We start from the raw sequence: 56,095 nt of genomic DNA, 5'->3' as shown, positions 1-56,095 counted from the left end.
CAGGCCCAACCCCGCGCCTGCGCGCCGCGCGATCAGGTGGTCCAGCGGTTGGGCAGCACCTATGGCGAAACTCGACGTTCCGTCGGGCTGGGCGCCAACAACTCCATGGTGGAGGTCTTTGCCTCCGACCAAAGCGGCAGTTGGACGATTGTCATGACCTCTCCCTACGGGCTGTCCTGCCTTATCGCCTCCGGCCAGGCGTTCGAAGCCCTGACAGACACCCTGCCGAGTGAGGAAAAAGGCGCCTGATCCGCGACTTGCGCCTGCCACACTGCGCGGTCCAACGGGCTACCGCATGGCGTGAACCGGCCAGGTACGGGCTGCCATGGCTCTTGCGTCCGCGCTGCAAAAGACCTACGCCATGCGCGATCTTTGCAACCGGACCGGAGAAAACCAATGGCCAGACCCAAGATTGCCCTGATCGGCGCAGGCCAGATCGGCGGCACGCTCGCCCATCTCGCCGCACTCAAGGAACTGGGCGACGTCGTCCTGTTTGACATCGCCGAAGGCACCCCCGAGGGCAAGGCGCTCGACATAGCGGAATCCGGCCCGTCCGAGGGCTTCGACGCCAAGTTGAAGGGCACGCAATCCTACGAGGATATCGCCGGTGCCGACGTCTGCATCGTCACCGCAGGGGTCCCCCGCAAACCGGGGATGAGCCGCGACGACCTGCTGGGCATCAACCTCAAGGTCATGAAATCCGTCGGCGAAGGCATCCGCGACAACGCGCCCGACGCCTTTGTGATCTGCATCACCAACCCGCTGGATGCGATGGTCTGGGCGCTGCGCGAATTTTCCGGCCTGCCGCATAACAAGGTTTGCGGCATGGCGGGCGTTCTGGACAGCGCACGGTTCCGCCACTTCCTGAGCCTGGAATTCGATGTCTCGATGAAGGACGTCACCGCATTCGTTCTGGGCGGTCACGGCGACACCATGGTGCCGCTGACCCGGTATTCCACCGTCGCCGGCATCCCCCTGCCCGACCTGGTGGACATGGGCTGGACCACGCAGGAAAAACTGGATGCCATCGTGCAGCGCACCCGTGACGGCGGCGCCGAGATCGTCGGCCTGCTGAAAACCGGCTCGGCCTTCTACGCGCCCGCGACCTCTGCCATCGAGATGGCCGAAGCCTACCTGAAAGACCAGAAGCGCGTGCTGCCCAGTGCCGCCTATTGCGATGGTCAATACGGCCTGAAAAAGACCTATGTCGGCGTACCGACCGTGATCGGGGCAGGCGGCATCGAACGCATCGTCGAGATCAAGATGAACAAGGACGAGAAGGCCATGTTCGACAAATCCATCGACGCGGTCAAAGGCCTGGTGGAGGCCTGCAAGGGCATCGACAGTTCCCTGGCCTGATCTCTCACGATCACTTACATGCAAGGGGAAAGGGGCGCGCCGGTTGGCTGCGCCCCTTTCTCATGCCTTTGCACCGATCCGATGCGCGTTCCGGGGGGGCTGACTCGTCCTGCGGCGCCGCCGTGTCCTAGCGCTGCCGGTCTGCCAGTTCGTCCAGCAGTCGCGCGGTCAGCATCGCCGCCCCTGCCAGCATCAGCGACCGCCCCAGCTGCGCCGACATGTTCTGCGGTGCCACGCGATGCGCCCCGTCGCGCAGCCCCACGATGGCGCGTCCGGCCCGGCCACGGGGTTCACCGCCCAGCGGCGCGCTGTCCGGCAGATCCAGAACGGCGGGCCGGACTCGCGACAGCACGGCCCCGACCAGCACCACGCAACCGCCAAAGGCCACCGGCGCCAGCCGGGCCATGCGATCACGCCGCGCGGGCAGGTTGCGCGACACGGCGGCGGGCAGGTGGCGTTGCAGATATCCGTTCATCACTCAGGCTCCTCTTGGGGTTCGACAGCTCAACCCACAGCCGCGCGACCCTGTTCCCACGGGCTGTGGGGGGCGTTCGGCGACTCACGCAAGGCGCTGTGGACAGATTTGTGATCACACGATTTTCTCATGTGATCACAAATGTCGGAAAATGGGCGAAGTTTGACCGATCCCCCCAGAAAACCGTTCATGTGCCCCGCAGACTGTGCCATCACGCCTGCAATCGCATCAAACGAGGGACGAGTTCATGAACATCCATGAATACCAGGCCAAGGCGATCCTGCGCCAGTACGGCGCCCCGGTCTCCGAAGGCCGCGTGGTTCTGAAAGCGGAGGAGGCAAAGACCGCCGCCGGCGAAATGGACGGCCCGCTTTGGGTGGTCAAGGCGCAGATCCACGCAGGTGGTCGCGGCAAGGGCAGCTTCAAGGAAGCCGACGCAGGTGAAAAGGGCGGTGTCCGCCTGGCCAAATCGGTGGAAGAAGCCGCCGAAGAAGCCAAGCGCATGCTGGGCCGCACGCTGGTCACCCACCAGACCGGCCCGGCCGGCAAGCAGGTGAACCGCATCTACATCGAGGACGGCTCCGACATTGATCGGGAGCTGTACCTGGCACTTCTGGTGGACCGCGTGACCTCGCGCATCTCCTTTGTCTGCTCCACCGAAGGTGGCATGGACATCGAGGAGGTCGCCGCCTCCACTCCCGAGAAGATCCTGTCCTTCTCCGTCGATCCGGCAACCGGCTACCAAGCCTACCACGGCCGCCGCGTGGCCTTCATGCTGGGTCTCGAAGGCAAGCAGGTCAAAGCCTGTGTCGATCTGCTGGGCAAGCTCTACAAGGCCTTCGTGGAGAAGGACATGGAGATGCTGGAGATCAACCCGCTGATCGTCATGCCTGGCGGTGACCTGAAATGCCTGGACGCCAAGGTCGGGTTCGACGGCAACGCGATCTATCGCCATGCCGACATCGCCGCCCTGCGCGACGAGACCGAGGAAGACCCCAAGGAACTCGCAGCCTCCAAGTACGATCTGAACTACATCGCCCTGGACGGCGAGATCGGGTGCATGGTGAACGGCGCCGGCCTGGCGATGGCCACGATGGACATCATCAAGCTGTACGGCGCGGAACCGGCCAACTTCCTGGACGTCGGCGGCGGCGCCACCAAGGAAAAGGTGACGGAGGCGTTCAAGATCATCACCTCCGACCCGCAGGTGAAGGGCATCCTGGTCAACATCTTCGGCGGCATCATGCGCTGTGACGTCATCGCCGAAGGCGTTGTCGCCGCGGTCAAGGAAGTCGGCCTCCAGGTTCCCCTTGTCGTGCGCCTCGAAGGCACCAATGTCGAACAGGGCAAGGAGATCATCAACACCTCCGGCCTGAACGTCATTGCCGCGGACAACCTGTCCGACGGTGCCGAGAAGATCGTGAAAGCAGTGAAAGGCTAAGAACATGGCAGTTCTCGTAAACGAAAACACCAAGGTTATCTGCCAGGGCCTCACCGGCTCCCAGGGCACCTTTCACACCGAACAGGCGATTGCCTACGGCACCAAGATGGTCGGCGGCGTGACCCCGGGCAAGGGTGGCACCAGCCACCTGGACCTGCCCGTCTTCAACTCCGTGCACGAGGCCCGGCACGAGACGGGCGCCAACGCGTCGGTCATCTACGTGCCGCCCCCCTTCGCGGCGGATTCCATCATGGAGGCGATCGACGCCGAGATGGAACTGATCGTCTGCATCACCGAAGGCATCCCGGTGCTGGACATGATGAAGGTAAAGCGCGCGCTGGAAGGATCTTCCTCCCGGCTGATCGGGCCGAACTGCCCCGGCGTAATCACGCCCGGCGCCTGCAAGATCGGCATCATGCCCGGCCACATCCACAAGCGTGGTTCGGTCGGCGTGGTGTCCCGCTCCGGCACCCTGACCTACGAGGCGGTCAAGCAGACCACCGATGCGGGCCTGGGCCAATCCTCCGCCGTGGGCATCGGCGGCGACCCGATCAAGGGCACCGAACACCTTGAAGTGTTGGAAATGTTCCTTGCCGACGAGGAAACGCAATCCATCATCATGATCGGTGAAATCGGCGGCTCCGCCGAGGAGGAAGCGGCGCAATTCCTGAAGGACGAGGCCAAGCGTGGCCGCTCCAAACCGACCGCGGGCTTCATCGCCGGGCGCACGGCCCCTCCGGGTCGCCGCATGGGCCATGCGGGCGCGATCGTCGCCGGCGGCAAGGGCGGGGCGGACGACAAGATCGAGGCGATGAAATCCGCCGGGATCGTTGTTGCCGACAGCCCCGCCGGCCTTGGCGAAGCCGTTCTGAAAGCGATCGGCAAATAAGAAACCCCTGCCCCGGCCCCCAGCGGGCCGGGGCGGACAGCAACCGAAAGGCGGACCCGATGGGGTTCACTGACGCGATACGGACTTGTTTCCGGAACTACGTGACATTCTCGGGCCGCGCCTCGCGCCCGGAATATTGGTGGTTCGTCCTGTTCGTGATCCTGGGCGGCATCGTCGCGGGCATCCTGGACGGGATCGTCTTCGGCGCCGCCAGCGTGGACACCGGCCCGGGCGCCATTTCCGCCCAGAGCAACGGACCGCTGGCCGCTCTCTTTTCCTTGGCGACCCTTTTGCCCGGCCTGTCCGCCGCATGGCGGCGGATGCATGACAGCGGCCGCTCCGGGCTTTTTGTCCTTTACCCTTTGATCGCCTTTTTCGGCGTCATGTCCTTTGGCGCCATGTTCGGCGGGATCGACATGATGTCAGGCGATATCGGCGCGGCATTCTCCGGCCTGTTCGGGATCGTCTTCGCCGTGGCAGTCTTTATCGCCGTCATTTCGCCGCTTCTGGTGATCTGGTGGCTCACCCGTCCGTCCCAACCCGGCCCCAACACCTGGGGGCCCAACCCGCATGAGGTCTCACGATGACCGATCAAAGCCCCAACGATCTTTTCCACGCCTCCAGCTTCATGCAGGGGCATAATGCGGAATACCTCGAACAGATGTATGCCCGCTGGGCGGCCGACCCGCGTGCGGTGGACGAAGCTTGGCAGGAATTCTTCCGCCAGCTAGGCGACGACCAGGGCGATGTCCGGGCCGAGGCCGCAGGCCCCTCCTGGGCGCGCGCCGACTGGCCGCCGCAACCGAATGACGAGCTGACCTCGGCGCTGGATGGCCAATGGCCCGCCATGCCCAAGGAAGCGAAGGGTGCGGGCGACAAGATCAAGGCCAAGGCCGAGGAAAAGGGCATCAAGGTCTCGGACGAGGCGGTCAAACAGGCGGTGCTGGATTCGATCCGCGCGCTGATGATCATCCGCGCCTTCCGCATCCGCGGCCACCTGGCCGCCGATCTGGATCCGCTGGGCATGCGCGATCAGGTTCCGCATCCCGAGCTGGACCCGAAAAGCTACGGCTTTACCGATGCCGACATGGATCGCCCGATCTTCATCGACAACGTGCTGGGGCTGGAAATCGCCTCCATGCGGCAGATCATGGATATCGTGCGGCGGACCTATTGCGGCACCTTCGCGCTGCAATACATGCATATTTCCGATCCCGAACAGGCCGGCTGGCTGAAGGAACGGATCGAGGGGTTCGGCAAGGAAATCCGGTTCACGCGGGAAGGGCGCAAGGCCATCCTGAACAAGCTGGTCGAGGCCGAGGGCTTTGAAAAGTTCCTGCATGTCAAATACATGGGCACCAAGCGGTTTGGTCTGGACGGGGGCGAAGCGCTGATCCCGGCGATGGAACAGATCATCAAGCGGGGCGGCAGCCTGGGCGTGAAGGAAGTCGTCATCGGCATGCCGCACCGGGGACGTCTGTCGGTTCTGGCCAACGTGCTGAGCAAACCCTACCGTGCGATCTTCAACGAATTCCAGGGCGGCAGCTTCAAGCCCGAGGACGTGGATGGATCGGGCGATGTGAAATATCACCTTGGTGCCTCCTCCGACCGCGAATTCGACGGCAACAAGGTGCACCTGTCGCTGACCGCGAACCCCTCGCACCTGGAGGCGGTGAACCCCGTCGTTCTGGGCAAGGCGCGGGCCAAGCAGTTCCAGCTGAACGATCATGACCGCACCGGCGTGATCCCCGTGCTGCTGCACGGCGACGCGGCCTTTGCCGGGCAGGGCGTCGTGGCGGAATGCTTTGGCCTGTCGGGGCTGGTGGGCCACCGCACCGGCGGCACGATCCATATCGTGGTGAACAACCAGATCGGCTTTACCACCGCGCCGCATTTCTCCCGCTCCTCCCCCTACCCGACCGATATCGCCATGATGGTGGAGGCGCCGATCTTCCACGTGAACGGCGACGATCCCGAGGCGGTCGTGCATGCGGCCAAGGTGGCGACGGAGTTCCGGCAGAAATTCCACAAGGACGTCGTGATCGACATCTTCTGTTATCGCCGCTTTGGTCATAACGAGGGCGACGAACCGATGTTCACCAACCCGATCATGTACAAGAACATCAAGGGCCACAAAACGACCCTGAGCCTGTACACCGACCGGCTGGTCAAGGATGGCCTGATCCCCGAAGGCGAGATCGAGGACATGAAGGCCGCGTTCCAGTCCCACCTGAACGAGGAATTCGAGGCCGGCAAGGATTACAAGCCCAACAAGGCCGATTGGCTGGACGGGCGCTGGTCGCACCTGGACCGGGAAAAGGAAGATTACCAGCGCGGCGAAACCGCCATCGCGCCGGAAACCATGTCCCAGATCGGCCAATCCCTGACCCGCGCGCCCGAAGGGTTCCCCACCCACCGCACCGTGACCCGGCTGCTGGAAACCAAGGCCAAGATGTTCGAGACCGGCGAAGGCTTCGACTGGGCCACCGCCGAGGCGCTGGCCTTCGGCTCCCTGCTGACCGAGGGCTACCCGGTCCGTCTGTCGGGTCAGGACAGCACGCGCGGCACCTTCTCCCAGCGTCATTCCGCGCTGATCAACCAGGAGACGGAAGAACGCTACTATCCGCTGAACCACATCCGTGACGGGCAGGCCCGCTACGAGGTGATCGATTCCATGCTGTCGGAATATGCGGTTCTGGGCTTTGAATACGGCTATTCGCTGGCAGAGCCCAACGCCCTGACCCTGTGGGAGGCGCAGTTCGGCGACTTCGCCAATGGCGCGCAGATCATGTTCGATCAGTTCATCAGCTCGGGCGAATCGAAATGGCTCCGGATGTCCGGGCTGGTCTGCCTGATGCCGCATGGCTACGAAGGCCAGGGGCCGGAACATTCCTCGGCCCGGCTGGAACGCTTCCTGCAGATGTGCGGTCAGGACAACTGGATCGTGGCCAATTGCTCGACCCCGGCGAACTACTTCCACATCCTGCGCCGGCAATTGCACCGGTCCTTCCGCAAGCCCCTGATGCTGATGACGCCGAAATCGCTGCTGCGGCACAAGCTGGCGGTCTCCCGGGCGGAGGAATTCACCACCGGATCTTCCTTCCACCGGGTGCTGTGGGACGATGCCGAACAGGGCAATTCGGAGACCAAGCTGGCCGCCGACGACAAGATCCGGCGCGTGGTCATGTGCTCTGGCAAGGTCTATTATGACCTGCTGGAAGAACGCGACGCCCGCGGCATCGACGATGTCTACCTGATGCGGATCGAGCAGTTCTATCCCTTCCCCGCCATCTCCCTTGTGAAGGAGCTGGAGCGTTTCCCGCAGGCCGAAATGGTCTGGTGCCAGGAAGAGCCGAAGAACCAGGGGGCCTGGACCTTCATCGAACCCAATATCGAATGGGTGCTGGGCCGGATCGGCGCGAAACATGTGCGTCCCGCCTATGTGGGCCGCGCCGCCTCTGCCTCCCCCGCCACGGGTCTGGCCGCGCAGCACAAGGCGCAGCAGACCGCGCTTGTGGACGAGGCGCTGACCGTCTCCAAATGACCCCGCCGCCGCCGCGCCCCGGTGCGGCGGCCCTCCGTCGGAACAGAATTCTACTGAAGGAAAGCCAACGATGACCACTGAAGTGCGTGTCCCCACGCTGGGTGAAAGCGTCACCGAGGCCACGGTTGCCACCTGGTTCAAGAAGCCCGGCGATAGCGTTGCCGTGGATGAAATGCTCTGCGAGCTGGAGACCGACAAGGTGACGGTCGAAGTTCCTTCGCCCGCTGCCGGCGTGCTGGCCGATATCGTCGCCAAGGAAGGCGAGACGGTCGGCGTGGACGCCCTGCTGGGCAACATCTCCGAAGCCGGGAATGCCGGACCCGAGGAGACGAAGCCGCGTGACGAGGCCTCGGCCCGCAAGGTCGAGCAGGACACCGACGCGGAGGAAACCGCCCGCGACGCCGGTGGTGCCCCCGTCGACGTGATGGTTCCCGCCCTGGGCGAAAGCGTGAGCGAAGCCACCATCGCCACCTGGTTCAAGAAGGAAGGCGACAGCGTCGAGGCCGACGAGATGCTGTGCGAGCTGGAAACCGACAAGGTGTCGGTGGAAGTTCCCGCCCCTGCCGCCGGTGTGTTGACCAGGATCCTCAAAGGCGAAGGCGGCACCGTCGAAGCAGGCGGAAAGCTGGCCGAGATGACCTCCGGTGCCGGAGGGTCTGCCGCCGCCGCGCCTGCCGCCACTGACGCCGCGCCGCAATCCGCAGCGCAGGGGTCCGGCCGGTCGGATGTCGAAGACGCGCCCTCCGCCAAGAAAGCCATGGCCGAGGCCGGCGTCAGCCGCGATCAGGTCCAGGGCTCCGGCCGGGACGGTCGCGTGATGAAGGACGATGTGGCCCGCGCCGTGTCGGCCGCCAAATCCGCCCCCTCTGCCGCCGCGTCCGCCCCCGCCGCGCCGCGCGCACCCGTCGCCGCCGAAGACGAGAGCCGCGAGGAACGGGTGAAGATGACCCGCCTGCGCCAGACCATCGCCCGCCGCCTGAAGGACGCGCAGAACACCGCCGCCATGCTGACCACCTACAACGAGGTCGACATGACGGAGGTCATGGCCCTGCGGAAGGAATACAAGGAACTGTTCGAGAAGAAGCACGGCGTGCGTCTCGGCTTCATGTCCTTCTTCACCAAGGCCTGCGCCCACGCCCTGAAAGAGGTGCCCGAAGTCAACGCCGAGATCGACGGCACCGATATCGTCTACAAGAACTTCGTGCACATGGGCATCGCCACCGGCACGCCCACCGGCCTGGTCGTCCCCGTCATCCGCGACGTCGACAACATGTCCTTTGCCGAGATCGAGAAGGCCATCGGAGAAAAAGGCGCCCGCGCCCGTGACGGCAAATTGTCCATGGCGGAAATGCAGGGCGGCACCTTCACCATCTCCAACGGTGGTGTCTACGGTTCGCTGATGTCTTCGCCCATTCTGAACCCGCCGCAATCGGGGATCCTGGGGATGCACAAGATCCAGGAGCGTCCGATGGTCATCGGCGGCCAGATCGTCATCCGCCCGATGATGTACCTGGCCCTGTCCTATGACCACCGCGTCGTCGATGGCAAGGGCGCCGTGACCTTCCTCGTCCGGGTGAAGGAAGCGCTGGAAGACCCCCGCCGCCTGCTGATGGACCTGTAACGTCATGACCGGCGGTTCCGTCCCCCCCTCCGCCGCATCGGGCCGCCCTGCCGGTCTCTGGGCGGTGATCGCCGTCTGCGCCCTGCTGGCGGTGACCCTGGCCATGAACGTGGTCGGCGTCCTGTACGGGATGGCAGCGGGGGCGGGGCTGCCGTTTCGGGCGGGGTTCATCCTCGTTGCCTCGCTGGGATTGTCGGGGCCGCTCGCGGTCACGGCCTGGCTGGGCTTTTGCCTGGACCGGCGCGCGGTCTGGTCCATGGCGCTGGTGCCACTGGTTCTGGTGCTGATCGCCGGCATGCCGGGCCTGCTGACCTTGGCCGGCTTGGCACCGGAGGGGGAGAACGGCATCGTCTTCCTGCCGGACGCGACCCGGCTGATCGGCTGGCTGCTGCTGTTTCTCGCCGGGGCCGGGTACCTGTTCGGCCTCGCCCACCGGGGGGTGTTGCGCTGACCTGCCCCGGCCGTTCCGTACTCCGCGCCGGGGGGCGGCCGTTCCGCCATCCTGTCCCGGTTCAGCGCGGCAGGACCGGCCCGGCAGCTTTCCCCGTGGCCACTGCGCCCTACCTCGTGGCACTCTGACCCCGCTGACGGAGATGACCGAAAGGCCCGTGCCATGACCCTGCAACTGCTCTGTCGTTTCGACACCACCACCCCGGAAGTCTGGGAACAGGCCCTTGCCGCCGATGCGGAGGACCAGCGCAACGCCGGTCTGACCCTTCTGCAACGCTGGTGGGATGCCGACGCGCCCGGCAGTGCCTATGTGCTGTTCGAGGTCAACGACCGCCCCCGCGCCGAGGAGTGGATCACCCGCGCCCGTGCCGACACGATGGGCCGGCCCACGGGTGTGACCGACAGTACCGCGCATTTTCTGAGGACCGCCTGACATGACCAGTCCCGAAATCACCGTCCTGACCCTCGCCGGGCTGCTGCAAGTCGGCCAGATCGCCCTGATGTCTGTCACCGCCAATCGGGAATTGCCGCGCGGCAAGACGCTGGGCCCGCGCGATCCCGAACGGCTGGGTGGTGCGCTGGCGGATCAGGTCAGCCCGCGCACCGGGCGCATCCACCGCGCCATGACCAATCATTTCGAGGGGCTGATCCTGTTCACCCTCGCCACTGTCGCCGTGACCCTGGCCGATGCGGCCACGACTTTCACCGCTGTCTGTGCCTGGGTCTACCTGGGGGCGCGGGTGCTCTACCTGCCGGCCTACGCCTTTGGCTGGGTGCCCTGGCGTTCCGTGATCTGGATGATCGGCCTGAGTGCCACGACGCTGATGCTGATCGCCGCCCTGTTCTGATCCTGACGGGCCGCGCCCTGCGCCCCGCCGACACCGAAACCGCCCAAACGAAATTCAAGGAGAACCCCATGGCCCAATACGATGTCATCGTCATAGGCTCCGGCCCCGGCGGCTATGTCGCCGCCATCCGCGCAGCCCAGCTGGGGCTGAAAACCGCCTGTGTCGAGGGGCGTGAAACCCTGGGCGGTACCTGCCTGAACGTCGGCTGCATCCCCTCCAAGGCGCTGCTGCACGCCACCCACATGCTGCATGAGGCAGAGGCGAACTTCGCCACCATGGGCCTGAAGGGCAAGGCGCCGTCGGTCGATTGGAAGGCGATGCAGGAGTACAAGCAATCCACCGTGGACAGCAACACGTCCGGCATCGAATTCCTGTTCAAGAAGAACAAGATCGACTGGCTGAAAGGCTGGGGCTCCATCCCCGAGGCCGGCAAGGTCAAGGTGGGCGACGACGTTCACGAGGCCAAGAACATCATCGTCGCCACCGGCTCTTCGCCCGCGTCTCTGCCGGGGATCGAGATCGACGAAAAGACCGTCGTCTCCTCCACCGGGGCGCTGTCCCTGCCCAAGGTGCCCAAGAAGATGGTTGTCGTCGGCGCCGGTGTGATCGGGCTGGAAATGGGATCGGTCTATGCCCGGCTGGGGACCGAGGTGACGGTGATCGAATACCTCGACCACATCACTCCCGGCATGGACAAGGAGGTGCAGCGCACCCTGCAACGCCTGCTGAAGAAACAGGGCCTGGACTTCATCATGGGCGCCGCCGTGCAATCCGTGGACACCGCCCGTGGCAAGGCCAAGCTGAGCTACACCCTGCGCAAGGATGACAGCAGCCACGAGATGGACGCCGACGTCGTGCTGATCGCGACCGGACGCAAGGCGCATACCGACGGGCTGGGCCTGGCCGATCTGGGCGTGAAGATGTCCGATCGCGGTGTGATCCAGACCGATGACCAATGGCGCACCAACGTGCCGGGGATCTACGCCATCGGCGACTGCATCCCCGGTCCGATGCTGGCCCACAAGGCCGAGGACGAGGGCATGGCCTGCGCCGAGGTCATCGCCGGGAAGCACGGTCACGTGAATTACGGCGTCATCCCCGGCGTGATCTACACCCATCCCGAGGTCGCCACCGTCGGCGTCACCGAAGAGCAGCTGAAGGACGAGGGCCGCGCCTACAAGGTCGGCAAGTTCTCCTTCATGGGGAATGCGCGGGCCAAGGCCGTCTTTGCCGCCGATGGCTTCGTCAAGCTGCTGGCCGACAAGGAGACGGACCGCGTGCTGGGCGCGCATATCATCGGCCCCGGCGCCGGCGACCTGATCCACGAGATCTGCGTGGCCATGGAATTCGGCGCCTCCGCCGAGGACATTGCCCTGACCTGCCACGCCCACCCGACCTGGTCCGAAGCCGTGCGGGAGGCCGCGCTGGCCTGTGGTGACGGCCCGATCCACTCCTGACGGGCGCCCGTCACGCCGGACCTGCCCCTGCATTTTCGGGAAGGACCAAGCGGAACAGACCAAGGGGACCGGGCGCGCCGGTCCCCTTTTTCGTGTGTCCTGTTTGCCGCGTGTCCCGCTTGCCAGCGCAGGCGGGCTCAGCGTTGGTTCAGTTGGGCGCGCACGGTCAGGATGCCCTGCCGGGAGATCCGGTAGGGCTGCCCCCCGCGCGAGCGGATCAGCCGGCGTTTGCGCAGGCGGTCGAAGACCGGGAAGGTGCAATCGGTCAGGATGTGGCCCTCGCGGGTCAGGCACCAGACCTCCCGGATCTTGCCGTTCGGCGCACGGGTGAAGTGGATCGCCCCGCCCAGGGCGAGGTCATGCAGCACGCGCTGCTCTTGTCGGGAAATGTTCAACGGATGTCTCGATAGCAGAAAGCACGATGGGCCACCCCATCGGCATATCGCGCGATGGGGGCCTGTCAGGGGCACCGCGTCTCGTCACAGGGACGATCAGGCGCGGCAGGCTGTCCGGGGCTCTTGCATCAAATCTCCGTCTTCCGGGCCGTGGCCCGGGGGCTGGACCCTATCGCTAGCCCCTGACCCGCCTTGAGGCAAGGGGCCGCAAGGTGCGGAACCCGCGCCGTGGCCGCGACGGCACAGGCGGAGGCTGGCGGATCGCACCGGCGGGGTTGCACCGGATCCTACCACATGCTGGCGGCGGCGCGGTCGGGCCAGGCGGCATCGTAGCTGGCACCGTCGATGGCGCCGCTGGTCATCTCTTCGAGGATGGCACCGACGCCGGGCAGATCGCCGCTTGCATCCTCCCCCGACCAGAGACCTGCGCGCATCACGGCACGGGCACATTGGGCGTAGACCTCCGCGAGGCGGATCACGATCACGCTGCGCGGCAACCGTCCGTCACGATCGAACCGCGCCAGCATCTCCGCATCCGCCGTGATCCGCGCCTGGCCGTTCACCCGCACCACGTTGTCCGATCCCGGCACCATGAACATCAGCGACACCCGCCCGTCAGCCACGATGTTGCGCAGGCTGTCCATGCGGTTGTTGCCCCGCCAATCCGGCAGCAGCAGCGTCTGCGCATCCCATTCCTGCACCACGGGCCGGTCGTCGCCGCGCGGGCTGCCATCCGTGCCTTCAGGCCCGACGGTGGACAAGACGCAGAACCGCGATTGCAGAATCCACTTCCGGTATAGCGGGGTCAGCCGGGGCGCCACCTTGTCCAGCGCGGCGCGACCCGGGGTGCCATAAAGCGCCTCAAGCGCCGGGATCGTGTCCAGGTATTGCATGTGCGGGGAACCCTCCTTCGGTCATCAAGCGGTTCGAGGCCGTCTCCACCCGCAGGCGCAATTCGGCGGTGAACCGATCCAGCGGCAGACCCGGCGGGATCGGCTCCAGAAATTCCACCACCGCCAGCCCCGGCTTGCGCAGGATGCCCTGGCGCGGCCAGTACAGGCCCACGTTGGTCGCCGCCGGCACACAGGCCTGGCCGGTTTCGCGGTAGATCACCGCCGTGCCGACCTTGTAGGGCATATCCACACCGGGCGCGACGCGGGTGCCCTGCGGGTAGATCACCAGTTGCCCGGCGGGCGCGTCACCGCGCGTGACACCGGCCATCATCTGGCGCATCGCCTCCGCCCGGCGCCCCCGTTCGACCGGAACACAGCCGATGCGCATGGCGAATTGTCCGACGATGGGAACGTATTTCAGGCTGGCTTTCATGATGAATTTCGGCTTGGGCACCACGCTGACGATCAGGATGACGTCGAAAAAGCTTTGATGTTTCGACCCGATGACGACCTCGTCTTCGGGGATCGGGCCGCGCACTTCCGAGCGCAGGCCCACCATCCAGCGGGCCGACCAGCGGACATAGCGGCAATAGGTGCGTACCGCGGCATAGGCGCCGTTGCGATGGGCCAGCGCCCAGGGGGCGAAGAAACAGGCCATCACGGCCATCACCAGATACATCTGCACCACGAAGAACAGCGACCGCAGCCATTGAAGCGCCACCATCATGTCAATCCCCTGAGAATACGGCGCGCCGCGCCACTGGTGGCCAGGTAGGCCACGCCCCCGGCCACCGGCGGCAGCACCAGCGGCCACAGCCAATGCGCCCCCCTGAAGCCCAGGCCGGTGAGAAATCCGCCTTCGGCCTGGGCGGCGGGCAACAGCAGAATCGCCCCCATCCCCGCCAAGGTCCCGATCAGCGCGCCGGTCAGCGCACGCAGGGTGAACCGGCGGACAAAGGCGGCGGCGATGAAATGATCCGTCGCGCCCACCAGCCGCAAGACCGAGATCACCTGAGCATTCGCCGCCAGCGCCGCATTGGCCGCCAGCGTGATCATCGCCGCCATCGCCGCCCCGATCAGCAGCAGCGACAACAGGCCAAGCGCCCGAATCCGCGTCGCGGCCCGCACCAATGGACGGCGCCACCGGGTGTGGTCGTCCAGGATGGCACCGGGCACCTCGGCCTGAAGACGCAGGCGCAGGCCCTGGGGATCAAAGCCGGAACGGGCCTCGACCACCTCGATCAACTGCGGGACCGGCAGGCTGTCCACCGGCACGTCGGGGCCAAAGAACGGCTCCAGCAGGGCCTGCTGCTCCTGGGAACTGAGCGCGCGGGCGCTGGCCACTCCTTCGGTGGTCTGCAATACGCGCAGCGCGGCGGCGGTCTGGGCCTCCACCTGGTCGGAGGGGGCAGATATCCGCACGGTGGAGCTGCGCGCCAGCTCTGACCCCCATTGCTGCGCCAGCCGCCCCGTGGCCAGCGACAGGGCCAGCGCGAAGACGGCGAGAAAGGTCATCACCGTAGCCGCGAATACCGTCAGCCGCGCGGTGAACCCGGTTGGCGGAACCACCCGGTCGGCATGGGCATCCCCCTGGAAGAACGCGCGGATCGCGGCAAGCAGGCGGGTCACAAATCGGCCCCGGCCAGTTGCAACCGGCGGTTGGCGATGCGCAGCACCCGCGCCTGGACGCGGGTCTTGGCGGCCCGGATCAGGGATAGGTCATGCGTGGCGATCATCACTGTCTTGCCCATTCGGTTCAGCTCGATCAGCAGGGTCAGCAGACGCTCCGACATTTCCCAGTCGATATTGCCCGTGGGCTCATCAGCCAGGATCACGTCGGGGGACATGATGACCGCGCGGGCCAGCGCGGCGCGCTGCCGCTCACCGCCCGACAATTCCGGCGGCAATGCATGCATCCGCCGGGTCAGCCCGCACCAATCCATCAGGTCCTTCAGGTTCTGCGCCTCCGACGCGGGCGCCCGGCCCGCCACCATCAACGGCAGGGCCACGTTCTCGGCCAGCGGCAGGTGATCCAGGAACTTGCAATCCTGGTGCACGACGCCGATCCGGCGGCGCATCATCGCCACCTCGTCGCGGTCCATCTCCCGCAGGTCACGATCGAACAGCAGCGCCCGGCCGGCTGTGGGTATCAGCGCGCCATAGCACAGTTTCAGGAACGTGGTCTTGCCCGCGCCCGACGGGCCGGTCAGGAAATGGAACGACCCTGGCGTCAGCTTCAGGGAAATGTCGCTGAGAAGCTCCCCCCCGCCGTAGCTGTAGGCCAGATTGTCCAGTTCGATCACATCGCGCCCCTTGCTTGCGCGTTCCTTTTGCATCACCCGCAGGCGGCGATCAATCGCCGGAGCGTGCCGCGATTGCACTTTTCCGCCGATTACTTACAACATATGGTAGCCAAAGGTGGCCGTTCAGGGGGCCGCCTGGAACGGGGAAACGCATGCGACTGACCTGCCCGAATTGCGGCGCACAATACGAGGTTCCCGATGGGGTCATTCCCGAGGATGGCCGCGATGTGCAATGCTCCAATTGCGGGGATACCTGGTTCCAGGCTCACCCCGATGCAGAGCAGGCCCGCGCCGCCGCCCCCGATCCCATCCGCCCGACCCGCCCGCGCCAGGACCTGCACGACAGTGCCCGGGACAGCGCGACCGCCCGTCCAGACGCACCTGACAACCGCCCCCGCGCGGAGGCGGAGCGCCCCGTCCCGACCCAGGGAGAGGCCATTCTGACCGACGACCCGGCACCGGGGTTCGACGCTGCGGCGGATTACGATCAGGCAACCGACCACCCGGCCGAGGCAAGCGCCCGCCCCGCCACCACACCGCCACGCGCCTCCCCCGATTTCAGCTTTGAACCTTCGCGCCGTTCGGACGCGCCCGCACCGCCGTCGCAGCATTACGACGATGAAGACGGCGACGAGGCGCTGACCGCCGCCACCCTGACCGCGGCCACCGCCGCACGCCGGCGCAAGATCGACCCGGCCGTCGCCGATGTCCTGCGCGAGGAGGCGGAGCACGAGCAGAAGGTTCGCAACGCCCACGCCGGATTGGAAAGCCAGCCGGAGCTGGGCCTGACCACCGGTGACAGCGGCCAATCCCGACGGGAGCGCGAGGCCCGCGAACGCACGGCCCGCCTGCGTGGCCAACCCGATCCCGATACCGCGCTGGAGGATGACGCCACGCGCCGCGAAATGCGCAAGGCCGGGGAGGCCAATGCCTCCCGCCGGGACTTGCTGCCCGATATCGACGAGATCAATTCCACGCTCCGTTCCGCCTCGGAGGCCGAAGAGGATATCGAGGCCCCCTATCGCGACGAGCGTGCCACCCGACGCGGCTACCGGTTCGGGTTCTTCCTGGTGCTGTTTCTGGCCGCGGCCGGGCTGGGCGTCTATGTCTTCGCAGAGGAGATCGCGGCCCGCTTCCCGGCGACCACGCTGATCCTCGACAGCTACATCATCGCCATCGACGAGGGGCGCATCTGGCTGGACCGCATGGCCCGACGCGCGGCGCAATGGCTGGAAACCAAGTCGCAAAGCATCAGCAGTTGACCTTGGCCCTGGCCTGGGCCTGCCCCTGGCTTGCCCCCATTGGCTGGCACTGACCCCGTGCGGGCCGGCGCGGTGCCAGGACACGCACGCAGCGATTCACGACATTCCTGAGGGGCGAAATCGCCTTCGAACAGCTGACCCGATGCGAATGCGGAGAGAGAAACCGGTCCGCGCGGCGGGTCAGAACCTGTCCAGCAGCCGTTTCAGGTAGTCACGTTCGACATCGGGGCGCGTGCCCTCGCCCGACCTGCGGCGGATCTCGTCCAGCAGATCCTGCGCGCGCCGGTAGACGTCCTCCCCTTGCAGCATCTCCGCCTCGTTGCCGGTGCTGCCGGTCGAACCGGAATTGCGTCCCAGGGGGTCGTTGCGCTGGCCGCCTGCCTCGTTCTGCGCCTGGCCCTGTTGGCCGCGCATCTGGCGCTCCTGCTCTGCCACCGCCTCCCCGATATCGCGCATCCCTTGCCGCAGGGCCTCCATCGCGCGGGATTGCTGGTCGATCGCCTCCGCCAGATCGCCGTCACGCAGGGCCTGTTCGGCGCCCCGCATGGCGCGGTCCGCGTCCTCCAGCGACTGGCGCGCCCGGGCCCCCGGTTCCGTCCCGGCGCCGGGCAGGCTGCCGCGCTGCCGCTCCAGCTCCTGACGCAATTCCTGCTGACGCCGGGCCAGATCGTCGCCCTGTCCGCCTTCGCGGTCGCCGGACCGGGCGCGGCCATCCCCCCTGCCCTGCTGTTCGGAATTGCGTCCCTGGCCCTGCCCTTCGCCCTGCTGGTTGCCCTGCTGGCCGGAATGCTGCTGGCCCTGACCCGCACCACCGCTGCGCCCCTGGTTCTGCGAGGATTGGCCGCGTTGTTCGCCATCGGGGTTGAACTGTTCCTGAAGATCGCGGAAGGCCTCGTCCGACAGGCCCTGTTGTTCGCGCAGCGTCTCGTTCAGCTCCTCCATCGCCTGTTCACCCGGCGATTGCGGACCGCCAGGCCCGCCCTGGGTGACCTGCATGTTCTCCATCAGCTGCTGCAATTCCTCCAAAGCCTGCTGGGCTTCAGCCATCCGGCCCTCCTCCATCAGTTCCTGGATGCGATCCATCATCCGTTGCAGATCGTCCTGGTTCATCCGCATGGCATTCTCCATGTCCATGGGCTGCTGATCGGGGTCGCCTTCCGCATCTTCTGCCTGCTGACGGGAAAGCTGGCGCATGTAATCCTGCGTGGCATCGCGCAGATCCTGCATCAGCCGGGCGATCTCGGCGTCGCTGGCGCCGCGTTTCATCGCCTCCGACAGGCGGTCCTGCGCGCGTTCCATCCGCTCCCGCGCGTCGTCGACATCGCCGTCTTCCAGCAGCAGAGCCAGATCCCACAGAGCCTCGGCAATCTCGCCCAGCTGGTCGTCGTCCAGCGTGGTAAAGGTCGCCAGCGCATCAATCCGGCGCATCAGGACACGCAGCCGAAGGTAAGCCGTCTCGTCCCGGAACAGCCCCTCGGGCCGCCAGGTCATCGCCTTGAGAACCTGGGCGACACGCCGCGCATTGTCGCGATTCCACAGCAGATCGCGGCGCATTTCCACCAGCGCGGCGGCCACGGGATCAAAGAACCGACGTGCGGCCAGATCGGTGGTCAGAGCCTCGGCCTGGCCGGTCTGATCGGCGGCATCACGTACCGACAATTCGATCGTCACCGGCAGGTTGGCCCAGGGGTGCTTGGAAAAATCCTCGACCAACGTTTCGCGAAAGGCGGTCCTGTCGCCGGCGATGGGCATCGGCAGCGGGATGCGCAGCGCCTCGCGTGGCTCGGGCGCGAGGGCAAGGCCATGGCGCCGGTCAACCCGGTCGAGTGCCAGGGTGATGACCGCTTCGCCCGCCGTGACGCCGTAATCGTCCTCCGCCTCGAAGGGCAATGTCATCTCCCCACGGGCGGAGGCGCGCGGCGGTTCCACCGCCGAGACATCCGGTACGGCGTCCGGGGTCAGCCGTACGTCCCAGGCGCGCCCGCCAGGGCCGTCGATGGCCAGCCGTCCGTCCTGTGCCAAGGTGAAATCCTGCGCCTGATCAGTTGGCGACAGGTCGCCGATGCGGCCGGAAACGCTCTCCTCCACCGACAGGTCATCGCCGCCATAAAGGCGCAGCGTCACGTCGCTGCCCTGCGGCGCGGTCAGGATATCACCCGTGATATCCGCAAGATACAGCACCGGCAGGCCGGTGTGCGGCGGCGGGGCGATCCACCCCTCCCACGTCGGGCCGGAGGCCAGGGCCGCGCCACCGCCCGGCGCCATGTCGCGCACTGACCCGACGCGCAGGAAAGAGCCGAACAGAAGCGCCACCATGAACAGCAGCAGCGCCACGTAGCGCAGGCCGAACGGATCCCGCGTGGCAAGTTTAAGATCCGGTTCAACCGGACGGGCCTGACGTGCGCGTTCTGCCATCCGGGCCTGGTGCGCGCGCCACAATTCCGCCGATCCCGCATCCGCGCCGCCAATGGCAGGCGCATCGGCAAGTGCCTGTAAAGGCGAACCTTTCAGAGAGGCATCAAGCCGTTTCAAGGCCTCGACCCGGCGCGGCCAGCGAAAGCGTCGGGCGCCGCGAACGACAAAGACGATCGCCGCTGCCAGGATCAGCGCACCCAACCCCCAGACCAGTTCGACAGACGACGCGTCCTGCACCCCCAGCATCAACAGCGCCAGCACGACAAGCGACAGGGACCACAACGGCCAGAAACACCGCGCCAGCCGTTCGGCCAACATGCCTGTCCGGGTCAGGAAAAGCGGAAGCCGCAGGCGGCGGAGAATCTCGGCAAATTGCGTCTGTTCAGGCATATCCCGGTCCAACGGCCGGACGCGGGCACCGCGTCACAGCCATGGGGGAATGGTATCGCGTTCGATGATCTCTTCAAAGGAGGGTCTCGCCCGGATGACAGCGAATTGATCTTTCTGAACGAGAACTTCCGGGATCAGCGGCCGGGTGTTGTATTCCGAGGCCATCACCGCGCCGTAGGCCCCGGCGGACCGGAACGCCACCAGATCCCCGGCCCCCATCGGCGGCATCATCCGCCCCCGCGCGAAGGTATCGCCGGATTCGCAGACCGGTCCGACGATATCGAAGGGGCGCTGCGCGACGCCTGCCACCGGCTCCATCACCGGGACGATATCGTGATGCGCGTCATACATGGCCGGGCGGATCAGATCGTTCATGGCGCCGTCGAGGATCAGGAAATCGCGGCCCTCCCCCTCTTTGAGGTAGATCACCCTGGACACCAGGATGCCTGCATTGCCCGCGACAAGGCGCCCCGGCTCGATCTCGATCTCGCAGCCCTTGTCGCCCAGGATCTCCTTGATCAAGGCGCCGTATTGCAACGGCAGTGGCGGGGCCTGGTTGTCGCGCAGGTAGGGGATGCCTAACCCGCCGCCCAGGTCCAGGCGCAGGATCTCGTGCCCGTCGGCGCGCAAAGCGTCGGTCAGGTCCGCAACCTTTTCAAAGGCTTGGCGGTAGGGTTCAAGAGACGTCAGCTGCGATCCGATATGGACGTCGATCCCCACCGCGCGCAAGCCCGGCAGAGCGGCGACGCGGGCATAGACCTCGCGCGCACGGGTGATCGGGATGCCGAACTTGTTCTCGCTTTTGCCGGTGGCGATCTTGGCATGGGTCTGCGCATCCACGTCGGGGTTCACCCGCACGGTCACCGGTGCGACCACGCCCAGCGACAGGGCAACTTCGTTCAGCGCCTCCATCTCCGGTTCCGATTCCAGGTTGAACTGCCGGACGCCGCCTTGCAGGGCCTGACGCATTTCCGTCCGGGTCTTGCCCACGCCGGAGAACACGATCCGCTCTCCCGGGACGCCGGCCGCGATGGCCCGGGCATATTCCCCGCCCGACACCACGTCCATCCCCGCGCCCAGCTGGGCCATCAGGGTCAGGATCGCCTGGTTGCTGGCCGCTTTCATGGCATAGCAGATGAGATGCGGCATGCCGTGCAGCGCTTCTTCGAACAGCTGGAAATGGCGGGTCAGCGTTGCCGTGGAATAGCAGTAGAACGGCGTGCCCACGCCATCGGCAATGTCGCGAACCGGCACATCCTCGGCATAGAGTTCGCCATCGCGGTAAAGGAAATGGTCCATCGCCTGCCCTCTGATCTGGTTGGCCCTTTACGGGCGTGCGGTTCCTACACCGATGGGCGAAAAAGGGGAAGGGTGCGCGATCAGACCGGGCGGCTGCGCAGGAAGAGATAGAGCGGCAATCCGCAGCCGACCCCGATGAACATGGTTGCAGGGATGGCCAGAAGCGCGATCCAGTTGCGGCGCAGTGCCACTTCGGCCAGGATCCAGAGGGTCAGCGCAATCGCCGCGATCATCAAGTCCCAGACCAGCCCCGTGGTGGCCGCATTGACCTGCCAGGCGGTCAGCAGCCCGGCGAGGGACCAGCCCTGGTCCGCGAACCAGGTGACGAGCCAGGCCATCGGGTGAATCGCCCCCCAGATCGCCAGCGCCAGATAGGCCATCCGCAACACGGGCATCCTAGAAGGCAACGCCAAAGCTGGCCTCACCCGAGAGGCGGATGCCCGATCCCGTCTCCCCGGTCACGTCGATGCCCAATCCGCGCGGCGGCAACCGATGCGACGGCGGGGTGCTGGGCGCCCCGCTCGCGCCACATCCGGCAAGGGCCAGAAGGCTGATCAAGGTCAGAGCGTTGACAATCGTTCGGTCCATGCTGCCACCTGTTCACGCACCCGTTGAGGTGCCGTTCCACCGTAAGACATACGCGAGGCAACGGAATTTTGCACACCCAAAACGCCGAAAACGGCCTCGGTGATCTGCGGATGAACCGCTTGCATTTCCTCCAGCGTCAGGTCCGGCAGGTCGCAGTCGCGCTGCTCGGCCCGGGCGACCAGCGCTCCGGTCACGTGATGCGCCTCCCGGAAGGGCAAGCCCAGCACCCGCACCAGCCAATCCGCCAGATCCGTCGCGGTAGAGAAGCCGGAGCCCGCCGCGGCGGCCAACGCATCGCGATTGGCCTCCATGTCGCGGACCATGCCGTCCATCGCGGCCAACGCCAGCATCAGGTTGTCGGCCGCATCGAAAACCTGTTCCTTGTCCTCCTGCATGTCCTTGGAATAGGCCAAGGGCAGCCCTTTCATCACCGTCATCAGCGCAACATTGGCCCCGAAAATGCGCCCGATCTTTGCGCGGATCAGCTCCGCCGCGTCGGGGTTCTTCTTCTGCGGCATGATAGACGAGCCGGTGGAGAATCGGTCGGACAGGCGGACGAACCGGAACTGCGCCGAGGACCAGATCACCAGTTCCTCGGCAAAGCGGGACAGGTGCATCGCACAGATCGAAGCTGCGGCCAGGAATTCCAGGGCGAAATCCCGATCACTGACCGAATCCAGCGAATTGGCCGTCGGCCGGTCGAAGCCCAGGGCCTGCGCCGTCGCATCCCGATCGATGGGAAAGGAGGTACCGGCCAGCGCAGCGGCCCCCAGAGGGCATTCGTTCATCCGCCGCCGGGCATCGGCAAAGCGGGAGTGATCGCGGGAGAACATCTCGACATAGGCCATCATGTGGTGGCCCCAGGTGACGGGTTGGGCCGTCTGAAGATGCGTGAAGCCTGGCATTACCCAATCTGCGCCCGCCTCCGCCTGCGTCAGCAAGGCGTGGATCAGGGATTTCAGCCCGGCCATGGCCGCATCCGCCTGGTCTCGCACCCACATCCGGAAATCCAGCGCCACCTGGTCGTTGCGCGACCGGGCCGTGTGCAGCCGCCCCGCCGCTGCGCCGACCAACTGGGTCAGACGCGATTCCACGTTCATGTGAATGTCTTCCAACGCCGCGGAAAACTGGAATTCCCCGCTGTCGATCTCTGACAAGATCGTGAGAAGCCCTTCCCGGATCGCCTCCGCGTCTTTATCCGTGACGATGCCCTGCGCCGACAACATCGCCGCGTGGGCGCGTGAGCCTTCGATATCTTGCGCCGCCAGCCGTCGGTCAAACCCGATCGAAGCATTGATCGCTTCCATGATCGCATCGGGTCCTTCGGCAAAGCGGCCGCCCCACATCTGGTTCGCGTCGGTCTTGGTCATGCAGTCATCCTTCGGAGGGAACATGAAATTTCTGGCACCCGCGCTCGTCTATACGGGGCTGGCCCTCGGCGCAATCTCGGCCCAGGCGGAAACGCCCGACATCACACCCATGCTGACCGGAGAAATGAAGAAACTGGCTGTACATTCCAAGGCCAAACCCCTGGCAGACGTAGCATGGCAAGCCCCGGACGGCACGGCGCGCCTGTCGGAATATCGCGGCAAATGGGTGTTGCTGAATTTCTGGGCTGTCTGGTGCGCCCCGTGCAGAGAAGAGATGCCCACCCTCGCCGCATTGCAGCAGGCAGAGGAAGGGAGCGATTTTGCCGTACTAACCCTCGCCACCGGCCCGAACCAACCCGCCGCCATGAACAAGTTCCTGACAGAGGCAAACGCAGAAAGTTTGCCCCGATATCGTGACCCGAAAAGCGAACAGGCCCGTGCGGCCGGCGTCTTCGGACTGCCCGTCACCGTGATCGTCAATCCGGAAGGAGAAGAGATCGCCCGACTGATCGGGACCGCAGATTGGAACAGTGAGGAAGCGCGCAGCCTTCTTGCCACGCTGCGCGCCGCCCGGGGATAGGCGTCAGCGCACCGATGGTTGGCCCATCTCGGCAATACGATCATGGCAATGACACCCCGCAAGATGATCATTGACCAGGCCGCAAGCCTCCATGAACGCATAGACAATGGTCGGGCCGACAAACCGGAACCCCTCCTTCTTCAGGTCTTTCGATACCCGCTCCGACAACGGAGTGGCCGCAGGCACCTCCGCCTGGGTGGAAAATCGCGGTTGAAGCGGTGTATCGTCAACGTAACGCCAGAGATATTGCGAAAACCCTAACCGCTCCTCGATTTCCATGTAGGCGCGCGCATTTCCGATCGTCGCCTCGATCTTCCCACGATGCCGGATGATGCCCGGATCGGCCAGCAGGCGCTGGATGTCTTCCTCGCCCCAACCGACGATGGTTTCAGGGGCGAAGCCGGCAAAGGCAGACCGAAAATTTTCCCGCTTTTTCAATATGGTTATCCAGCTCAACCCGGCTTGAAAACCGTCGAGGACCAGCTTCTCCCACAGGGCACGCCCATCGCGTTCCGGCACCCCCCATTCCGTGTCGTGATAGGCCCGATAAATCGGGTCATCGCCGACCCAATCACAGCGTGTCGGTTCGTTCGAATGCAAACTTTAGCCTTCCGTTAACACCTGTTCGGGCACAGTCACACGAACAGAACCACAAGGGTGGCGCGAATGGGCAGTCCGCACAAGAATCTCTCTGATATCTCCCGAAACGAAGGGGATCCGCTAACATTTGCCGTGGCCGCACGCGACAGTGAGACCGTAGCCATGGTTGCCCGCGCCGTTCATCATCGCGAGTTCGCATTGGCATATCAACCCATTGTCCAGGCCGGAAAAGATCATCCAATCGCTTTCTACGAAGGTCTGATTCGGGTCTACGATGCCACGGGGAGGATCATCCCTGCTGCCGAGTTCATCGACGCAGTGGAAACGACGGAGATCGGGCGCCGCATCGATTGCGCCGCACTCGATCTGGGGCTGCAAGCACTGCACGCCGAACCCGGCCTGCGCCTTGCCATCAACATGTCCGCTAGGTCCATCGGATATCCACCTTGGATGCGGATTCTGAAGCGCGGCCTGATGCGAGACGAGACAATCGGCGAACGGTTGATCCTGGAAATCACCGAACATTCCGCGATGCTCGTGCCGGAACTCGTCGTATCCTTCATGCGAGATCTTCGTCGGCAAGGCGTCTGTTTCGCTCTCGACGATTTCGGCGCGGGCTACACATCTTTCCGATACCTGCGGGATTTTCTGTTCGATATCCTGAAACTGGACGGCCAGTTCATACAGGGAGTCGCGCGCAACCCGGACAATCAGGTGCTGACGCGCGCCCTGGCAGCTATCGGACAGCAATTCGACATGTTCACAGTGGCAGAAAGCGTGGAACGGGCCGAAGATGCCCTGTGGCTGGCTGAAAACGGGATAGACTGCTTGCAGGGATACTATTTTGCCGCGCCGACGATTCACCCACCATGGGAGGCAAGTGATGACCTGACCGAAGCCTCCTGACCCTCGGACCGTTGAGACATAGGGCCGGATGAGCTAGAAATCCGCCATGGAGGCGCGGGGAGAGAATTTCACGCGCCATTACTGCTGGAGTTTCGTCATATGACCAACGTTGTCATCGCATCGGCCGCACGTACGCCCGTCGGATCCTTCCTTGGCGCATTCGCCAATACACCCGCCCACGATCTTGGCGCCGCAGTCCTGGCAGAACTTGTTGCGCGTGCCGGCATCGACAAAAGCGACGTGTCGGAGACCATTCTCGGCCAGGTTCTGACTGCCGCACAGGGCCAGAACCCCGCACGCCAGGCGCACATCAACGCCGGCCTGCCTATCGAAGCGGCGGCCTGGAGCATAAACCAGGTATGTGGCTCGGGTCTGCGCGCCATCGCACTTGCCGCGCAACATATCCAACTGGGTGATGCTTCCATCGTCGCTGCGGGCGGCCAGGAAAGCATGTCGCTCTCCCCTCATGCCGCGCACCTGCGGGCAGGTCACAAGATGGGTGATGTGAAATACATCGACACCATGATCAAGGACGGCCTCTGGGATGCCTTCAATGGCTATCACATGGGGCAAACCGCCGAAAACGTGGCAGAAAAGTGGCAAATCAGCCGCGAGGCCCAGGATGAGTTCGCCGTCGCGTCCCAGAACAAGGCCGAAGCTGCCCAAAAGGCCGGGAAATTCACCGACGAAATCGTGGCTTATACGATCAAGACCCGCAAGGGCGAGACCCTTGTCGATCAGGACGAGTACATTCGCCACGGCGCCACGATCGAAGCCATGCAGAAATTGCGGCCTGCCTTTACCAAGGACGGATCCGTCACCGCTGCAAATGCCTCTGGCATCAATGACGGCGCGGCCGGCGCTTTGCTTATGACTGCGGACGACGCCGAAAAACGCGGGATCGAACCCTTGGCGCGAATCGTCTCCTACGCGACCGCAGGTCTGGACCCGTCGATCATGGGCGTCGGGCCGATCTATGCCTCGCGGAAGGCACTCGAAAAGGCAGGTTGGAAGCCCGAAGACCTCGACCTTGTCGAGGCGAACGAAGCCTTTGCCGCGCAAGCCTGTGCCGTGAACAAGGACATGGGTTGGGATCCCGCGATCGTGAACGTCAACGGCGGCGCCATCGCGATCGGCCACCCGATCGGCGCCTCCGGTGCCCGGGTCCTGAACACGCTGCTGTTTGAAATGAAGCGGCGCGGCGCGAAGAAGGGACTTGCCACATTGTGCATCGGTGGCGGAATGGGTGTCGCCATGTGTGTCGAACGCCCTTGAAGACATTATCGCGGCAAAGAGGGCGGCCCGCGGGTCGCCCTTCTTGTATCAAGCGGCCCGATATGCCCAGTTCAGCTGAGTATTGTCTGTGCGGCGCGGCCACGCATCCTGAGCACTCCGACAGCTCGATGCGCAATATTCTTGCGTAGATCTTTATGAATATATAACAGGATTACCAAGCCACTAACATTTGGAGGGAAGCACATGGCACGAACAGCATTGGTGACCGGTGGGTCGCGCGGGATCGGTGCCGCGATTTCGCAAGCGCTGAAAGACGCCGGCTACCAGGTCGCCGCGACCTATGCGGGGAACGACGAGGCCGCCGCCACATTCACCGAGGAATCCGGCATCAAGACCTACAAGTGGAATGTCGCCAGCTACGACGACAGCAAGGCCGGCATCGCCCAGGTCGAGGCTGAGCTGGGGCCCATCGATGTAGTTGTAGCCAATGCGGGCATTACGCGTGACGCCCCTTTTCACAAGATGACGCCCGAGCATTGGCATCAGGTTGTCGACACCAACCTGACCGGCGTCTTCAACACCATTCACCCGATCTGGCCCGGCATGCGTGAGCGGAAGTTCGGGCGGGTAATCGTGATCTCCTCCATCAATGGCCAAAAGGGGCAGTTCGCACAGGTAAACTATGCCGCCACCAAGGCCGGGGACCTCGGGATCGTCAAATCCCTGGCGCAAGAAGGCGCACGTTTCGGGATTACCGCCAACGCAATCTGCCCCGGCTACATCGCCACCGACATGGTCATGGCTGTTCCGGAGAAAGTCCGCGACAGCATCATTGCACAGATTCCGACCGGACGCCTGGGCGAGCCGAAGGAAATCGCGCGTTGTGTCACCTTCCTTGCGGCGGATGACGCGGGTTTCGTCAACGGGTCGACCATCACGGCCAATGGCGGGCAGTTCTTCGTCTGACTATCCCGCGTGGCTAACAATGCTCTTCGGGCCGCACCTACCAGGTGCGGCCTTTCCCTTGCCCCAAGATCCTAACGCACGTCACGTTAAGGCCACGTTAGCAGAGTTCAGAAAATCATCTTCTCCACCGCGTCCGGATCGCAAAAATGCGCAGGGCTGCCAACAAGGAGCGTGAGATGGGGCTATTGAACCAACATGGTTTCAACCGGGCAAAGGATCAGAATGGGATTCCGGCGCCGCATGCCAGGCTGATTGTCCGGCACAAGGAAAATGGACAATTGGCGCAGCTTTTTGCCGATGCCAATCTGACCCATCTGCACGCGAACCCTCTAATCGCGGATGCGGAGGGTATTTTTGCCCTGTGCCATCTGAACGAGGGCGATTACCATATCCAGATCCTCGCGGAGACGGGCCAGACGACGTTCACTGACACCATTGTGCGGATTGGGGCCACGCCGCCAGCCGGATACCGTCACAGTTTTGCAAGCGTGGCCGCGCTCCGATCCGATAATCTGCTCGCTTACCAGTCCGGCCCGGCCACCCTTTCGGTGAAATCAGGCGACCTGATTGGCGTCCCCTCCCTTGGCCTGATCTATCAAATACTTCCAGAGGATGCGTCCGATCCGGACATCACAACCTTAGGCGGCGCGGCGCTGTGCGCCATGCCCGGACCAGAGGGGAGCTACGATGTACGCGCATTCGGCGCATACGGTGACGGCATCACGGATGACACCGCCGCCTTTATCAAGGCCGCGGCAGAGGGGGGGCGGACCGTGACCATCCCACCCGGGATCTATCGCGTCACCGGCGACAGCAATGCGGGTCAGGCCGCGCCGGGCTCCTTCAACATTCCGTCTGGCACCTCTCTTGTCGGTGCGGGAAACCAGAGTGTGATCATCCCGCATGATCCCAGCGCACGGGGTGCATTCTGTATTGAGGGCGGAACAGGAAGCAGCGCCCCCGGGATGGACCTTGTCCATGGCATAGCATTGAAAAATCTAACTTTCAGTGGAACTCTCCTGACTGATGGACATCTTGAGCGCGCGGGGCTGGTGAATGTCTCCGGCGTTGTCGGCCTGACGATCGAGGCCTGCCATTTTCATGCCCCTCGGGGGGATGCCGTCACCTTGGCCAGCGGGAACAGCAATGCCGAGGCCCATACGCGGCATAACAGCCAAATCACGATCCGCGACTGCACCTTTGACGGCGCCCTCAACGGCGCGGACGGAGGTCGCAACGCCATCACAATCGTCGATGTTGATGGCCTCCTGGTAGAAAGATGTCGTTTCACCACCTGGTCGCGAAACGACATGCCCGGAACGATCGACATGGAACCCAATGCCGCCAACCAGCGCATCCTGAATGTTCAGATCCGCGACTGCGATTTTCGCGATTGCGCTGGGACCCGGGGGCATATCGCGATCGTGCCGGACAACGTGGACAATGGAAATTGTCGCAACATCGCAATCACCGGCAATCATTTTTCCGGCAACAACGGCATCAGCATTTCCACGCATCATTCCGCCGGGAATTTTCCGGAACACCCGCATAATTTCCAAATTCTGCGCAACACCGCCGTGGATATGGAGGACTTCGTTCAGAAAGTGGTCGGACATGTTCACGGCCTCCATATTGAAGATAACGACATCCGCCGCTTGTCGAGCGGTGTGAATCGCATTGTCATCGGCGATGGGACCAACCTCTGGACAGGCGCAGATATTCGCATCGTCAACAATCGCATCAGCACCGGCGCGCCTGTAGCTGTCTCCGTCACGCTGAATTGCCGCGACGTAATCATCGACGGCAACCGCATTGACGGCGCCACGCAGGCCTGCCTTTCCATCGGCAGCAATGTCGCCGCGACCACCAGCGCGCGCATAGTTATCTGCCGCAATCAATGGCTGGGCACTCCCACCAATGGGGCAGTTCAGGCGGAGGGGACGCAGGACGCCACCCACAGCATCTACGAAAGCAACCTCAACCCGAACGGGTTGAGCCACAATTTCCGAGCGCTCCGCACCGATTTCGCAGGAAATACCTTCAATTTCGTGAATGAAACCGCCTTACCCGAAGATTTCCCGCCCGGTGTCAGCCAATTCCGGGTCGAAGGCCGTCCCGTCGTCACAGCCAGCGACAGCGGCAGGATTATCACGACATGCTACTCCAGCCGAGGCCCCGTTTCGTTCCAGCAGTTCATCCCCGACTATTCCCATTCCGGCTACAATGCGCGGTTCGACATATACTTTCGCAAACAAAGCGCCGAAGCCACCTGGACCTCGTGGAAACGGCTCGCGGTCACGGCCTGAACCTACAACCTAAAGGTCATAATATGGCGCGCCATAGTTGCTATATGCTCCCGATTGGGAACTGTAGCCATAGCGCCGCATCCCCTTCGGATCGACATTTGACAGGACCAATCCCGCCAAGGGGATGTCTACCGATTGAAACTGTCGCATTCCCTCGCGCAGCTGGACCGGGGTGGTGCGGTTCCACAGCACCGCGTAGACGACAGCATCGCCGTGGCCGGCGATGACCCGCGCCTCCGGAACCACCAGAACCGGGGGCGTGTCGATAACCACGTGGTCATAAATCCCGCGCGCCTGCGCGATCAAGGCCCCGAAATTCCGGGACGAAAAAAGATCGCCGTTCCGTTCGTCTCCATCTCCTCCGACCAAGACGTCGAAAGAAGGGAACTCGCTGGAAAAGACGGCCTGGCCCAGCTCGGTCTCTCCTCGCAGCGCAGAAAGTAGCCCCGCCCCCGGCCGGACATCAAAATACTCGTCCAAGGTGCGCCTGCGAATATCGCCTTCGATCAGCAGAACACGCCGTCCCAGGCCCGCGAGATTGTGAGCCAGACCGAGGGACAGAGTTGTCTTTCCCTCACCCGGTATGGAGGAAGTGACCGTGATTACTTGCGGATGCTTGTCCTGCCGCGACAATAACAAGGAGGTGCGAATATTACGCACCGCCTCCACTCCGGCGGCGGTGGGGTTATCGCGAAGGTAGCCCGGCAACGCGGCCCTGTCGACGATGGGGAGACGGGGCACCTGGCCGAGGATGGTAAGGCCGGTTGAAGCCTCCAAATCAAGAGCGGAACGAAATCCTGTGACGCCAACCTGCTGAAACCAAATGAATCCTGCGCCTCCCATCAGCCCCAGAATCACGGCCAGCGCCAGGATTAGCGAGCCCCGGGGAGCCACTTTCCGGCCGGGGGCCGCATCGGACAGGATGCGACTGTCGGCTGTTTGCATGCCGATCTGCACGGCTGTTTCCTTGAGACGGGAAAGGAATGTTGCGTGCAGGAGGCGGGTCGCCTCTGCCTCATCTTCCAGTTGATTCAGCCTGTCCAAATCCTCCGCCTGTTCCGTCACCTGGCCTTCCAGCAAAGCCAGAGAGGTTTGGAGTGCCGCCAACTGGCCCTTCTGGCGCTCCAACACCGCAAAACGGGTACCCATGAGCGCCCGCGCCTGTTCCTCCGCGCTGGTATTCGACCGTGGAGAAGCCCCGCCTGTCTCCAACAACGTGGCAAACTCTCCCGCCTCCATCAGCGTCGACAAACGCATGATCTCTGCCTCGGCCCCCAGGATTTGCGATTCGAGGCTGGCCTCCCTCTCCCGCACATCTTTTACCCGCAAGGTTAATGCCTCCAAGGCTTCGGCGGAGATGAGCGTCGTGCTGGACCGCAGCGATCTGATGGCTTCCTGCCGGGCCTGTGCTTCTTCCTCCAGCTCCCTCACCTTGATCGAAAGCCAGTCAACGGCGTGCCCCACCGCGTCGAATTTGACCGCCACCTGATCCTGCAAGTACAGGCGCGCCAGTGCGTCGGCGATCCGCGCCGACTTGACAGGGTCTTCCGTTGTCGCAGAGATGCTGAACAGGAAGGAATTCCGATCGGCCTCCACCGATATCGCATTGCGAAGCCGGTTGGCCGTGGCGCGTATCACTTGCTCTGCGGACGGGCTGTCCATTGGCTCGGACTTTGGCGGCCAAAGGGACCGGAGCGCCCCCCGGATGCCGCGAACCGAGAAGGGAGAGATCTCCCGAATGCGGGTGTTGAACTCCGGATCATCTACCAACCCCTCCGCAATCACAAGCTGCTCCATCAACCTGCGTGAGGTCAGAACTCCAAGCTCGGTGTTGATGGTGGCCTGATCCGCGGAGAGCCCCGAAATCACGCTTTCCAAGTTCAGGACGCTTTGGCTGCGCACCTGAAACGCCATCCGGACGTCGGATGTATATTTCGGCACTGCAATCACCGAGACGTATATAAAAGCGCAGAAAATCGCGGTGGCAACCGTCGAAAACAGCACCCGCCTCCCTCGCCACAGGGTGGCTGCGAGACCCGGAAGATCCAGCTCCCTGCCGAAGCCTGCGGCAAGTGGCAACCGCCGAGCTCCCATATCTCGCCCTGGAATCTGTTCCGGCTCCGCAGCGATGAAAGATGGTGAATGCGTCGTCATTGAAGCAACTCGTGGTTGCGGCCTTTTTCGGCAGACAACGCGCCCGGAACCGGTGCGATTTCCGGTGAGGCCTGCGGTGGCAAGACCGGAATGCTGACCGTTGTTTTCGAGGCCCCGGCGATCCAGGCGCGATAGGCACCGATGACCCGCATTTCGTCGAACTCGCGGACCATCTTCTTGCGGCCGGCCGCCCCCATGGCGCGCCGCGCCGTTGGGGACATCTCGGCGATTTCCGCCATCTTGCGCGCCAGATCGCGGGCGTCTCGATCCCGGCACAGAAGACCCGTATGCCCCGCGTCGACGACGTCGCGACAACCGGGTCGATCCGTCGTAATCAAGGGCCGGCCCATCGCGGCAGCCTCCAGCAACCCCCGCGGCACGCCTTCGCCGTAGGTTGAGGGCAGCACAACGCAATCGGCCCCGGAAATGGCCCGGCGCACGTCATCGGTCGGCCCGAGGTAGCTGACTGCGCCGCTTGCCACCCATTCCTCCATCTGCGCGCGGCTGATGGCATCACGGCTTGCCACGTCCAAAAATCCCACTATTCGGCAGTCGATCGAGGCACCCTGAGCGATAAGGCGTTGGGCGGCATGGACAAATTCCGGCACTCCCTTCTCATGAATCAACCGGGCAAACAGTAGAAAGACGACGCGACGCGACGCTGGCAAAGGGCAAGGCGCGAAACGCCCCAGATCGACGCCCGACCCCGGCAGGCGGACCGCCTGTTCAGGCCGCACAAGACCCAGCTGAATGAACAGCGCGCGATCCTCGGCATTTTGGAAAACCACAACCGGAAGGTGTCGGAAGGCCAGACGATAGAGCCCTTGAACCAGTTTGCGCAACAGCCCACCACGCGTAAAGACCGGCCCGCGCCCACTGACATTCGGGATCAGGGAGACGCCACAGAACCGCGCTGCCAAGGCTCCGTAAATGTTGTTCTTTATCGAATAGCTGAGCACCATGTCCGGGCGCGCCTGACGGAACGCACGCCAGATTTCCAAAAGCAAGCGCCCTTCGGCCAGCGGCGCAGTCCCCTGTGGATCCATGGTTAACGGTCGGAATGTCACCCCCAGACGGCGCAACCTTTCAGTGTACCCATCCCTGGGGGCCAGGACCGTGATCCGGTGGCCGTCGGCCTTCAGGTGGCGGATCAGGCGCGCCCGGAAATTCAGAACATACCAGGAGGAATTAGCTGTGATCAGGACATGCATGGGAGCACCTCGCCCGTTGCGGGCCGGACGGAGAGTTCCGCCCGGCGATTACGTTCAATTCTGTCGTGCAGGATCGGTCCGAATGTGGTGAAGATCAGTAACCAGCACAGCTGTGGATGGCCGTGCAGAAACCATCCTGTTGTCTGGTAGACCAACACGAAGCAGATCACCCAAACGCTTGATGCGAGGAGGAAACTCCGCTCAGGACAGGGGGCAAGCCGGCGCGCCGCAGCGATTCCACGACAGGCGTTTCGCAGCCAGATCGCGACCAGGCTCAGCAGAAGCATCAAGCCCGGTATCCCGGTTTCGGCAAGGGTTCGGACATAGGCGTTGTGGATCTGGTTGACGGGAAAGAACTGCGTCACCCCCAGGGAGCGGGCGAGCACGTCCACATCAGGCCCCACGCTGCCCAAACCGCGATTGATGCCAATGCCCCAAAACGGACTTTCCCGCGCATATTCCAACCCGATCTGGAGCGAAAACAACCGATTATTCAGGGAGAATTGAAAATTGCGAATATTCTGGAACGCCTCCTGCACGTCCCGGGGGAGCAGCAGCAAGATCAGCAATGCCGCCCCAAGGCCGAGGCGCAAAATCGGTGAGCCTGTGCCTATCAGGATCAGCAGCGCGCTTGCGGCCAATAGCATCACCAGCCCGGCCTTCCCCCCTGTCATCAACAGCGCCAGCAGACAAAATGCGGCGGCCAAGCCCCTGCGCTGCAAAAGAAAATAGCAGATCGGGAAAACCAGAACCGGCGTGAAGCTGTCCCCCAGCCAGGCAAAGGCCCGCCGGCCAAGGAAACCGCCTTGCGAGTATTCCCCGATGCCAAGCGCGAAAGAAACCATGATCGACAGGGTGGCGAGGATTGCCAATACCTCCACCCCGCGGGCGAGGGGAGCCATGAGTTCCGAGATATTCCAATGGGTTGCACGCAGGACCCAAAACGGCAGGAAGGCCGCGAGCGTCGCGACCAGGAACTTCAGCCCGAAAGAAAACGTGCCCCCGGGAATCGCAATCTGCTGCACCAGAAGCAACAGCGCATAGGTGCAGGCAAGGGTGATCTCCCCCCTTGGGACCGGCCCCACTCGCCGGTGAAGAAACCAGATGGAGAAAAGGCCCCCGAGGATCAGAACCTCCCAGGCGCGCCAGGGATCGTTGTCCATCGAATAGATCAGCGGCGACAGGAAGAACAAGGTTACCGAGATATCGCCGGGCGTCAGGGGCGTGCCATTCGCGATCGCGGGCCGGAGGATCACGCGGACACCTCGTACCTCTGGCCGCCCGACACGAAGCTGAAGAGCAGGTTTTCCCATTCTGCACAGAGCTTTACCGGGTCAAACTTTCCGGCCACGACCGTCTGCGCACGCCTCCCCAATCGTTGGCGCAACTCGGGGCTGCGGATCAGACGATCCAAAGGCCCGGCCATGGCGGAGGCGCGGTCCGGGCCGGACGCAGCCAGCAGGCCGGTTTCCTTGTCACGCAACACGTCAACGCCTGGACAATCGGCGAAAGCAACCACCGGAAGGCCATGTTGCATCGCCTCCACGGTGACCAGGCCGAAGGATTCGAAGCGGGAGGACAGGGCAAAAATCTCTGCGTCCCGATATTCCGCCGCGATATCCCTGGTTGCGCCGGGGAGGTCCACACGTGTTTCCAGACCATGCGAGGCGCGCATTTCTTCCAGCGCGGGGCGCAGTGGGCCATCCCCCAGAATACGCAAGGTCCAGCCTGGATGATGCGGCGCAATGCGGGCAAAGGCTTCAATCAGGGTTGTCTGATCTTTTTGCTCCACCAGGCGCCCGACATTCACGATCCGGCAAGAGCTGCGCCCCTCCGGTGTTCCCGGCGATACTGGGGGCGCAACGGGGTTGGAGACGGCAATCATCTTGCGTTGCATCGCAGGGGGATAGCTGCATCGAATCGCCTCGGACAGGACCGTCAGACCGGACAGAAACGGCATCGTGGCCAAGGTCACCAAACGTTGCGCAGGCCGACGGACATAGCGGTCGGGCAAGTTATGTTCGCAACCCAGAACCGGAATTCCGGTCCCTGCCAGCGCCAGCCCCAGAGGCACATAGATCGATCTGTTGACCCCCACGGCCACGTCCGGCCGAATGCGCCCGACATGGCGGCGCAGCGCGAAAATCCGCTGCAACGTTTCTGTGGGGCGGGCGGGCCGGTCAGGACGGCCAAGGCCAAGGCCGATCTGCCGCACGCGCGGGTCCAGCGGGTAGAACGGACGCGCGCCGGCCTGGTCCCAGGTCATCACACAGACCTCGTGCCCCCGCTCCGCCAGGAGGGAGGCAAGCAGGCACAAAACCCGTTCCGCCCCCCGGCTATGTCATGCAACGTTTTGATTGCAAAAAGAATTTTCATGACGCCCTCCTCAGCTCCGAAAACAGGTCTTCCCATTGATCGAAAACTTGGGCTGGGGCATGGGCGGCCATCGCGGCGCGCGCGCCCTGCCCCAACCGTGCCCGGATGCCATCGTCGCCCATCAATGGCGACAGCGCGGTTGCTAAGGCATCGGCCGCACCGTTACCGGTGGCCAAGGCCCCGCTTTCGCCATCGCGGATCAGCTGCGGCATCCCGGCGCAATCGGCGAAGCCGACGCAAGGCAGACCGTGGGCCATCGCCTCCGCCACCGCATTGGGGAACCCTTCCCAGCGGGATGCCAGGCAGAACAGGTGCGCCGCGCGATAGTGCCCCTCAACCTCCCGGATGGCGCCAGCAAAGGTGACACGCCGCGCCAATCCCGCCGCCGCGACGCGGGTGCGCAGGGCGGCTGCGTCCTCCCCCTCACCGACAAAGGTCAGGTGCCAATCCGGGTGCTGCGAGGCCAGCAACACAAAGGCATCGACCAGCGCGCCGGGGTTTTTCTGATAGCTCAGCCGCCCGACACACAGCAATCTGCGCGCCGCGCCCGGACCGCCAGCCGCATCCGCCGGGCGCGCGACTGGGGCGACCGGATTGCCGATCACGCGGATACGGTTCCGCAAAATCCGGGGATAGCCAGGCACATAATCGGAAAACTGCACCGTGATCCGGCGGGCGCCGGCAAAGCTGTACATGCGCCAGACCCGACCGCGCCCGGCCTTCAGATGGTCGAACCGGGCGGGCGCGTTGCGTTCGGCCGCGATGATCGGCAGGCGAAGCCCGGTGCAGGCGGCGGCGACGCTCCAGAATGTGCCCTGTTGGAAAGCCAGCACAGCGTCCGGCGCCAGCCTGCCGATCAACCTGCGCATGTGCCGCAAACGGGCCAGCCGCAGCCGTCCTCCGGCCCGCACACGCGCATCCCCCATGTCCAGGCGATGCCAGGTAACTGCCGCGTCCAGCGGGAAATACGGTGCCGCCCCCGCGCGATCCCAGGACAAGAGATGCACCCGGTGCCCGCGCGCCGCCATCTCGTTGGCCAAGGTGATCGCCATCCGTTCAACCCCGCCGGCGACACCGTCGAACAAACGCACCACCAGCAATAGTCGCAAAGGCCGCTGCGTCATGGCGCCACCCCTGCACGCAGACGCCGTTCATGGGCCAGCCGGGCCGGGCCGGAGCGGACAAGATGGCGCAAACCTCGTCGTGGATATCGCAGTAGGAACAAGCAGATGCGCAGCACAAGTGCACCATGCTTGCCGCTGAAATGGCAATGGCGAATCTGCAACCAGGCGCGGGAGTAGGACAGCATTCCGCGTCCACGCAGATAGTCGGCATGCTTCTCCACCAGGGCCCGTTCAGCGACGAAGTTCCGATCCGCGCTCTTGTCCGGTGCCGTGGTCGCGCGTTGCAGGAACAAATCCGCCGGGCAGCCGACCAGCCGCACCCCGGCGAGGGCCGCGCGAATGGCTAAGTCCACATCTTCCACCCGCCGCAGAGCAGGGTCGAATCCGGCCAGGTCCCGCAATGTGCGGGTGCGCGCCATCAGCGCGCAGGTCGGCGTTCCGGCACCATAGAAAGCCGCCGGATCGCGCTGGTTGAACAGCAGGTAATCGGCCACCGCGCACCCCTGCGGTCCCCGGCCCCGGCTACCAATCGCAGGCAGCGGCTTTTCATATCCGTTGTCATAGCGCCGGCGCCCGGAAGCATAGGACAAGACCGGCAATCCCTGCGCCTCGGCCATAAGGAGATGCGCCAGTTGCAGTCGAAGGCGGGCGGGATGGCTGATGTCGTCATCGTCGAAAAAGGCAAGCCAGGTCCCGGATGCGTGACGCAGGATCGTGTTCCGCGCCACCGCAGCGCCAAGATTTCTGCTGTGACGAATCAGCCTCACGTTGTCACGTCCGGCAGCGGCAGCCATCAGCAGGAGGTCCGATCCGTCGCAGGAACAATCGTCGACCACCACGATCTCCACCCTCGGCCAATCCTGGGCCACAGCACTGTCAAAAGCCACCTGTACCGTCTCGCGAGCGTTGAAACAGGTCAGTCCGACGGTAATCAGTGGCGGGGTCAGCGTCTCGGCATTGCTCATATCCCGCCCTCCGCCCGGCTGATCGCACGGCGAAACCGAGCCTGGGCCCGCCTTTCGCCGCGTCGCGGCAATGCCTGGTGCAGACGATGCGCACAGCGCCATGGATGACGGGCCGCCAGAGGTAGAAGTCCGGCCAACAGCGCCGCGGCACCATGTTCCTGAGCCCGAAACTTGAGATCCAACCAGCGGCAAACGAAGTCGTAATCACCATGAGCGGCGATGAAATCCCGGTGCTTGGCCAATATCTTGCGCATGGCCTGATGCTCCTGCGCCAAGGTCTTGTCAGCCCCCGGGGACATCTGTTGGATCACCAAGGGGGAGGGAAGACCCAGGAAATGCGCCCCGGCGCGGGCCAAGCGCACGGCAAGGTCCGTGTCCTCGCTGCGCCGCAGCGCCGGATCGAACCCACCGGCACGGACATAGGTCTCTCGTCGCGCGAATTGGCTGCTGGTGGCGCAGGTTCCGGTGGCGTGGGGCACCGCCGCGCCCATGAGGATACGCCGCGCAACGGACGGGCCGGACGGTCCGGGCGCGTTTTGACTTTGGCCAAGTGCGGGCAGGACGCAGCTACGCCCGTCACGAAACACCTGGCGCCGTGCGGTGTGACAAAGGACCGGCGCGCCGCCGGAATGATGGGCCTCATAGACCGAAAGCGATTGGAATTGCACACGTATCCGGTCGGGTTCGCTGACGTCATCATCATCGAAAAATGCGACATGACTGCCGCGCGCCACGGCCAGGATGTGGTTGCGCGCCCGCGCGACTCCGCCGTTCCGCTGCAACCGGATCACCCGTATCCGGCGATCCCGTTCGGCCAATGCCGTCAGAATTTCCCCGGTACCGTCAGTAGAGGCATCGTCGACGATCACGAGCTCCAACCTTTGCCAGCACTGCCCAAGGGCAGAGGCAATCGCGGCCCGAATGCTCAACCTGGCATTGTAGGCGGTCATGCCGATGGTGATCAGGGGGGCATCCCTCATGTCCGACCCTCCATCCCGGCGTCGGAGCGCAGCAGGATTTCTCCCCAACGGTCGTGAATCACATCCGGCGCGAAGTCCGTCATGGCGGCGCTGGCGGCGGCGCCCCTGCGGGCCAGTTCCTGCGGATCGGACATGGCGGTGGATAGCCCCTCCGCCAGCGCGGCGACCTCCGGCAGGCCTTCGACCACCCAACCGCCGCCGCGCTGGCACAACGCTGCCGCGCCTTCGGCTCCGGCCAGGGTCAGGGCGGGCAGGCCATGGCTCATCGCCTCCGCCATCGCGTTGGGAAACCCCTCCCAAAGGGAAGGCAGGACGAACAGATGTGCCCCACAATAGGCTGCGGCCACCTGTTTCGTCGTTGGGCGTATTTGCACGCGCCGCTGCAATCCGGCCGCCGCGATCTGGGCGGCCAGATCAGCGCGCGCCGGCCCGCATCCCAGCAGGTGAAGATCCCAATCCGGGTGCCGCTGCGCGATCCGGGCGAAGGCCGCGACCAGAAGGCCGGGCCGTTTCTGCACCGGATCCAGGCGCCCGACACAGAGCGCCACCCTGCGCCCCTCCGGCCCAGGACACAGAGGGTTGGCCAGCCGCGTGGCTGTCCTGACCGGATTGGGCAGAACCTCCATCCTTCGGCGAAGCGAAGTCGGATATCCCACAACGAAATCAGAACTTTGCACCAGAATTCGATCGGCCATCCGCAACAGGGACAGGTTTATCCAGCGCCGCCCCGGACTGTAGAGATGTCGGTACATCGTCGGCCCATTCCGCTCTGCGGCCACCAGGCGCACACCGGCGCGACGTGCGGCGACAAAGACGGTCATGTCCCCCGCCATGACAAAGCCCGCCAGTGTCGCGACCCGATTGTCGCGCAACACCCGGAACAGCGCACCCAGGCGCCGCGCCTTGTCCGCCCAGCCGGGGGCAAAGCCTAACCGATGCCAGCGCACCCCCGGCCCCAAGGGATAGAAGGACGTCGCGCCCGGCGCGTCCCAACTGACGACATGCACCCGCCCGCCCCGCGCCACCAATGCGTTGGCCAATTGGCACAACATCCGCTCCGCCCCGCCGCCGGCCCGGTCAAGCCGTTGAAAATAAAGCGCGACGCTTCGCGGGTCCCGACAGATGGCTGACAGGCTCATCCCGCTACCCTCCGCCCGACAAGGGCCAATTGTCGAAGTACGGCATGGGCCGGGGACGCGCGATTTCGCAACCAGGATTTCATGCGAATTTTCAAATACATGAATCGGTACTTTGGCGTAGCGAACTCCTCTCTGAAGGCCGCCATCGCCCGAGCGAATTCCGCATCCGTTACCGTTGGATCATGGATCAGAGTTGGAAGTTCCAGTCGCGTCCCCGGGACCATATAGCGGGCGTTGACATGGGCATTTTCCGGCTCCGCCAGATCGCGCAGCGCAGGCAGGATCGCCGGGTCCATGGGGTAGCGCCGACCTGCCCCTTGGCGCCGTGACAAGCTGTCCAGACAAGCGATGACCACCCGTTCGGCGTCCTTGGCCCGGGCCTGGCCATTCAGCATGGCCTTGACCGCCAGAAATTCCGCCGACAACGTGCGGTTCGCCTCGCCCCCCGCGATGAAGGACACCCCGCGCAATCCCGCGCGTTCTGCAAAGTCGCGGCGAATATCCCCCCCCACCAGCGCCGTAGGGTGGTAGGGGATCGCGCGGATCGACGCGGCGCCGAAGACCTCCGCCCAGCAATCCAGCAACGCGCCGTAGCGCAACAGAGGCCGCACCATCGTGAAATACTGAAGATCGTCGCGGTAAACGTCCGACGCGGCGTGCAGCAGTTGAAATCGGATTGTATGCGCGATCGAACTTCGCAGCCAGTCTTGTTGGTTGCGAAGGTAAACGACTGCCTCGACCGCGTCGCACCCGCAGCGGATCAACAGTTGTTTCAACGCGACCAACTTGGCGCAGTAGGCGGTGAAATACGCCTCTTCCCCCTGCATGTCCCACACACGCGGTTCACCGCCAAAGAAATGCTCCGCGCTCAGGATCAGCCGATCCATGCCGGGGGCTCGCAACTGCGCGGAGATCTGGCTCACCCATTTCTCCACCGTGAGATAGGGGTAGACCTGCCGCCCAGCGACGGCATCCCCCAACGCATTATGTGACAGGAGACACGTGGGCAGCCGCCAGATCGCCGCATCTGGATAGACGACGCCCTGCGCACGCAGACATGCGCGGTTCGCGGCAAGGCAGGCTTGCAAGGCGGATGTCCCGGTCTTGGACTGACCGATGTGCAGGATCGCCTTCATGCGCGTCCCTCCCCTTTCGTTTTGGACAAGTGAGTTGCGGCACTGATCACGTTCCGAATTCGGCGCCAGATCCGGCTGCCACCAAGCACCGGGGCAGCCATCTGGCGGGGGGCATGGACCAGCGCGAGCGCGGCAAAGACCCGCATTCGGCCACGCGCGCCACGCGCTGCATGGAACCGGACATGCGCCATGGCCCGCGCCGCGCGATAGAGCCCCCGCTCTCTCAGAATGCCCGCATGTTTCTCTCGCAACCTGAGCGCGTATCTTAACGGTGTATTTCCCGTCTTTTCGGCCCCGTCGCCCGGGGTCTTGTACTGGGTGACCAACGGCGCATCGACGGCGATGAAATGCGCGCCCCCTGCGGCCGCGCGGATCGCCAGATCCCATTCCGCCATCCGCCGAAACCCTGGATCGAACCCGCCCAGCCCGCGCAAGACCCCTACCCGCGCCATCAATGTGCAGCTGCCGAACTGGCCCCAGGTGAAGGGGCGCGCCCGGGCCTGAAGCAGCAGGAAATCGGCAACGGCGGGGCCGTGCGGTTCGGGCGCCTGCCGTCCGATGGCACGACTCAGAACCCGCTGGCTTCCCTCCACAACCAGGCGATTGGCATAACACAGCACCGGCTGAGCGGGATGTTTGGCCTCGTGGCTGGTCAGCCGGTCGTATTGGTGACGCAGCCGGTCAGGCGCGCTGTGGTCGTCGTCGTCGAAGAATGCGATGGCCTGACCTTGGGCCGCGGAAATCAGGGTGTTCAATGCCGACGGGTAGCCAAGGTTCACCTCGTGCCGTACCACGCGCAGCCGCTTGTCCCGGCCGGCCCAGGCCGCGATACGCTCTGCCGAGGTATCGACACTGGCATCATCGACGACCAATATCTCAATCCAGGGCCAGTCCTGCGCCAGGGCGGATGCAATCGCCCGGTCGATGGTGTCCGCCGCGTTGAAGCAGGTGATTCCAATTGTGATCAGGGGCTTGCAAGTCATATTTCCCGCCTTTTCGCGGTGGATTTCGCCAGCAGGTGATCCGCCAGCCGCAGCGACAGCGCGGCAATCGTCAGGAACGGATTGGCATTGCCGTAGGTGGAGAAGACCGACGGGCCCGCGACGTATAGGTTCCGCGTTCCGTGGACCCGGCAATTCGCGTCAACCACCCCGGTTGCGGGGTCGCGGCTCATACGCGTGGTCCCCATGAAATGCGAATGAAGGGCCGTCAGCGGCCATTCCTCCCGGACGTTCAGTGCATGATGCAGGGTACCGATCCCCCTGGCGGCGCAGACTCGCGACAATTCGTTGAGGAATTTTACAACAGACTGGCGGTCTCGACGGGTGTACCGCCATTGGACAGCGCAGACCCGGCGTCCCGCCGCATCCCGCGCCGCGCTCAGATGGACGCGGTTCTGCGGATCGGGATATTGATCCAGAAAGGCCCGAACCCGCAGCACCTTTGCGCGTGGCTGCCAGCGGGCCAGCCGGCCGACCCGGTTCCAAGCCCAAAGCCCCGCTTCCGAGACCGCCCTTTGCGTGACCTGACCTGCGCCGGCCCCGCTGGTCAACCATCCCCCGGACACTGCCCCGAAGAGGCGGCTTGCCTGAAATTCTGAGAATACCGAAAATTGCGCCGAATGGTTCAAAAGCTTCTGATCGCGTTGCACATTTTCAGGCAACGTCAGGGACATACGGCACGACTGACCGCCATCGCGGCAATCCAGGTACAAGGCATGTCGGGGCGCCATTGCCCGTCGCAGGCGCAGAACCGCCAGGTTGGCCTTTGGATGTGTGGAGAGGTAGCGACCGACCTGGTCATACCCGTTGCCCAGCCCCTCCGGCATCTCATCTGTCGAATTCAAAAGAAGGCGTGGCACTTCCAACCCGCCGGCAGCCAGAACAAAGCTGCGCGCCCGAACGTCGACCTGGCGGCCGCCCAGGCCCAACAGCCGCGCCGCTATCACTTGCCCCCCATCGCTGTGCAGCGCGGTGACCTCCGCCTCGGTCACAATGCGGAGGCCCGGTGCGCGCCCCAACAAATCGGCGACGCGAAAGGGCGGATCTGACCACAGGGCGGTTTTCGCGATCACGTCGCCCTGCTCCAGCGCCGAACCGAAGGCTCCGGCAGAACCGACGGCGACCAATTTCGCGGGATCCGGCAGAGACAGAAGCGCCAGGCTGCGTTGCACATAAGGCGCGAGATCGGCATGGGCCAAAGGCCAGCCCGGGATATCGACCCAGTCGCGCGGGGCGAAATCCACGGGATCCAAAGGGGTTACCCGCCCCGCCCAGAAGTTGGAACCTCCTCCCACCTGGCGCGCCAGCGCGGGGCCCATGGCGGGCCGGCCTTGCACGGCGGTCAGCTCAGGCAGGACACCGGGCAGGCCGCGTTCCGTTGCACCGGCCTCTACCAGCAGGACGTCGCAACCACCCCGGGCAAGTTCTGCCGCCAGAATGCCGCCCGCTGGCCCGGATCCGATCACGCAGATTTCGGCCGTCAGCGGCTGCCCGGCAGGCCAATCACGCAACGCGATGGGCTGATGCGCGTTCATGAGAATGCCCCTGCTTCGGAATGGCCAGGTCGCAGGTCGCGCCGCATATGCAGATGCACTGCCACGCTCAGCATCACGCGATAGAGCAAAGTCGCCGCCACGGCTCCCATGATCCCGAAGGGCGGGATCAGTGCGATCGCCGCCAGGATACGGGCCAGGTTCGGCCACAGCTGGACCGCGCGCACGCCGTGCTCATCCAGTCGCGAGAAAATTATCGCGGATTTGACAGTTGCATAAGCCCCTGCGGCGACAGATAAAATCAACAATTGACTGGCCAGGACCATGTCCGCATAGCCGGCCGTAAAGACCAGCGGAAGCAGCCATGGCACCACTGCCACCGCCACGGCGACCATGCCCCCCGCCAACCCAAGAACCAACCGGTTCAGCTGTCGGTGCAGGGTGGGCGACGGGCGCGCCCGTTTCGCCAGATCAGGGACAAGAACGTTGCGCAGCCCCTGGATCAGATCCTTCGCCAGCTCCGGCAAGCGGGTAGCCACGGCGTATCCGGCCAGGCTCTCGGGAGAGAGGGTGGCAAAAAGGAGAATCCGGTCTGCTCCGTTGCCGACCACATTTGCCACATCGTACAATGTCGACCGTACACCGTAGCGCAAGGCGCCCTGCTCCGCATGGGTTTCGGAGGGCAGCAGGCGCAGGATCCGGCGATGCATCAGAATGTTCTGCACCGACTGAACCGACAGAAAGACGAGCGCCGCCGGAACCAGTTGCCCCGGCCAGATCCCAACCGCGCTGACAAGCAGCAAAGCGGAGAGCAATGCGGCACTCCCCTGCACCCTGGCGGACCGGGCGAATTCTCTCTGTCCCAACAAAAAGGCCTGCCAGGTCAGAAAACCACGCGCCGTGGGAAACAGCATCCCGGCCAGAACCAATGCCAGCGCCAGCTCCGCGTTGCCGTGATGCCAGACAAACAGGCCGTAGCCGGCCACCGCCGCGCCGCCAAGTGTCGAGGCCATAAATGACAAACGCGCCGCCTGTCGGTAGGTGGCGGGATGGCCGCGCGCAACCGATTGGGTCACCGCCGCCTTCATGCCTGAAAGCGCCGTAATCCCGGCCAGGCCGAGAATGGTAAAGACGAATTGATAATGGCCGTATTGGCTGCGATCCAATGCACGTACGACCACCAGCATGGCAGCGAACCCTGCGCCACGCCGCAGCAGGGTCAAACCCAGGTGCCACGACAGCCCGGCCATCAATGCCCGTCGCGCTGTGCGCTTTTCATATGTCGCCGAACCTGCGGTCATTTCACCACGCAGGCCTGGATGTTGGACGGCAGCATCGTGTCCGTCATGCTGCGCGCGTCGGAAAACTGAACCGTATCAAATTGACGGTAAACGAAAATATCCAGAATTCGGATAGTCCGCGCCAGCAGTTCGATGAGCGGCCTCAAGGGGGGGAAGACCTCGCATTGCAGCAGGATACGTTGCAGCAGGATGCCGATCGTCTCGAACGGCTGGCTGGACCCGCGCAGCATCTCCATCCGGCTCCAGTCGCGGAACAGATGGCGAAAACCATGGGGTGTGAAATGGAAGAAATTGTCGGGAGATTCGTGAAAGGAAAACACCGCGCTGGCTGAAATCACCAAACGTCCGCCCGGCGCCAGGATCCGCTGCATCTGCCCAATCAGGCGGGCCGGATCGGGCACATGTTCCAGCAGGCCGGTGCACAGGACCAACGGATAGCTGGCATCGGGAATGGCTTCCAACCCGATGTAGTGCGGGTCCACATGTAGATCGGCGGCGACGTCGCGCCGCTTGGTCACCGTATGGGCATTCGGAAAATGGGGGGCGTAGTCGACATCTTCGGAATGGATGACCAGCGTCGGCTCCGTCGTGGCGTAGTCGCGGCACAGCCGGTCAAGGTTCCGGGTGGAGAGCTTCCCCTTGATACAGGTAAATCGATATAGCTTGTGACGAATTTTAGTTCTCAGGCCGCGACGAGGCGGCCCTTCGGGAAGGACATGGGTCATGACAAAGGATCACTCGTAAACAGGGGAACACCGGGATAGCCCGAAGGCGGGCCTGTCCGTCAGGGCGGACCGTCGCGAGCACGGAATTCACTCCCCCCGGAGGGAGGACGAAGCCGAGCGGTGGCCCAGTTGACCCCCTGTCGCGTTTGCGCCACATCAGCCTGATGAGACAGCGTCAGGCGACGATCATCGGCTTTACGGCCATTCTTCTTTGGGCGCTTCTGGCGTTGCTCACCGTGGGCAGCGTGCCGGTGCCGCCCCTTCAACTGAACGCCATGTGCTTTGCCATTGGTGGCGGGCTGGGGCTGATCTGGTGCGGGGTGACCGGGCAATGGGGCGCGCTGCGGCATGTGCCCGCGGCGGCTTATGCCCTGGGGGTGATCGGATTGTTCGGCTATCACGCCCTGTATTTTGCCGCCCTGCGCGCCGCGCCCGCAGCGCAGGCCGGGCTGATCGCCTATCTCTGGCCCCTGCTGATCGTGCTGTTGTCCGGGCTGCTGCCCGGAGAACGATTGCGGGCGGGTCATATCATCGGCGGGGCCATCGGCTTTGCCGGGGCGGCGTTGATCATCAGCGGCGGCGGCAACGGCTTCGCGCCGGAGCATTTTCCCGGCTATGCGCTGGCCTTGGCCTGCGCCCTGACCTGGTCCAGCTACTCTGTCCTGTCCCGCCGTTTTGGCACGGTTCCGACAGCCGCCGTGACCCTGTTCTGCCTGATTGCCGCGGTTCTCTCCGCACTGTTGCATATGGGGTTGGAGGAAACACGCTGGCCCCAAGCCACACTGGGATGGATGTCCATCCTGGGGTTGGGGCTGGGGCCGGTCGGACTGGCATTCTACACGTGGGATATCGGCGTGAAGCGCGGCGATATCCAACTTCTGGGCGTAGCTTCCTATGCTGCGCCGCTGCTGTCCACGCTGGTGCTGATCGTTGCCGGGCTGGCCCCGGCCACCTGGACCTTGATGGGCGCCGCCTGCCTGATCGCTGGCGGCGCGGCCCTTGCGGCACGCGCGTCCTTCGGGGCGCAAACGGACAAGGGCTGAGAGACGAGGCAGGGCATTCCCCCTGCCCCGGCCGGTCACATGGAGGTATCGAGGCGGACGATCTTCTCCTTGATCTGAAGCTTCTGCTTCTTCATCTCGCGGATTTCGGCGTCCGAGGTGCTGGGCGATCGCTGGGCGGATTCCACGGCAGTGGAGAGGGATTGGTGTTTCTTCTTCAGTTCTTCCAGGTGGGAACTCAAGCTCATGGTCTACTCCTCTCGGTTTACGCTTATCAGGCGAGTACAGCATAGTTTCCCTCGCCTGTCACTTGATGTGGGTTTAGGTTGCGCGGATTTCCATGAACTCTTGCTGAAAATTACTTATGAAACGTTAATTCGGCAGCATTCCGCAAAATTGCCTGTGTTTCATCGGTATAATCCGACCGATCGCTGGTATGCCGCGCGCCACGGTGCAGAACCATGCCGTCATGCAGGCGAAAGCCCGCACGCCCTTCCTTGCGCCCACGCAGCAGGACCAGCTGCGCCGCGCGCCCCGCGCGCGGGATCAACGGTTTCAGCTCAAACGACCCGAGGGCCTCGGCAAAGGCATGCATCAGGTCCGGCAGCCGTTCGGCCCTGTTAATGAAGGTGACAAGCCCGCGCGGGCGACAGCGTCGGGCCGCAGCATCGACCCAGGCGGCAAGGGGCGTTTTTTCGCCCATCGCCCCTTCTCTCCGATGATTGACGGACGACAGTGAGGCGTCACGTCGAAAATACGGAGGATTTGCGATAACATGGTCAAAACGGCGCTGTTTCAGCGCGGCGGGCATCTGGGTCAGATCGCCTTCGAACACATCCATCTGCTGACCGGCGTTCCTTGCGTTGCGGCGCGCCAGATCGGCGTAGAACGCCTGCCGCTCCAGCCCTGCAAGCCGCAAACCGGGCACCCGCGCCCCGGCACATAGTGCCGCGGCCCCGGCCCCGCATCCCAGGTCCAGCAAACTTTGGCCCGCGGTCAGGGGCAATGCGGCGGCCAGCAGGACCGGATCGATCCCGGCGCGATATCCCTTTTGCGGCTGGTGCAGGTAGAGCCGCCCGCCAAGGAAGGAATCACGCGTCAATTCAGTGAGTTGCGGTGATGGATCCAGCGCGCCGGCATCCTCGCGATCACCGGAGGTCGGGGCAGCCGCCCGCCGATCAGGGGGCGGGGGACAGACCATTGTCCGACAGAACGACGCTGGCCCGGGCATGATCGGCCTCGCGCACCATGAGTCGCCGCGGCAGCACTCCGACAGAGCCTTCGAGAACGCTCATGTTTACGTCCATTTCAAAGCAGTCTATACCCTCGCCGCGCAGGAGTGCCGTGGCGAAGGCAAGGGCCGTGGGGTCATTTGTACCGAGGATCTGTCTCATATCAGTCAGATAACGGCCACACCTCAAGTTTGTCGAGAGCAGGTGACGAAAGAGTGACGGCCGTGGACAAGGAAATCGGGAGACCGCACGACGCGCTTGCCGCGCGCCTGGCAGATGATCTGGCGCAGGTGAACAGCCTGATCCGCACACGCATGGCGTCCGAACACGCGCCCCGCATCCCGGAGGTGACGGCCCATCTGGTCGAGGCCGGGGGCAAGCGCCTGCGCCCCATGTTGACCCTGGCCGCGGCCCGCCTGTGCGGCTACGACGGGCCCTACCACGTGCATCTGGCCGCCACGGTGGAGTTCATCCATACGGCAACGCTGCTGCATGACGATGTCGTCGACGAAAGCGCGCAGCGACGTGGCCGCCCGTCGGCCAACTTGTTGTGGGACAATCAATCTTCGGTGCTGGTGGGGGATTACCTCTTTGCCCGCGCGTTCCAGCTGATGGTGGAATGCGGCTCCCTGCAGGTACTGGACATCCTGGCCAATGCCTCGGCCACGATCGCGGAGGGCGAGGTGCTGCAACTCAGCGTCGCCCAAAAGATCGACACGCCGGAGGACACCTACCTCCAGGTGGTGCGCGGCAAGACCGCGGCGCTGTTCTCCGCCGCGACGGAGGCAGGCGCAGTCATCGCAGGCGCCTCCGAGGCGCATATCACGGCGCTGCGCGATTACGGCGACGCCCTGGGGATTGCCTTCCAGATGGCCGATGACCTGCTGGATTACCAAGGTCAGGCCGGCAAGACCGGCAAGAATATCGGCGACGATTTCCGTGAGCGGAAGCTGACCCTGCCGGTGATCCGCGCCATCGCCGCCGCCGACACCGTGGAACGGGAGTTCTGGCAGCGAACCATCGGCCGGGGCCGCCAGGAGGAAGGCGACCTGGACGAAGCGCTGCGCCTGATGGGGCGTCACGGCAGCCTCGACAGCACCCGCGCCACGGCGCAGGACTGGGCGGCGAAGGCCCGGCGCAACCTGCTGGCCCTGCCCGAAGGGGCACTGCGCGACAACCTGTCGGATCTGGCAGAATATGTGGTGGCTCGGCTCAGCTGACCGGACTGGCCGCCGCGCTGCCGCATGCAATGCATAGCGGCCCCGAATGGCCCGTCTATGCAGCACCGCGCCGCCCTTGCGTTCAAATCAGTCGAAGATCCCCGCAACCCGGCCCAGCAGCATGAAGGCACGGGCCGTGCGGGTATCGGCCATGTCGACGATATCCTGGTCGCTGGCGGTTTTCTCGAATTCGATCAGGGTCTTGTCGAACCGGCGCAGAAAATGATGCGCGGCATCGCGGAAGATCGGGTCCTGTTTCATCCGGCCGGCCGCCAGCGCCAGCGACGACCGGTCCCGCACCCCGCCCAACGCCGCGACCTGCCGCCCGCGCTCTCCCTGCGCAAAGCGGCGCCAGATCTCCACCCGCGCGCGGTCGGGTCGCAGGTCGTCCATGTAGATTCCATCCTGGCTCATCAGCGTCAGGATGTCCTGCGCGGCCTGGATCAGCAGCGCGGTGCCCCGATCCTTCAAGGCCCGGCGCAGGGCGGAAAATCCCTCCTCGTCCTCGGCCGTTTCGGGGAAGTTGATGGCCCGGATGAAATCTCCGGTGTCCAACGGAGGGGCCATTTCCTCGGTCCGGGTACCCAACAGGGGCAGCGGCGCCTGATTCTCCGCCTCGTCTTGCCGAGGATCGGCGCGGCGCGGGGCCGGGCCGGGGGGGGGCAGCGTTTCCCGCGAAGTGGTGAAGATGGCCAGTGCCGATTCCGTCTTGCGCGTGGCTTCGGCGATTTCCTCCAGCTTTTTCGCGACGCTGGCATCGGGAGAGGTACTGCCCCGCTGCGCCTGGACGACATAGGCATGCCGAATCGCGTCTACAGCGCTTTGCAGGCGCTGCGCCTCTTCGCGCATGACGCGGGCCGAGCGCATGGCCATGAGGCCCATCCAGATGATCGCCACGGGCAGGAAGACGGCGACCAGCACCATGACGGATTGCAGCGCAGTCCCGCCCCCTGAGGTGAGGCCGGGTTCAGCGCCCGCATCCGGGCCCAGCACGACAAAGAACAGCAGCGATCCGACCAGCCACAGCAGGGCAAGGCCCATAGCTACCCATTCTCCGATCTTCATTCCGCCCCTCTCAGGTGATTGGTAGCGGCCAACCAGCATCGGTTTTCTCTCCCGAGTGTCGCGCATTCCGTCCCATGTCCGTCATTCGGCGATATGGCGCGACGGATCAAGCAAATTTGATCTTCAGCACTTCATAGGCCCGGTCACCGCCAGGGGTTCGGACTTCGACGCTGTCGCCTTCTTCCTTGCCGATGAGGGCGCGGGCGATGGGGGATTTGATGTTGAGCAGGCCTTTTTCGATATTGGCCTCATGCTCCCCCACGATCTGGTAGGTCTTTTCCTCGTCCGTATCCTCGTCCACCAGCGTGACGGTAGCGCCGAACTTGATCGACCCGGACAGCGTGGTCGGGTCGATGACCTCCGCCAGCGACAACACCCCTTCGAGTTCCTTGATACGGCCCTCGATGAAGCTCTGCTTTTCGCGCGCGGAATGATACTCCGCGTTCTCCGAAAGGTCGCCATGCTCCCGTGCCTCCGCGATCGCTCGGATAATTGCCGGGCGCTCCACGGATTTGAGCTGTTTCAGTTCTGTTTCCAACGCGGTGTGCCCCGCGCGGGTCATCGGTATCTTTTCCATTGGATCCTCCACGGTAACGACGAAGGGGCCCCATTTGCCAAGGCCCCTTCACACGCAGATCGTTCCCGGTACCTCACCCAAACCGGACGGGAAATGCAAGCGAAACCCTGCTCCCCCGGTCCTGTACCGCACATACGCGATGCGGCGCGCCGGCCCGCCGGCGACCCTGGCACGGGATCGCGCGACACGTCGCCGGTGCGCCCTACGTGGTTACCAAAGAACCTCCGGTGCGCCCTGATAGCGCCATCACCCCCGTCGCGGGCCCTTGTGACGCGTTGTTGCAATTGACCCTCCGGCCGGGACCGCGATAGGACAACCCGGACCCAGTACACAGACCAGGAAGCAACATCATGTCCGAGACCCAGCGCGAAACGATGGAATATGACGTGGTCATCGTCGGCGCCGGACCCGCCGGCCTGTCTGCCGCGATCCGGTTGAAACAACTGGACCCCGACCTGGAGGTCGTCGTGCTGGAAAAAGGCTCCGAGGTCGGCGCCCACATCCTGTCCGGTGCCGTACTGGACCCCATCGGTCTGGACGCCCTGATCCCCGACTGGAAGGAAAAAGGCGCGCCGCTGAATACCCCGGTGACAAAGGACAATTTCCTGATGCTGGGTGAGGCCGGCAGCATCCGCGTACCGAATTTCCCGATGCCGCCGCTGATGAACAACCACGGCAATTACATCGTCTCCATGGGCAATGTCTGCCGCTGGATGGCCGAACAGGCCGAGGAACTGGGGGTGGAGATCTTCCCCGGCATGGCCTGTTCCGAAATCGTCTATGACGGCGATCGGATCAAGGGAGTCGTCGCCGGCGAGTTCGGCCGCAACCCCGATGGCACCGAGGGTCCGGGCTACGAACCGGGGATGGAACTGCACGGCAAATATGTCTTCCTTTCCGAGGGGGTGCGCGGATCACTGGCCAAGGAGGTGATCGCCAAGTACGACCTGTCCAAGGGCAAGGAACCGCAGAAATTCGGCCTTGGCATGAAGGAAATCTGGGAAATCGACCCGGCCAAACATGCCGAAGGCACCGTGACCCACACCATGGGCTGGCCGCTGGGATCGAATGCGGGCGGCGGTTCGTTCATCTATCACGCCGAGAACAACCAGATCTTCATCGGTTTCGTGGTGCACCTGAACTACAAGAACCCGCATGTCTTTCCCTACATGGAATTCCAGCGGTTGAAGCATCACCCCGAGGTCAGGAAACTGCTCGAAGGTGGGAAACGGGTCGCCTACGGCGCCCGCGCCATCACCGAAGGCGGGTATCAGTCGATGCCCAAGATGGTCGTGCCCGGCGCCGCGCTGCTGGGCTGTTCCGTGGGCATGGTCAACGTCCCTCGGATCAAGGGCAACCACAACGCCATGCTGTCCGGCAAGGCTGCGGCAGAGGCCGCACATGCCGCGATCAAGGACGGCCGCGCGGGCGATGAACTGTCCGAATACGAGGCCGAGGTGCGCGGCGGCGCGATCGGCAAGGATCTCAAGAAGGTGCGCAATGTCAAACCGTTGTGGTCCAAATACGGGCTGACCGCGTCGCTCGCCCTGGGCGGGATCGACATGTGGACCAACACCTTCGGTTTCTCCCTGCTGGGGACGCAAAAACACGGCAAGACCGACGCCGCCGCGACCGAACCGGCGGCCAAGCACAAGCCGATCGACTACCCCAAGCCCGACGGCAAGATCAGTTTCGACCGGCTGACCAATGTGTCCTTCTCGATGACCAATCACGAGGAGAACCAGCCCTGCCATCTGAAACTGAAGGATCCCGCTGTCCCGGTGGAACGCAACCTGCCGACCTTTGCCGGGCCTTCCGCGCGCTATTGCCCAGCCGGTGTTTACGAATTCGTCACCGAAGACGGGCAGGAGCCGCGCTTCGTGATCAACTTCCAGAACTGCGTGCACTGCAAGACCTGCGACATCAAGGATCCGCCGCAAAACATCAACTGGACCACTCCGCAGGGTGGTGACGGACCGAATTACCCCAACATGTAGGGGCAGCGTCCAACTTTGGCGCTGAATCGGGCCGGTGCGGAAGAATCTTGCGTAGAATTCTTCCTATCCGGCCCGAATGCATTGCATGCCACGCCATCCATGCCCTAGGCTCTTTCAATCGGGTAGAAGAGGTATCGGGATGAAGGCACTCCGTTTCGCAGCATTGGCGGCGGCGATGGGCATGGCGGCACAGACCGCCCCCGTCCAGGCGCAGGGCAATGCTGGCAGCTACCTGGCCGCGCGCCAGGCACGTCTCAGCAGTGATTACGACGCCGCAGTGCATTATTATCTCCGCGCGCTCGGCAAGGATTCGAACAATGCCAAGCTGTTGGAAAGCATGGTGTTGTCGCAGATCGCCGCAGGTGAAACGCCGAAGGCCGTGCCCGTGGCGCAGCGCATGGAAAAAGGCGAACGGCCCAGCCAGATCGCCCATATGGCACTGGTCGCGGAGGAAGTCCGCGCAGGCGCCTATGACGCTGTCCTCGCCCGCCTTGAAGAAGGGCGTGGCATCGGACCGCTGGTGGACGGATTGATCGCCGCCTGGGTCAACATCGGCAAGGGCGACATGCAGGCCGCGCTGACCGCCTATAACGGTGTCGCCGATCAAAAGGGCCTGACCCGGTTCGCCCTGTATCACAAGGCTCTGGCCCTGGGATATGTCGGCGATTTCGAGGCGGCGGAAGCCATCTACGAAGGCACACCCGACCAGAAGGTCCAGATGACCCGCCGGGGCGCCATGGCCCGCATCGAGGTGCTGAGCCAGCTGGACCGCAACGACGACGCGCTGCACCTGATCGAAACCCTGTTCGGCTCTGACCTGGACCCGGCGTTGCAGGCCATTCGCGCCGCGCTCGCCGCCGGTGACACCCTACCCTACACCCATGTGACCAGTATTTCCGACGGCGTAGCCGAAGTCTTCTACTCCGTCGCCGCCGCTCTCCAGACGGAGGCCAGCCACGATTACACGCTGCTTTATTCCCGCGTGGCCGAATACCTGCGCCCCGATCACATCGACGCGCTGCTGCTGTCCGCCGGGCTGCTGGAAAAGATGGATCATCCTGACCTCGCCACCCGCACCTACCGCCGGGTGCCGCGCGACAACCCGGCCTTCCACGCGGCAGAGCTGGGGCGCGCCGATGCGCTGCGCAAGGCCGGGAAGGTCGACGCCGCGATCGAGGTGATGCAGCAGCTGGCTGTCAGCCATGGGCAATTGCCGGTGGTGCATTCCACGCTGGGCGATCTGTACCGTCAGCAGGGCCACCATATCGAGGCGGTCGCCGCCTATGACAAGGCGCTCGGCCTTTATCCGCAGGACGATTCGTCCCGCTGGTTCGTGCATTACGCGCGCGGCATCAGCAACGAGCGTCTGAACCATTGGGATTCCGCCGAAACCGATTTCCGCCGGGCGCTGGAGCTGAACCCCGGCCAGCCGCAGGTTCTGAACTACCTTGGCTATTCGCTGGTGGAAAAGGACCGCAAACTGGACGAGGCGCTGACCATGATCGAACGCGCCGCCAACGTGCGGCCCGACAGCGGCTATATCATGGACAGCCTCGGCTGGGTTCTCTACCGGCTGGGCCGCTACGAAGAGGCGGTCGGCCACATGGAACGCGCGACGGAATTGATGCCGGTGGATCCCATCGTCAATGACCATCTTGGAGATGTCTATTGGGCCGTCGGACGCGCGCGGGAGGCCGAATTCCAGTGGAACCGCGCCCTGTCCTTCGCGCCGGAGGATGCGGATGCGGAACGGATTCGCCGCAAGCTCAAGGTCGGGCTGGACGCCGTTCTGGCCGACGAAGGAGCCGAACCACTACAGGTGGCGCGTGACGGCGGCTGACACGGCCGATTTCAGCATCACGGGAACGCGGACGGCCAATTCCGTCCGCGTTTTTGCGCCGGCCAAGGTCAATCTGGCACTGCATGTGACCGGGCAGCAGGCAGATGGCCTGCATCTGCTTGATTCTCTGGTGGTCTTTGCCGATATCGGCGATCGGCTCATCATTTCCCCGGCGGCCTCCTCCGCCTTGCAGATCACCGGCCCGATGCGCCATGTCGCTCCTGCCACGGCCGACAACCTGGCCCTGCGGGCGGCGGCCTGGATGGGCCACTCCGCCGCGATCACGTTGGAGAAATCCCTGCCCGCAGGGGCGGGGCTGGGTGGTGGCTCGGCGGATGCGGCGGCGGTCTTGCGGGGCTTGGCGTTGCTGCACGACCGCCCCCCGCCCGAGGGAAGCGCCACATTGGGCGCCGATATCCCGGTCTGCCTGCTGTCTCGCGCCGCCCGGATGCGTGGCATCGGGCAACAGGTCAGCGTGCTTCCGCCCTGTCCCGCGCTCCCCGCGCTGCTGGTCAATCCGGGGCTGCATCTTGCCACGCCGCGGGTGTTTCAGGCATTGGAGCGGCGTGATTTTCCACCCCTGCCCGCTCGCCTGCCGGAGTTCCGCAACCCGGGTGCCGTCATCGACTGGCTGGTCGGGCAACGCAATGACCTGGAACCGCCAGCCATCGCCCTTGCCCCACAGATCGGCACGGTGCTGAGTGTCCTGCGCGACACCGGCGCCGCCCTTGCCCGGATGAGCGGATCAGGCACTACCTGTTTCGGGCTCTACCCTGACCAGGCGACCGCCCAGGCGGCGCAATCGACCGTCCGTGCAGCGTATCCCGCGTGGTGGGTGCAGGCCGTGACCTTGCGCTGACCCGGCGCTCCGCCGCTACGCCCGAAGCCCATCCATGAGCGTCTGCGCCCGGCTCAGATCATCGGGCCGATTGATGTTGAAGAACGCCGCCGCGTCAGGAAAGCGAACCGGCACCGCCCCCTGCTCCGCCGCCCAGCCGCCCAGTCTGCGCCCGCCTTGCGCCAGCCAGCCGCGCAGCGCCTCCCGTCGGGCCACCGGCCACAGGCCGAATGTCGGGTGCAGGCGGCCATCCGGCGTCTCGGCCAGGACCAGCGGCAATTCGGGCGTCGCCCCCGCCGACAGCCGGGCCACCAGGTCGGCGGGAAAGAACGGCGTGTCCACCGCCACGGTGATCAGCGACTCCGCCCCCTGCCCAGCCGCCCAATCCAGCCCGGCCAGAACCCCCGCCAACGGCCCCACGCCACCGCCATCCGCATCTGCCAACATCGGAAGGTCACGCCCCGCGAACCGTTGCGGATCGCCGTTCGCCCCCAGGGCCATCGCCCCGACCTGCGGCCGCAGACGATCCAGGACGGCGTCAAGCACCACGCCGTCTCCCAGTGGCAGCAGGGCCTTGTCCACCCCGCCCAGGCGCAGCCCCCGGCCTCCTGCCAGAATCAGTCCGGGCGGGGGCCTGCCGGGGGGCAAAAGCGGGTCTGCGGGACTGGGGCCTGCGGTCAATTGCATCTCCGAAGGGCGCGGGGTAGGTCTGCTTTGCTGACCAGATTAGAGGCATCCCGCGATGCGTTCCACCAACAAGAAGATCTTTTTCATGGGCGTGCGGGACGGCGCGCCCTTCCTGCTGGTGGTGGGGCCCTTTGCCATGCTGTTCGGCGTCGTCGCGACCGAGGCTGGCCTGAACGTTCTGGAAACATTGCTGTTTTCCGTAGCTGTCATCGCAGGCGCCGCGCAGTTTACCGCCCTGCAATTGCTGACGGAAAACGCCCCGGCGGTGATTGCACTGTTGTCGGCGCTGGCGGTGAACCTGCGCATGGCGATGTATTCCGCCACGCTGACCCCCTATGTCGGCGACGCGCCGATGTGGCAGCGGGGCTTTCTGGCCTATTTCCTCGTGGATCAGACCTTTGCCACCTCCATGCGGGCCTATCCGGACCATCCCGAGTGGA

53 protein-coding genes and 1 pseudogene (2 of these 54 running past the window's edge) are annotated in these 56,095 nt (G+C 64.4%); 23 read left to right on the top strand and 31 right to left on the bottom strand.

Annotation, left to right across the window (positions count from 1 at the left end; translation table 11 throughout):
- Both G5A46_RS08680 and mdh read left to right on the top strand, forming a co-directional pair.
- Positions 1-249 carry the 3' portion of a hypothetical protein gene (locus G5A46_RS08680; RefSeq protein ID WP_239520692.1) on the top strand. It extends 60 nt beyond the left edge of the window, so only the last 249 of its 309 coding nucleotides appear in the window; the start codon falls outside the window, past its left edge; it ends in the stop codon at positions 247-249.
- A gap of 147 nt (positions 250-396) precedes the next feature.
- Complete coding sequence (gene mdh / locus G5A46_RS08675; protein ID WP_163849019.1) at positions 397-1,359, top strand: malate dehydrogenase; 963 nt, start codon at positions 397-399, stop codon at positions 1,357-1,359.
- Positions 1,360-1,486: 127 nt separating this feature from the next.
- Here the strand turns inward: mdh and G5A46_RS08670 are convergent, their stop codons facing one another.
- Entirely contained in the window at positions 1,487-1,834 is a 348-nt protein-coding gene (locus tag G5A46_RS08670) for a hypothetical protein (RefSeq protein ID WP_163849018.1), read from the bottom strand.
- Between the two features lie 247 nt (positions 1,835-2,081).
- On the opposite strand from G5A46_RS08670, the gene sucC reads away from it, so the two are divergent.
- The 9 genes from sucC to lpdA all read left to right on the top strand — a co-directional run bounded on the left by sucC (position 2,082) and on the right by lpdA (position 12,084).
- Positions 2,082-3,275, top strand: a complete 1,194-nt coding sequence (gene sucC / locus G5A46_RS08665; protein WP_163849017.1) for an ADP-forming succinate--CoA ligase subunit beta — start codon at positions 2,082-2,084, stop codon at positions 3,273-3,275.
- A 4-nt stretch (positions 3,276-3,279) separates the two neighbouring features.
- On the top strand, positions 3,280-4,164 hold the full coding sequence (gene sucD / locus G5A46_RS08660; RefSeq protein WP_163849016.1) for a succinate--CoA ligase subunit alpha: 885 nt from the start codon (positions 3,280-3,282) through the stop codon (positions 4,162-4,164).
- Between the two features lie 59 nt (positions 4,165-4,223).
- Positions 4,224-4,751, top strand: coding sequence for a DUF805 domain-containing protein (locus G5A46_RS08655; protein ID WP_163849015.1), 528 nt, complete (start codon positions 4,224-4,226; stop codon positions 4,749-4,751).
- Entirely contained in the window at positions 4,748-7,708 is a 2,961-nt protein-coding gene (locus G5A46_RS08650) for a 2-oxoglutarate dehydrogenase E1 component (protein ID WP_163849014.1), read from the top strand. The genes G5A46_RS08655 and G5A46_RS08650 overlap by 4 nt, the downstream gene beginning before the upstream one ends.
- Before the next feature lie 70 nt (positions 7,709-7,778).
- Positions 7,779-9,329, top strand: coding sequence for a 2-oxoglutarate dehydrogenase complex dihydrolipoyllysine-residue succinyltransferase (odhB, locus tag G5A46_RS08645; RefSeq protein WP_163849013.1), 1,551 nt, complete (start codon positions 7,779-7,781; stop codon positions 9,327-9,329).
- Positions 9,330-9,333: 4 nt separating this feature from the next.
- Positions 9,334-9,780: a hypothetical protein gene (locus G5A46_RS08640; RefSeq protein ID WP_163849012.1), complete on the top strand. Its 447-nt coding sequence runs from the start codon at positions 9,334-9,336 to the stop codon at positions 9,778-9,780.
- 162 nt (positions 9,781-9,942) lie between these two features.
- Positions 9,943-10,212 carry a hypothetical protein gene (locus G5A46_RS08635; RefSeq protein WP_239520690.1) on the top strand — a complete coding sequence of 90 codons (270 nt, stop codon included), beginning with the start codon at positions 9,943-9,945 and terminating at the stop codon, positions 10,210-10,212.
- A gap of 1 nt (position 10,213) precedes the next feature.
- Positions 10,214-10,627, top strand: a complete 414-nt coding sequence (locus G5A46_RS08630; RefSeq protein ID WP_163849011.1) for an MAPEG family protein — start codon at positions 10,214-10,216, stop codon at positions 10,625-10,627.
- 68 nt (positions 10,628-10,695) lie between these two features.
- Positions 10,696-12,084, top strand: coding sequence for a dihydrolipoyl dehydrogenase (lpdA, locus tag G5A46_RS08625; protein WP_163849010.1), 1,389 nt, complete (start codon positions 10,696-10,698; stop codon positions 12,082-12,084).
- A 137-nt stretch (positions 12,085-12,221) separates the two neighbouring features.
- Here lpdA and G5A46_RS08620 read toward each other — a convergent pair whose 3' ends face one another.
- From G5A46_RS08620 to G5A46_RS08600, 5 genes are all read right to left on the bottom strand, one after another.
- A complete protein-coding gene (locus G5A46_RS08620) occupies positions 12,222-12,479 on the bottom strand; it encodes a YjhX family toxin (RefSeq protein WP_163849009.1) in 258 nt (85 codons plus the stop codon).
- Between the two features lie 287 nt (positions 12,480-12,766).
- Positions 12,767-13,372 (bottom strand): pyridoxamine 5'-phosphate oxidase family protein, encoded by a 606-nt coding sequence (locus tag G5A46_RS08615; RefSeq protein ID WP_163849008.1) that lies wholly within the window; start codon positions 13,370-13,372, stop codon positions 12,767-12,769.
- A complete protein-coding gene (locus tag G5A46_RS08610) occupies positions 13,341-14,099 on the bottom strand; it encodes a lysophospholipid acyltransferase family protein (RefSeq protein WP_163849007.1) in 759 nt (252 codons plus the stop codon). The genes G5A46_RS08615 and G5A46_RS08610 overlap by 32 nt, the downstream gene beginning before the upstream one ends.
- On the bottom strand, positions 14,096-15,001 hold the full coding sequence (locus G5A46_RS08605) for a cell division protein FtsX (RefSeq protein ID WP_239520688.1): 906 nt from the start codon (positions 14,999-15,001) through the stop codon (positions 14,096-14,098). The genes G5A46_RS08610 and G5A46_RS08605 overlap by 4 nt, the downstream gene beginning before the upstream one ends.
- Positions 14,998-15,675, bottom strand: a complete 678-nt coding sequence (locus tag G5A46_RS08600; protein ID WP_163849006.1) for a cell division ATP-binding protein FtsE — start codon at positions 15,673-15,675, stop codon at positions 14,998-15,000. Before G5A46_RS08600 ends, G5A46_RS08605 begins: the two co-directional genes overlap by 4 nt.
- 152 nt (positions 15,676-15,827) lie before the next feature.
- Here G5A46_RS08600 and G5A46_RS08595 point away from each other — a divergent pair, with 152 nt between their 5' ends.
- Complete coding sequence (locus tag G5A46_RS08595) at positions 15,828-16,937, top strand: zinc-ribbon domain-containing protein (RefSeq protein WP_163849005.1); 1,110 nt, start codon at positions 15,828-15,830, stop codon at positions 16,935-16,937.
- 180 nt (positions 16,938-17,117) lie between these two features.
- On the opposite strand, the gene G5A46_RS08590 is transcribed toward G5A46_RS08595, so the two are convergent.
- From G5A46_RS08590 to argH, 5 genes are all read right to left on the bottom strand, one after another.
- Positions 17,118-19,742 carry a TIGR02302 family protein gene (locus G5A46_RS08590; protein WP_163849004.1) on the bottom strand — a complete coding sequence of 875 codons (2,625 nt, stop codon included), beginning with the start codon at positions 19,740-19,742 and terminating at the stop codon, positions 17,118-17,120.
- A 33-nt stretch (positions 19,743-19,775) separates the two neighbouring features.
- Complete coding sequence (gene lysA / locus G5A46_RS08585; RefSeq protein WP_163849003.1) at positions 19,776-21,041, bottom strand: diaminopimelate decarboxylase; 1,266 nt, start codon at positions 21,039-21,041, stop codon at positions 19,776-19,778.
- 80 nt (positions 21,042-21,121) lie between these two features.
- Positions 21,122-21,436, bottom strand: coding sequence for a DUF2834 domain-containing protein (locus G5A46_RS08580; protein WP_163849002.1), 315 nt, complete (start codon positions 21,434-21,436; stop codon positions 21,122-21,124).
- Position 21,437: 1 nt separating this feature from the next.
- The gene (locus G5A46_RS08575; protein ID WP_163849001.1) at positions 21,438-21,629 is read right to left on the bottom strand and encodes an argininosuccinate lyase; all 192 of its coding nucleotides are present in this window, start codon (positions 21,627-21,629) and stop codon (positions 21,438-21,440) included.
- Positions 21,602-22,999, bottom strand: coding sequence for an argininosuccinate lyase (gene argH / locus G5A46_RS08570; protein WP_163849000.1), 1,398 nt, complete (start codon positions 22,997-22,999; stop codon positions 21,602-21,604). Before argH ends, G5A46_RS08575 begins: the two co-directional genes overlap by 28 nt.
- A 22-nt stretch (positions 23,000-23,021) precedes the next feature.
- Here argH and G5A46_RS08565 point away from each other — a divergent pair, with 22 nt between their 5' ends.
- Positions 23,022-23,579, top strand: coding sequence for a TlpA disulfide reductase family protein (locus tag G5A46_RS08565; protein ID WP_163848999.1), 558 nt, complete (start codon positions 23,022-23,024; stop codon positions 23,577-23,579).
- 3 nt (positions 23,580-23,582) lie between these two features.
- On the opposite strand, the gene G5A46_RS08560 is transcribed toward G5A46_RS08565, so the two are convergent.
- Positions 23,583-24,179, bottom strand: coding sequence for a DNA-3-methyladenine glycosylase I (locus G5A46_RS08560; protein ID WP_163848998.1), 597 nt, complete (start codon positions 24,177-24,179; stop codon positions 23,583-23,585).
- A 66-nt stretch (positions 24,180-24,245) separates the two neighbouring features.
- Between G5A46_RS08560 and G5A46_RS08555 the strand changes: the two genes are divergently transcribed.
- The 4 genes from G5A46_RS08555 (at position 24,246) to G5A46_RS08540 (ending at position 29,593) form a co-directional block, all read left to right on the top strand.
- Positions 24,246-25,085: an EAL domain-containing protein gene (locus G5A46_RS08555; RefSeq protein WP_163848997.1), complete on the top strand. Its 840-nt coding sequence runs from the start codon at positions 24,246-24,248 to the stop codon at positions 25,083-25,085.
- 99 nt (positions 25,086-25,184) lie between these two features.
- Positions 25,185-26,360 (top strand): acetyl-CoA C-acetyltransferase, encoded by a 1,176-nt coding sequence (locus tag G5A46_RS08550; RefSeq protein WP_163848996.1) that lies wholly within the window; start codon positions 25,185-25,187, stop codon positions 26,358-26,360.
- A gap of 204 nt (positions 26,361-26,564) precedes the next feature.
- Entirely contained in the window at positions 26,565-27,287 is a 723-nt protein-coding gene (gene phbB / locus G5A46_RS08545) for an acetoacetyl-CoA reductase (RefSeq protein WP_163848995.1), read from the top strand.
- A 176-nt stretch (positions 27,288-27,463) separates the two neighbouring features.
- Positions 27,464-29,593, top strand: coding sequence for a right-handed parallel beta-helix repeat-containing protein (locus G5A46_RS08540; RefSeq protein WP_163848994.1), 2,130 nt, complete (start codon positions 27,464-27,466; stop codon positions 29,591-29,593).
- A gap of 9 nt (positions 29,594-29,602) precedes the next feature.
- Here the strand turns inward: G5A46_RS08540 and G5A46_RS08535 are convergent, their stop codons facing one another.
- The 13 genes and pseudogenes from G5A46_RS08535 to G5A46_RS08475 all read right to left on the bottom strand — a co-directional run bounded on the left by G5A46_RS08535 (position 29,603) and on the right by G5A46_RS08475 (position 45,198).
- Positions 29,603-31,747, bottom strand: coding sequence for a Wzz/FepE/Etk N-terminal domain-containing protein (locus tag G5A46_RS08535; RefSeq protein WP_163848993.1), 2,145 nt, complete (start codon positions 31,745-31,747; stop codon positions 29,603-29,605).
- Positions 31,744-32,958 carry a glycosyltransferase family 4 protein gene (locus G5A46_RS08530; RefSeq protein WP_163848992.1) on the bottom strand — a complete coding sequence of 405 codons (1,215 nt, stop codon included), beginning with the start codon at positions 32,956-32,958 and terminating at the stop codon, positions 31,744-31,746. Before G5A46_RS08530 ends, G5A46_RS08535 begins: the two co-directional genes overlap by 4 nt.
- The gene (locus G5A46_RS08525; protein WP_163848991.1) at positions 32,946-34,214 is read right to left on the bottom strand and encodes an O-antigen ligase family protein; all 1,269 of its coding nucleotides are present in this window, start codon (positions 34,212-34,214) and stop codon (positions 32,946-32,948) included. The genes G5A46_RS08530 and G5A46_RS08525 overlap by 13 nt, the downstream gene beginning before the upstream one ends.
- A pseudogene (locus G5A46_RS19915) lies at positions 34,211-35,278 on the bottom strand (glycosyltransferase family 4 protein); the annotation flags it as partial. The gene G5A46_RS08525 and the pseudogene G5A46_RS19915, both read right to left, overlap by 4 nt.
- Before the next feature lie 52 nt (positions 35,279-35,330).
- Positions 35,331-36,458: a glycosyltransferase gene (locus G5A46_RS08515; RefSeq protein ID WP_163848989.1), complete on the bottom strand. Its 1,128-nt coding sequence runs from the start codon at positions 36,456-36,458 to the stop codon at positions 35,331-35,333.
- Positions 36,455-37,423, bottom strand: coding sequence for a glycosyltransferase family 2 protein (locus tag G5A46_RS08510; RefSeq protein ID WP_163848988.1), 969 nt, complete (start codon positions 37,421-37,423; stop codon positions 36,455-36,457). Before G5A46_RS08510 ends, G5A46_RS08515 begins: the two co-directional genes overlap by 4 nt.
- Complete coding sequence (locus tag G5A46_RS08505) at positions 37,420-38,403, bottom strand: glycosyltransferase family 2 protein (RefSeq protein WP_163848987.1); 984 nt, start codon at positions 38,401-38,403, stop codon at positions 37,420-37,422. Before G5A46_RS08505 ends, G5A46_RS08510 begins: the two co-directional genes overlap by 4 nt.
- Entirely contained in the window at positions 38,400-39,542 is a 1,143-nt protein-coding gene (locus G5A46_RS08500) for a glycosyltransferase (RefSeq protein WP_163848986.1), read from the bottom strand. Before G5A46_RS08500 ends, G5A46_RS08505 begins: the two co-directional genes overlap by 4 nt.
- Complete coding sequence (locus G5A46_RS08495; protein ID WP_163848985.1) at positions 39,539-40,678, bottom strand: hypothetical protein; 1,140 nt, start codon at positions 40,676-40,678, stop codon at positions 39,539-39,541. Before G5A46_RS08495 ends, G5A46_RS08500 begins: the two co-directional genes overlap by 4 nt.
- Positions 40,675-41,661 carry a glycosyltransferase family 2 protein gene (locus G5A46_RS08490; RefSeq protein ID WP_163848984.1) on the bottom strand — a complete coding sequence of 329 codons (987 nt, stop codon included), beginning with the start codon at positions 41,659-41,661 and terminating at the stop codon, positions 40,675-40,677. Before G5A46_RS08490 ends, G5A46_RS08495 begins: the two co-directional genes overlap by 4 nt.
- The gene (locus G5A46_RS08485; protein ID WP_163848983.1) at positions 41,658-43,214 is read right to left on the bottom strand and encodes a GMC oxidoreductase; all 1,557 of its coding nucleotides are present in this window, start codon (positions 43,212-43,214) and stop codon (positions 41,658-41,660) included. Before G5A46_RS08485 ends, G5A46_RS08490 begins: the two co-directional genes overlap by 4 nt.
- Positions 43,211-44,422, bottom strand: coding sequence for a lipopolysaccharide biosynthesis protein (locus G5A46_RS08480; RefSeq protein WP_239520686.1), 1,212 nt, complete (start codon positions 44,420-44,422; stop codon positions 43,211-43,213). The genes G5A46_RS08485 and G5A46_RS08480 overlap by 4 nt, the downstream gene beginning before the upstream one ends.
- A 47-nt stretch (positions 44,423-44,469) precedes the next feature.
- Positions 44,470-45,198, bottom strand: a complete 729-nt coding sequence (locus G5A46_RS08475) for a class I SAM-dependent methyltransferase (protein WP_163848981.1) — start codon at positions 45,196-45,198, stop codon at positions 44,470-44,472.
- A gap of 164 nt (positions 45,199-45,362) precedes the next feature.
- Here G5A46_RS08475 and yddG point away from each other — a divergent pair, with 164 nt between their 5' ends.
- Entirely contained in the window at positions 45,363-46,241 is an 879-nt protein-coding gene (gene yddG, locus G5A46_RS08470) for an aromatic amino acid exporter YddG (RefSeq protein ID WP_163848980.1), read from the top strand.
- 35 nt (positions 46,242-46,276) lie between these two features.
- Here the strand turns inward: yddG and G5A46_RS08465 are convergent, their stop codons facing one another.
- The 3 genes from G5A46_RS08465 to G5A46_RS08455 form a co-directional block, all read right to left on the bottom strand.
- Positions 46,277-46,447, bottom strand: a complete 171-nt coding sequence (locus G5A46_RS08465) for a YdcH family protein (protein ID WP_163848979.1) — start codon at positions 46,445-46,447, stop codon at positions 46,277-46,279.
- 110 nt (positions 46,448-46,557) lie between these two features.
- Positions 46,558-47,400: a methyltransferase gene (locus G5A46_RS08460; protein WP_163848978.1), complete on the bottom strand. Its 843-nt coding sequence runs from the start codon at positions 47,398-47,400 to the stop codon at positions 46,558-46,560.
- Positions 47,378-47,593 (bottom strand): putative signal transducing protein, encoded by a 216-nt coding sequence (locus G5A46_RS08455; protein ID WP_163848977.1) that lies wholly within the window; start codon positions 47,591-47,593, stop codon positions 47,378-47,380. The genes G5A46_RS08460 and G5A46_RS08455 overlap by 23 nt, the downstream gene beginning before the upstream one ends.
- A gap of 62 nt (positions 47,594-47,655) precedes the next feature.
- Here G5A46_RS08455 and G5A46_RS08450 point away from each other — a divergent pair, with 62 nt between their 5' ends.
- Entirely contained in the window at positions 47,656-48,651 is a 996-nt protein-coding gene (locus tag G5A46_RS08450; RefSeq protein WP_239520859.1) for a polyprenyl synthetase family protein, read from the top strand.
- Positions 48,652-48,738: 87 nt separating this feature from the next.
- Here G5A46_RS08450 and G5A46_RS08445 read toward each other — a convergent pair whose 3' ends face one another.
- Together G5A46_RS08445 and greA are read right to left on the bottom strand one after the other, a co-directional pair.
- A complete protein-coding gene (locus G5A46_RS08445) occupies positions 48,739-49,782 on the bottom strand; it encodes a hypothetical protein (RefSeq protein WP_163848976.1) in 1,044 nt (347 codons plus the stop codon).
- Positions 49,783-49,822: 40 nt separating this feature from the next.
- Positions 49,823-50,293 (bottom strand): transcription elongation factor GreA, encoded by a 471-nt coding sequence (gene greA, locus G5A46_RS08440; protein WP_163848975.1) that lies wholly within the window; start codon positions 50,291-50,293, stop codon positions 49,823-49,825.
- Positions 50,294-50,643: 350 nt separating this feature from the next.
- Between greA and G5A46_RS08435 the strand changes: the two genes are divergently transcribed.
- From G5A46_RS08435 to G5A46_RS08425, 3 genes are all read left to right on the top strand, one after another.
- The gene (locus G5A46_RS08435; RefSeq protein ID WP_163848974.1) at positions 50,644-52,290 is read left to right on the top strand and encodes an electron transfer flavoprotein-ubiquinone oxidoreductase; all 1,647 of its coding nucleotides are present in this window, start codon (positions 50,644-50,646) and stop codon (positions 52,288-52,290) included.
- A gap of 139 nt (positions 52,291-52,429) precedes the next feature.
- Complete coding sequence (locus G5A46_RS08430; RefSeq protein WP_239520679.1) at positions 52,430-54,130, top strand: tetratricopeptide repeat protein; 1,701 nt, start codon at positions 52,430-52,432, stop codon at positions 54,128-54,130.
- Positions 54,117-54,989, top strand: coding sequence for a 4-(cytidine 5'-diphospho)-2-C-methyl-D-erythritol kinase (locus G5A46_RS08425; RefSeq protein ID WP_239520677.1), 873 nt, complete (start codon positions 54,117-54,119; stop codon positions 54,987-54,989). Before G5A46_RS08430 ends, G5A46_RS08425 begins: the two co-directional genes overlap by 14 nt.
- A gap of 15 nt (positions 54,990-55,004) precedes the next feature.
- Here G5A46_RS08425 and mobA read toward each other — a convergent pair whose 3' ends face one another.
- Positions 55,005-55,655 carry a molybdenum cofactor guanylyltransferase MobA gene (gene mobA / locus G5A46_RS08420; RefSeq protein WP_163848972.1) on the bottom strand — a complete coding sequence of 217 codons (651 nt, stop codon included), beginning with the start codon at positions 55,653-55,655 and terminating at the stop codon, positions 55,005-55,007.
- Positions 55,656-55,710: 55 nt separating this feature from the next.
- On the opposite strand from mobA, the gene G5A46_RS08415 reads away from it, so the two are divergent.
- Positions 55,711-56,095 carry the 5' portion of an AzlC family ABC transporter permease gene (locus G5A46_RS08415; protein WP_163848971.1) on the top strand. 320 nt of this gene lie beyond the right edge of the window, so only the first 385 of its 705 coding nucleotides appear in the window; its start codon is at positions 55,711-55,713; its stop codon lies beyond the right edge, outside the window.

It is taken from the genome of Pseudooceanicola aestuarii (assembly GCF_010614805.1).
Lineage (GTDB): Bacteria > Pseudomonadota > Alphaproteobacteria > Rhodobacterales > Rhodobacteraceae > Pseudooceanicola > Pseudooceanicola aestuarii.
This window is presented reverse-complemented; position numbering and strand designations above follow the sequence as displayed.

What these genes read in the sequence shown, in the direction of transcription:
- mdh (WP_163849019.1), top strand. Translation starts at nt 397, where the DNA reads ATGGCCAGACCCAAGATTGCCCTGATCGGCGCAGGCCAGATCGGCGGC.
- G5A46_RS08670 (WP_163849018.1), bottom strand. Translation starts at nt 1,834, where the DNA reads ATGAACGGATATCTGCAACGCCACCTGCCCGCCGCCGTGTCGCGCAAC.
- sucC (WP_163849017.1), top strand. Translation starts at nt 2,082, where the DNA reads ATGAACATCCATGAATACCAGGCCAAGGCGATCCTGCGCCAGTACGGC.
- sucD (WP_163849016.1), top strand. Translation starts at nt 3,280, where the DNA reads ATGGCAGTTCTCGTAAACGAAAACACCAAGGTTATCTGCCAGGGCCTC.
- G5A46_RS08655 (WP_163849015.1), top strand. Translation starts at nt 4,224, where the DNA reads ATGGGGTTCACTGACGCGATACGGACTTGTTTCCGGAACTACGTGACA.
- G5A46_RS08650 (WP_163849014.1), top strand. Translation starts at nt 4,748, where the DNA reads ATGACCGATCAAAGCCCCAACGATCTTTTCCACGCCTCCAGCTTCATG.
- odhB (WP_163849013.1), top strand. Translation starts at nt 7,779, where the DNA reads ATGACCACTGAAGTGCGTGTCCCCACGCTGGGTGAAAGCGTCACCGAG.
- G5A46_RS08640 (WP_163849012.1), top strand. Translation starts at nt 9,334, where the DNA reads ATGACCGGCGGTTCCGTCCCCCCCTCCGCCGCATCGGGCCGCCCTGCC.
- G5A46_RS08635 (WP_239520690.1), top strand. Translation starts at nt 9,943, where the DNA reads ATGACCCTGCAACTGCTCTGTCGTTTCGACACCACCACCCCGGAAGTC.
- G5A46_RS08630 (WP_163849011.1), top strand. Translation starts at nt 10,214, where the DNA reads ATGACCAGTCCCGAAATCACCGTCCTGACCCTCGCCGGGCTGCTGCAA.
- lpdA (WP_163849010.1), top strand. Translation starts at nt 10,696, where the DNA reads ATGGCCCAATACGATGTCATCGTCATAGGCTCCGGCCCCGGCGGCTAT.
- G5A46_RS08615 (WP_163849008.1), bottom strand. Translation starts at nt 13,372, where the DNA reads ATGCAATACCTGGACACGATCCCGGCGCTTGAGGCGCTTTATGGCACC.
- G5A46_RS08610 (WP_163849007.1), bottom strand. Translation starts at nt 14,099, where the DNA reads ATGATGGTGGCGCTTCAATGGCTGCGGTCGCTGTTCTTCGTGGTGCAG.
- G5A46_RS08595 (WP_163849005.1), top strand. Translation starts at nt 15,828, where the DNA reads ATGCGACTGACCTGCCCGAATTGCGGCGCACAATACGAGGTTCCCGAT.
- G5A46_RS08590 (WP_163849004.1), bottom strand. Translation starts at nt 19,742, where the DNA reads ATGCCTGAACAGACGCAATTTGCCGAGATTCTCCGCCGCCTGCGGCTT.
- lysA (WP_163849003.1), bottom strand. Translation starts at nt 21,041, where the DNA reads ATGGACCATTTCCTTTACCGCGATGGCGAACTCTATGCCGAGGATGTG.
- G5A46_RS08580 (WP_163849002.1), bottom strand. Translation starts at nt 21,436, where the DNA reads ATGCCCGTGTTGCGGATGGCCTATCTGGCGCTGGCGATCTGGGGGGCG.
- G5A46_RS08575 (WP_163849001.1), bottom strand. Translation starts at nt 21,629, where the DNA reads ATGGACCGAACGATTGTCAACGCTCTGACCTTGATCAGCCTTCTGGCC.
- argH (WP_163849000.1), bottom strand. Translation starts at nt 22,999, where the DNA reads ATGACCAAGACCGACGCGAACCAGATGTGGGGCGGCCGCTTTGCCGAA.
- G5A46_RS08565 (WP_163848999.1), top strand. Translation starts at nt 23,022, where the DNA reads ATGAAATTTCTGGCACCCGCGCTCGTCTATACGGGGCTGGCCCTCGGC.
- G5A46_RS08555 (WP_163848997.1), top strand. Translation starts at nt 24,246, where the DNA reads ATGGGCAGTCCGCACAAGAATCTCTCTGATATCTCCCGAAACGAAGGG.
- G5A46_RS08550 (WP_163848996.1), top strand. Translation starts at nt 25,185, where the DNA reads ATGACCAACGTTGTCATCGCATCGGCCGCACGTACGCCCGTCGGATCC.
- phbB (WP_163848995.1), top strand. Translation starts at nt 26,565, where the DNA reads ATGGCACGAACAGCATTGGTGACCGGTGGGTCGCGCGGGATCGGTGCC.
- G5A46_RS08540 (WP_163848994.1), top strand. Translation starts at nt 27,464, where the DNA reads ATGGGGCTATTGAACCAACATGGTTTCAACCGGGCAAAGGATCAGAAT.
- G5A46_RS08535 (WP_163848993.1), bottom strand. Translation starts at nt 31,747, where the DNA reads ATGACGACGCATTCACCATCTTTCATCGCTGCGGAGCCGGAACAGATT.
- G5A46_RS08530 (WP_163848992.1), bottom strand. Translation starts at nt 32,958, where the DNA reads ATGCATGTCCTGATCACAGCTAATTCCTCCTGGTATGTTCTGAATTTC.
- G5A46_RS08515 (WP_163848989.1), bottom strand. Translation starts at nt 36,458, where the DNA reads ATGACGCAGCGGCCTTTGCGACTATTGCTGGTGGTGCGTTTGTTCGAC.
- G5A46_RS08510 (WP_163848988.1), bottom strand. Translation starts at nt 37,423, where the DNA reads ATGAGCAATGCCGAGACGCTGACCCCGCCACTGATTACCGTCGGACTG.
- G5A46_RS08505 (WP_163848987.1), bottom strand. Translation starts at nt 38,403, where the DNA reads ATGAGGGATGCCCCCCTGATCACCATCGGCATGACCGCCTACAATGCC.
- G5A46_RS08500 (WP_163848986.1), bottom strand. Translation starts at nt 39,542, where the DNA reads ATGAGCCTGTCAGCCATCTGTCGGGACCCGCGAAGCGTCGCGCTTTAT.
- G5A46_RS08495 (WP_163848985.1), bottom strand. Translation starts at nt 40,678, where the DNA reads ATGAAGGCGATCCTGCACATCGGTCAGTCCAAGACCGGGACATCCGCC.
- G5A46_RS08490 (WP_163848984.1), bottom strand. Translation starts at nt 41,661, where the DNA reads ATGACTTGCAAGCCCCTGATCACAATTGGAATCACCTGCTTCAACGCG.
- G5A46_RS08485 (WP_163848983.1), bottom strand. Translation starts at nt 43,214, where the DNA reads ATGAACGCGCATCAGCCCATCGCGTTGCGTGATTGGCCTGCCGGGCAG.
- G5A46_RS08480 (WP_239520686.1), bottom strand. Translation starts at nt 44,422, where the DNA reads ATGGCCGGGCTGTCGTGGCACCTGGGTTTGACCCTGCTGCGGCGTGGC.
- G5A46_RS08475 (WP_163848981.1), bottom strand. Translation starts at nt 45,198, where the DNA reads ATGACCCATGTCCTTCCCGAAGGGCCGCCTCGTCGCGGCCTGAGAACT.
- yddG (WP_163848980.1), top strand. Translation starts at nt 45,363, where the DNA reads ATGAGACAGCGTCAGGCGACGATCATCGGCTTTACGGCCATTCTTCTT.
- G5A46_RS08465 (WP_163848979.1), bottom strand. Translation starts at nt 46,447, where the DNA reads ATGAGCTTGAGTTCCCACCTGGAAGAACTGAAGAAGAAACACCAATCC.
- G5A46_RS08460 (WP_163848978.1), bottom strand. Translation starts at nt 47,400, where the DNA reads ATGGTCTGTCCCCCGCCCCCTGATCGGCGGGCGGCTGCCCCGACCTCC.
- G5A46_RS08455 (WP_163848977.1), bottom strand. Translation starts at nt 47,593, where the DNA reads ATGAGACAGATCCTCGGTACAAATGACCCCACGGCCCTTGCCTTCGCC.
- G5A46_RS08445 (WP_163848976.1), bottom strand. Translation starts at nt 49,782, where the DNA reads ATGCGCGACACTCGGGAGAGAAAACCGATGCTGGTTGGCCGCTACCAA.
- greA (WP_163848975.1), bottom strand. Translation starts at nt 50,293, where the DNA reads ATGGAAAAGATACCGATGACCCGCGCGGGGCACACCGCGTTGGAAACA.
- G5A46_RS08435 (WP_163848974.1), top strand. Translation starts at nt 50,644, where the DNA reads ATGTCCGAGACCCAGCGCGAAACGATGGAATATGACGTGGTCATCGTC.
- G5A46_RS08430 (WP_239520679.1), top strand. Translation starts at nt 52,430, where the DNA reads ATGAAGGCACTCCGTTTCGCAGCATTGGCGGCGGCGATGGGCATGGCG.
- mobA (WP_163848972.1), bottom strand. Translation starts at nt 55,655, where the DNA reads ATGCAATTGACCGCAGGCCCCAGTCCCGCAGACCCGCTTTTGCCCCCC.